Source organism: Actinoplanes sp. NPDC051537 (assembly GCF_055586105.1).
Map to the genome: position 1 here is coordinate 189,979 of NZ_JBVJIU010000002.1, position 56,421 is coordinate 246,399.

The following is a 56,421-nucleotide window of genomic DNA, read 5'->3' on the forward strand; positions in this document are numbered from 1 at the left end:
CGGGCCGCTCCCGTCGTCCACCGTCTCGTGCACTCGGGTTCCATGCCGGTCTCGTGCCGGCGGCGGGCCGACTGCACGAGGTTGATGGCCAGCCGGGCGGCCGCGGTCACCAGGAACGCCTCGGCGTTGAGCACGGTGCCGCGGTCCGTCCGCTGCCAGCGCAGCCACGCCTCCTGCACGATGTCCTCGGCCTCGTCGGCGTTGCCGGCGATCCGGCGGGCCACCGCGATCAGGCGCGGCCGCACGCGGACGAACTCGTCTAGCTCCTCGCGGGTCCAGGTGCTCATCGTCCGGCCTCCTTCGCGGCGGCGCGGATGAGGCCGGCCGCGATCTCGGGCCGGGCGAGGGGAACGGCGTGGCTCGCGGCGACCTCGGCCACCGTGGAGCGGGCGCGGGCCGCCATCGCGCGCTGCGCCGCCGCCGGGATGATCCGGTCCTCGGTCGCCACCAGGTACCAGCTGGGCTTGGTGCGCCAGGCGGGCCGGTTGACCCGGCCGCCGGCGGCGTCGATCCCCCACGGGACCTGGGCGCCGGCCAGGAACAGCGCCTCCGGGTTCGGAAGATCGGCGGCGTACGTCTCCGGGAACCGCTCCCGGTCCAGCAGCAGGAAGCCGTCCTGGGGCGGCAGCGACGGCGGCAGCAGACCCAGCGTGCTCACCGACTCGCCGGCGTCGGGGGCGTAGGCGGCCAGGTAGACCAGGGCGCCTACGGCGTCGCCGGCGCCGGCCTCGGTGATCACCACGCCGCCGCACCCGTGACCGGCGAGGACGCACGGCCCGTCCTGGGCGCGCAGCACGCGCAGGGTGGCCAGCACGTCCCCGGTGAGCGACAGGCTGGGGTTCTGCACCACCGTCACCCGATAGCCGTCCGCGGCGAGCAGGTCGTGCACCCGCCGCCACCCCGAGCCGTCCACGAACCCGTCGTGGACCAGCACCACGTTTCTGATATCCGACATGCCCCGCACCGTCCGGCGGGGGGGTCGAGGGGAGGCATCGGGGACAACCCTCGACAGGGCCGAGGGGCGGTGGGGATGATGTGCGGGTGAGTAACCCGGCCGAGCAGGGGTTGTTCGGCCGCGAGGACGCGCTCCGTGTGGTGTCCGACCTGATGGAGCACGGCGGGAGCGCCGTCGCGATCGGCGATCCGGGCTCCGGCAAGAGCACCCTCGTGCGGGTCGCGCTGCGGATCGCCGGGCGCCGGGTCCTCGCCGTCACCCCGACGCCGTTCGAGCACGGGCTGCCCTTCGCGGGACTGGCCGAGCTGGTCCGCCAGTGCCCGGCGGGCGTCGACGACGACCTTCCCGGACCGCAGAAGCGCGCGCTGGCGGTCGCCCTCCAGCGGGCCGAGCCGGACGGGCGTGAGGTCGACCCGCTGGCGGTGCCGCTGGCCGTCCGCGGGCTGCTGACCCGGCTGTGCGAGATCGAGCCGGTCGTGCTCGTGCTCGACGATCTGCAGTGGCTCGACCAGGCGACCCTCGGCAGCCTCGCGTTCGCGCTGCGCGGTATCCCGGCCGGGCCGCACCGGCTGAGCGTCCTGGTCGCCACCCGCCCCGACCCGGATTCCGGCACCGACCTGATCCGGTGCCTGCCCGAGCCGCGGCGCGAGTTCGTGCTGCCGCCGCTGGCCGACGGGCCGGTCGGGCAGCTGCTGCGCGACCGGCTGGGTCCGCGGTGGACGCCGCCGATGAGCGCCGGGGTGGCCCGGGCGGCCGGCGGGAACCCGATGCTGGCCCTGGAGATCGCGCGGGCCGTGGAGGCCGGCGCCTCGTCGTGGCGGGGCGGCGTCGTTCCCGTACCGCCGAGCCTCGCCGATCTTCTCCGGGAGCGGGTGGAACGGCTACCCGGACCGGCCCGCGAGGTCCTGCTCCTCGCCTCCGCCGCCGGCCGGCTCACCGTGGCCCAGGCGCGGCGCATCGTGGACGCCGACCGGCTCGAGGAGGCCCTCGAGGCCGCGATCGACGCCGAGGTGGCCGGGGTCGGCGCCGGCTCGGCGATCGCGTTCTCCCACCCGCTGCTGGCGTCGGCCGTCTACGACGCCGCCAGCCCGGCCGACCGGCGCCGGACGCACCGCGCGCTGGCCGGGGCGCTCGACGACCCGGTCGAGCGGGCCCGCCACCGGTCCCGGACGGTCACCGCCCCCGACGAGCAGGTCGCGGCCGAGCTGGAGCGGGCGGCCGGGATCTCCCGCGAGCGGGGCGCCCAGCGGCCGGCCGGCGAGCTGCTGGAGGCGGCGGCCCTGGCCACCCCGGCCGAGTCCGGCGGCCTCGACCGCTGGCTGCGGGCGGTGGACATCTACGGTGACGCCGGCGACGAGACGGGGGCGCGGGCCGCCCTCGACAAGGGATCGGCGCTGGCCACCCTGCCCGAGCAGCGGGCGCAGGTGCTGGCCCGGCGGGTCCGGCTGGCCGGCGACGTCGGCGCCGCCCGCGCGCTCGCCGAGGAGGCGCTCGGGCTGGCGCCGGCCGGAAGCGAGGTCCGGGCCGGCCTGCTGAGCGCGCTGGCCGCGCTCTGCCGCCTCCAGGGCGACGGCCCGCGCGGCCTGGAGATGGCCGCTGCCGCGATCGACGAGGCGGCCACGCTGGGGCTCCGGGAGGTCGAGCCGGCGGCGCTGAGCGAGCGGCTGGCGATCGAACGGCATTGGGGAACGGGCGACCCGGCGCGGACGCTGCGCGACGTCGAGGCGCTGGCCGAGCGGGCCGAGCCGCCGCTGTCGCCGTCGTGGCTGGCGTTCATCCGCGGCTTCTACGCGGCGTGGGACGACGACACGGCCGAACGGCACGTGCGGGACGGCATCGCGTGGGCCGTCGACGCCGGCCGGTACGGCGAACTGTCGCTCCTGTACGTCGGCCTGGTCCTCATCCTGATCCGCTCGTCGAAGGTGCGCGAGGCCCGGGCGGCACTGGACGAGGCGGCCCGGCTGGGCGCGTGGACGGCGGCCAGCCGCGACTGGTCGGCGGCCTACACGTCGCCGGAGGCAATGGCCCGGGTGCTGGTCGACGGCCACGCCGGCGATCTGGACGTCGCCCGCGAGTGGGCCCGGCGGGCGGTCGCCGCGCCGCGCATCCGGGAGTCGACCTATTGGCGCGGCGGCTTCCTGGCCCAGCTCGGCTTCGTCGAGGCCTCGGCGCGGGACTGGCCGGCGGCGCTGGAGCCGTTGCGCGAGCTCGCCGGCATCTTCGCGAGCACCAGGATGGTCGACCTCGAGGCGATGCTGTGGGCCGTCGACTACGCCGACGCCGCGCTCCAGACCGGCGAGATGCGGGACGTCGACGCCGCCATCACGCTGCTGCGCCGCCAGGCGGCGGCCGGGCGGCCCGAGGCGGCGGTCGCGGCCGACCGATGCGAGGCGCTGCGCAAGGCCGCCCGCGGCGACGTGGAGACGGCTCTCACCGAGCTGCGGGCGATCGCCGGCCTTGCCGGCGCCGAGTGCCCGTTCGAGGCGGCCCGCACCCGGCTCGCCCTCGGCCAGGTATACCGCCGCGCCGGTTACAAGGGCCTGGCCGGCGAGACGCTGAACGCGGCCGCGTCGGCCTTCGAGGAGATGGGCGTTCCCCGCTGGGCGGAGCAGGCCCGGCTCGAGGCCGGCCGGGTGGGGCTGCACCCCACGACGAGCGGCCTCACCGAGACCGAGCGGCGGGTCGCCGAGCTGGTCGGCGCCGGCCGCTCGAACCAGGAGACGGCGGCCGAGCTGTTCATGTCGGTCAAGACCGTCGAGGCCAACCTCACCCGGATCTACCGGAAGCTGTCGGTGCGGTCGAGGACCGAGCTCGCCAACCGCCTGGGCGGCGAGCCCGGTCCCTCTCCTCAGGAGGTGGCGGCGCCGTAGACGGCCACCTCGACGGTGTCGGCGAACGCGCAGCCGCTGAACTGACTCGGGCAGGTGCCGCCCTCGTCGGCGACCTGCGTGCCGAGCATGGTGTAGCGCACGAACCGCACGCCGGTGGCGCCGGCCGCCGGGGTCACCGAGTTCATCCGGTCGCGGTCGGCCGGCCCGAAGTGCCCGCTCGCCGCCACCGTCCAGGCGCTGCCGTCCGGTGACGTCTCGACCCGGTAGTCGCCGGTCGACGCGCTCGGGTCGTCACCGCAGTTGCCGGTGGGGTTGATCTCGACCGAGCTCAGGTCGATCGCCGCCGGCAGCTGGATGGTGAGGAAGCGGGGCTCGATCGCGGTCCCGCCGGTGAGGACGGCGTCCGTGCTCCAGCCCGTGCCCTGGGACATGTCGATCGCCTGGCCGGGACCGCAGCCGAAGTCGCTGTTGTCCTCGCCGTTGAAGTCGGCGACCTGAGCGCCGCCGAGGGAGGCGGCCCAGTCGCGTCGGACGCTCCAGTCGACCGTGCCCGGCTTCCTGGTCACGGTGACCGTCTTGACCTGCTTCTCGTATCCGCCTCCGCCGGCCGCGACCTTCCGATACGTACCGGCGAAAATGTTGTTGATCTTGTAGTGGCCGTCGGCGCCGGTGACCGCGGCGTAGGAGCCGGCGAACCCGGAGCTGTGCCCGCCGAAGGTGACCGCGACTCCCGCCGCGGGCCGGCCGCTGTCCTGGTCGCTGACCGTTCCGGAGATCGAGCCCCGGGCGGCGTGCGGCGAGGGCGGCATCGAGAAGTCCTCGACCGGCGCCGTGTCCGAGCCGTCCACGGCGGCCGCGAAGAAGCCCATGCCGCGGTGGGCGAAGACCTTCCAGATGTCGTGCTGGAGGCGGCCGCCGGTCACGACCCGGTCGGCCATCAAAATCGCGTTGCGCATGTCCAGGTAGGACGGGTCGGCCGGGGCCAGCTCCATCGCCCGGGTGACCAGCGACTCGGCCTTCTTGCTGCCGATCGCGGTGCGCAGGTCCCACAGCGTCTCGGCCCAGATCTCGCCGTCGGCGTGCACCTCGGGGCCGCGCCGCGAGATATGACCGAAGTCGCCGTACGTGTACCCGCCCGGCCCCGCCGTCGCGGTACCCGGGCAGACCGTGGCCGAGGCGCCGACCGGGCAGTCCAGCGGCTGGGTGCGGATCGTGTTGGCGCCCGCCGTGGAGTACTCGAAGATCACCAGCTCGCCCGGTTTCGCGGTGTCCCGCTCGAGCCCGGCGGCCTGGAGATAGTCGTACGCGTACCAGTCGCTCCACGCCTCGCCCATGGCGCCCGACTGCGGGCCGTTGAGGGTGGACACCCCGGCCGCGTCGACGACGAGCCGGTTGGAGAGGCCGTGCGTGTACTCGTGGTAGACCGACGACGCCTCGTTGCCGACGTCGGACGGCACGTACGGGTCGTCCTCGGTCGGCGTGTTCGGGGCCGGCTGCAGGTACATCTGCATCGTCGGCGCGGTGCCGTCGGGCGGGGTCGACATGTTCGCGTTGTCGACGTGCGCGCCGTCCGGGAAGCCGTTGTCGGTGTTCGCCCCGTCGAGGTCGTTGACCTGCACCGCGTCGCCGTCACGGGTCTCGAAGTTGCCGGCGGCCCGGGTGAACCCGATCGGCGCGGCCAGCAGGTGGTCGTGGAAGACCGAGGTGAAGTACAGCAGCTGGGTGGCGTCCATCGCCCGGTTCGCCTGCCACGAGTACGCCGTGAACGGGTCCCACGTGCATTGGAACTGCGCCGAGCACAGGTCGCCGGGGAACGTCTTCAGCGGGTACCGGAAGTGCCCGGGCGAGCTCTGCCCGACCTCCTCGCCGGCGTCCGCGACGTTGTTGTCGTTGAGGTCGGAGAAGACGTGCGAGGAGTTGCCGGTGAGATTCTTCGCGTACGGGGTGACCCACTTGCCCAGCGAGACCGGCCGCTGCTTGCCGCCCGCCGGGGCGCCCGGGTAGTTGTCCCAGACCAGCGCGTCCGGGCCGGCGTCGTGGTCGGTCAGGCTCTGCCGGTAGAGGATCCGGCCGGTCTGCGCGTCGACGACGTGCAGGTAGCCGGACTGCATGGTGAGCGTCTGATAGCCGAGGCGCAGTCCGGCCACGGTCGGGAAGGCGACCAGCTGGGCCTTGTCGGAGGCGGTCGCCCGGGTCTCCCGCGCGTCGCGGCGGGCCGTGTCCAGGGCCTGGGCGCCGGTCATCCGCGCGCCGGCCAGCCCGGCCGGCAGCTGCCGCACCGGCGAGCCGGTCATCTGAACCAGCGCGCCGTTGCGGGCCACGTCGGCCCGGATGCCGTTGCCGAACACCGGCACGTCGCCGACCCGCTGCAGGAAGCTCAGGTGGTGGGTGCCGACGACGTCGACGTAGTCGCGGCGCAGCGTCAGCGTCGCCGGATCGACGCCGAACAGGCCGGCGTGCGACTTGAGGTAGTCGCGGGCGACCCGGACGGCCGGCTTGCGCGACGGCCCGGTGAGGAAGCCGTCCAGCCGGGCCACCTGCCGGGGCGTGCCGGTCAGCGGATCGAGGTCGACGATGCCCTGGTCGCCGAGCTCCGAGCGCATGCCGCTGACGGCGGCCGGGGGCTTCGCGGCGAGCATGGCCGCCTTGGTCTCGAGCATGCCGGAGACGGCGGGATCATGCCGCGCGTCGTAGTTCTGGGGAGCGGCGGCCGGCGCTGCGGGTGCGCGCGTCGGTGCCGCCACCGCGGGTCCGGCGCCGATGGCCGCCGGCACGATGCCGACGACCAGAGCGGCGCCGCCGGCGAGGGTACGTCCGATTAACGTCTTCACCCGGCCAGCCTGGCAAAGCCATTGATCAGGATCAACAGCTATCGGGGTCGATTTCAGGTCACCGTCACGGCAGTGAGGATCAGGCCGCGCGCGAGCAGGAAGCGGCCGCCGAGGACGGCCAGGCGGGGGCCGCCGTCGAGCAGCGGGCGGCACTCGAACGTACCGGCCGCGGGGTCGAGGGTGACGACCGCGTCGGTGAAGCCCAGCCACCGCCCGGTGAGCGGATACCAGGCCTTGTAGACCGACTCCTTGGCGCTGAAGATCAACCGGCCCCAGTGGACGCCCGGATCGGCCTTCTTCAACTCGGCGATCATGCCCGGCTCGCCACCGGCGAGGACGTGCTCGCCCACGCCCGGCGGCAGCGGCTCGTTCGGCTCGGCGTCGATGCCGACGGCGGCCAGCTTGGTGCTGACGGCGGCGGCCCGATAGCCGGCGCAGTGGGTGATCGCTCCCGCCACCCCCGGCGGCCAGAGCGGCTCGCGTCTCGGCCCGGTGCCGATCGCGACCGGCGCGATGCCCAGCTTGCCGAGCGCTTCGCGCGCACAGCGCCGCGCGGTGACGAACTCCCGGCGGCGGCTGTCGACCGCGGTCGCCACCAGGTGCTCCTCGCCCGGGAAGACCGGCTCGCCGGGCACGTCACCGAGGGCCTCGGCCGCGGCCACCTCCGGCGACGGCAGCAACTGGTCGATCACCTGGGCTCCTCGGTCCTGCGATTCCGCTTCCGGCGACCAAGCCTGCCACTCCGCGCCCGGCGGCTAGGCTCGCCCTGTCCCGTCTCCCCCAGAAAGGCCCACGCCTTGGCCGCACGGGTTCTGGTGATCGGGCTCGGCGGCACCATCGCCATGACCTCGGCGGCGGGCGGCGGGGTTGCTCCGGCGCTGAGTGTCCGGCAGCTGCTCGACGCCGTTCCGGGACTGGCCGACGTCGACGCGATGACGTTCCGGGCGCGGCCGGGCGCCTCGCTGAGCTTCGACGACGTGATCGAGCTGGCGGCGGTCATCCGCGGGGAGTTCGACGCGGGGCGCGACGGTGTGGTGGTCACGCAGGGCACGGACACGATTGAGGAGACGGCGTACGCGCTCGACCTGCTGCACCGGGGACCGCAGCCGATCGTGGTGACCGGCGCCATGCGCAACCCGACGCTGGCCGGCGCCGACGGGCCGGCGAACCTGCTCGCCGCCGTCCAGGTCGCGGCCGGCGCCACCGCCCGCGACCTGGGCTGCCTGGTCGTGCTGGCCGACGAGATCCACGCGGCCCGCCGGGTTCGCAAGACGCACTCGACCGGCACGGCCACGTTCGCGTCCCCGGACGGCGGCCCGCTCGGCTACGTGATCGAGAACCGGGCCCGCATCGTCAACCGGCTCGTCCGCCGGCACGTCCTGCCCTTCCCGCCGCCGTCGGCGGCCACCCCGGTCGTGGCCCTCTGCACCGCGACGCTCGGCGACGACGGCCGCGTCCTGGAGGCGCTGACCAGTCGCGTCGACGGGCTGGTGATCGCCGGTTTCGGGGTCGGGCACGTGCCCGAGGCCTGGCTGCCCGCGCTGACCGAGGCGGCCGGCCGGATGCCGGTCGTGCTGGCCTCGCGGACCGGCTCGGGACCGGTCCTGGCCGGCACCTACGGCTTCGCCGGCTCCGAACGCGACCTGCTCGGCCGCGGCCTGATCTCGGCCGGGCTGCTGCACCCCTACAAGGCCCGCGTCCTGCTGCACCTCGCCCTCGCGGCGGGGGTCGATCGGGAGGGGGTCGCGGCCGCGCTGGGCGCCGCGGGGGATGGCGGCGCCGGGGATGGCGGCGCCGCCGATGACCGCGCCGCCGAGGATGACGGCGCCGGCGGGTGACATTGCGGTCGGAAACTGACCGCAACGGCGGGCAGGATGAGGTCATGACAGCAACGTGGAAGATCGAGCTCATCCCGGTGCCGGTCACCGACGTGGACCGGGCCAAGGCGTTCTACGAGCGGATCGGCTTCAACGCCGACATGGACGCCCAGGTTCGCGAGGGTCTGCGGTTCGTGCAGCTGACGCCGCCCGGCTCGGCCTGCTCGATCGTGATCGGCGACGGCATCACCGAGAAGACGCCGGGCACGCAGGAGATCCAGGTGGTGGTGGCCGACGCCCACGCGGCCCGCAAGCAGCTGGTCGAGGCCGGCGTCGAGGCGACCGAGGTCGACCCGCAGCCGTGGGGCAACTTCGTCCACTTCACGGACCCGGACGGCAACAGCCGGTCGCTCCAGGCGCTGGAATACCGGCCCAACGGCTAGCCGCCGGCCAGGCCGCACTCGTAGCCGAGGATCACGGCCTGGGCCGGGCCGGGCGGCGGCGCAGGATGAGCGACCTGCACCGGCAACGCTTCGACTGGCGTGGAAAGGCCGCGCAGTCGGATGCTGGACATCAGGGCTGCCTGAACCGGCGTTGCCGGTGCGGTCCGGTTCGCACGACGATGACACTGGCCGAACGGCGACGGGAGGGCATTGTCATGGGACTCGTGAGCGGCCGCGTCAAGGTGCGGCAGGAGATCAAGGACGCCTCCTCGGACATCGTCGGCGCTGACATCAAGCGGATGGGACGGTGACCGCCGCCGCCGGCGAGCTGTTCTTCGACGACGTCATCCGCGATTACGTGGACGACCCGGCCTATGTGCGCCGGGCCTGGCTGGAACAAGCCGTGCAGGAGCGGCTGGAGCGGCGGGACTGCCGCTACGTCCTGGTGGTCGGCGAACCCGGCGCCGGCAAGAGCGGCCTCATGGCCGGCCTCGCCGCGCGCCACCCCAGCTGGGCGCGCTACTTCATCCGCCGGGACAGCACCACGCCGCTGAGCGGGGGCGACGCCGTCTCGATGCTCCTGCGGACCGGCCACCAGCTGGCCACCCACCGGCCCGAGCTGTTCGACCCCGAGCTGCTGACGGTGGTGGTGAACCAGCGAGTCGCGGCCGCCGGCCAGGGCGCGATCGTAGTCGGCGTACGGATCGAGGACCTCACCGTCTCGCCGTTCCACCGCACCGCGATCCGCGTCGAGCAGCACGTGGCCGACCTCGGCGGCCGGCTCATCGGCCTCGACGTCGCCCGCGCGACCGTGGACCCGCGCCTGCTCACCGAGGAGAACCTGCAGTTCCTGGCCCTGCTCGACCCGGCGGCGGCGTTGGCCTCGACGGCGCCGGGTGAGCGAATCGTCGTCCTCGTCGACGCGATCGACGAGGCGCTGCGCTTCCGCGGCGGGATGAACGTTCTCGACTGGCTGGAGCGCAGCCCGCAGCTGCCGCCGAACGTCCGCATCGTCCTCTCCTCGCGGCCCCACCCGCGGCTGGCGACCCTGCAGAGCGTCCGCGCCGGGCACCTGGAGACGATCGACCTCAACGAGCTGGCCGGCGCCGTCCGGGCCGACACGCACGGCTTCGCGACCGGCGTGCTCAGCGCGCCCGGCATCGCGGCCCGCGTCGCCGACCCCGGCCTGGTGGCCGATCGCGTCGCCGACGCCTCCGAGGGCAACTTCGCCTACCTGCGCGCGTGGCAGCGGGGCCTCGACGCGGCTGTGGCGGACGGCAACGACGCACTGGCCGGTCGCCTGCTGAGCCTGGACGTGCTGCCGGCCGGCCTCGGCGCGCTGTACGCGGTCTTTCTGCGCAACGCGCGCACCGAGATCGAGCGGCTGGGGTCGCTCGACGTCGAGGACCCGGGCGGTCCCGGCGACGAGCTCGTGCCGGCCTGGGAGGGCGCCGGGCAGCGGCTCGTCGCCGTGCTGGCGGTGGCCCGCGCCCCGCTGACCGCCGCTCAGCTCGCCCGGCTTGGGTCGGTCCGGGTGTGGCCCAGCGCCACCGACGGCGTGATCCAGCTCCTGCGGCCGCTGCTCGACGACGTCGAGCAGCGCTGGCGATTCTTCCACCCGTCGGTGGCCGAGTTCCTGACCGGCGAGGCCGAGCGCGACGCGCCGGACTTGTTCGTTCGCGGCGGCGAGTGGCACCGGCGGGTCGTTCGGGCCTGCCGGGGCGCCACGCCGTGGGCGGAGGTCGACTGGGCAGCCCTCGACGACTACGCGTTGCTGCACCTGGCCGGCCACCTCGCCGAGCTCGGCCCGGACGGGCAGGGGCAGATCATCGAGCTGGTCACCGCGGGGATGCGGGCCGAGTCGCGGCGGCGGTTCTTCACCGACCTGCCCTTCCAGCGGTTGGTCGAGGCGGCGTTGTCGCACCGGGACCCGGGCCGCGCTCCGGCCGACACGCTGGCCGACGCGCTGTTCCTCGCCCTGGTCCGGGCCGATCTCGGCGCCGCTGGGACTCGCCTGGCGCCGGCTGTGTTCGGCCTGCTGGCCCGCCTTGGCCGGGTCGACGAGGCGCAGGCCCGCATCGAGCTGCTCCCCCCGGGCGAGCACCGCTTCGCCGCGACGCAGGCGCTGGTCGCCTGCACCCCCGCCGCCGAGCGCCACCGCCTCGGTCCGTGCGACGGCGCCGAGCTGCTGGTCGCGGCGGCCACCGAGGTGCCGGTGATCGACAACAGCCTGTTCATCGGGGTTCGCAACCGGGAGGCGGTCGAGGCAGCCGCCGTCGCCCTCGCGCCGTACGACCTCGACCGGGCGCTGACCCTCGCGGCCGGCGCCGAACCGCAATGGGACGCCCATCGCATCCACGATCTTGTGCTGGAGGCCGCGGCCGGGGCGCGGCCACCGGACGCGCGGGCGGCCCTGATCGATCGCATGGCCGGTGGCCGGGCCGCCGCCGCGGCGCAACTGGCCCGGCTGGTCGGCACCCCGGAGCGGGATCGCCTGCTGGCGACGGCCGTGCAGGACGTCGCCAACGGCCGGGCAAAGGAGCCGCTGCCGGCCCTGGCGCAGGTCGTCGCGGCGTGCCGGGAGTCCGACCCGGACCGGGCCGAAGGCTTCGCGGCCGAACTGCGCGCGGACGCGGCCGCGTCCGAGGTGGAGATGCGCCACGTGCTGACCGCCGCCGAGATCGTCTCGGCCGCCCACCCCGACCTGGCCGACGAGCTGCTCGACCGAATCGCCGACGCGGACACGTCGGGAAGCTGGGAAAAGATCGGCGCCGTACGGCTGTGGGCGGTGCTCGGGCATCCTGACCAGGCCTCGGCGCTGGCGGATCGGGTGCTGGCGCACGAGCGAGGGCTGGGCTGGTTCGGGCCGGCCGACTCCATCGCCGAGCTGGCCGTCGCCCTCGACCCGGTCGACCCGGACCGGGCGCGGGCGCTGGCCGACGAGGCCGAGGAGCTGATCGTCACCGCCGCGACGAGGAACACCGACCCTTACGAGAGCCGCATCACCAGCACGCTCGGCATGGCGGCCCGCGCTGTGCGGACGTGGGACCCGCCGCGCGCGCTGCGGCTGGCCCGGCTGATGGAGGGCAGTTGGATCAGCGGCGGCCCATGGGACTCGTTCGACGGGCGGCTGTCCGCGCTCGCCTGCCTGGGCATCGACGCAAGCGACGGCGACCCCGCCCTCGCCCGGGCGCTGCTCGAGGATTGCATGCCGGAGCACGAGAGCCGCCTGGGCCGCACCGACGGGCGGCTCGTCCACGGCGGCTTCTTCCGTCCCGTGGAGGACGGCCGTCCCGCGGAGGACGGCGCCGGTGGGGAGCCCTCCCTGCTCCGGATGACGAACTTCGTCACGTACATGAGCAACTGCCTCAACTACTGGCAGGGCGCCCGCGAGCGGATTCCGTTCGTCGACCCGGCCGATGTGGCCCGCAGCATGCAGATGGCGCCGGGCACCCGGGGCAGCATCCCGTCGTGGGCGGGTGTGCTGGCCGCCGCCGTGACGCCGGTGGCCGCCGACGACCGGGATGCGGCGATCGCGCTCACCGGATGGCTCGACGACCCGGCCGAGCGGCTCATCGCGCTGGCAGCGCTGATCGCGTCGTTGGCGGAGGCGGGCGACCCCCGGATGGGCGGCGCGGTGGCCGCGGCCGGGCGGGCCGCCGTCTCGCTGCCCCGCTACACAGCCGAGCTCGACATGACCAAGATCGACCAGGCGCCGACGCTGCGGTACCTGGACCCGGCCGCCCGCGCCCGGTGGGAGGCGGCGCTCCTGCTGCCAGAGGAGCTGGAGGCGACCGCGACCGCGTTGGCAACGGCCGGCCAATCCTGGTATCTGTCGGCGACGCTGCGGGCCCAGCGCCTCGTCGACCGGCTGTACGGTCCGGTGTCCGCCCACCCCGACGGCCACGAGGTCGTCGCCTTCGTGCGGGACGCGGTCGGCACGGCCGACGATATGCCCGACCCGATCCAGCAGGACCTGGTCCGGTTGGCCGCGCTCTGGGCGGTGACGCCGCTCGACAGCGAGCTGGCCGCGGAGATCCTCGCCGGCATACGCGATCCCGGCCGGCAGCTGGTCGGCGGCCTGTTCGTGGCGGCTCTCACGCGGGACCCGGCCGAGCTCGCCGCCGCCGTCCGCGAGGTGCTGGACGACGCGCCGGCCGGCCTCGCGCCCGCGCACCGGGCCATGGCTGTCGCGACCGCGCTGAGGTGGCTCGACGAGGACGACCGCCGGGAGCTCACCGATCGCGAACAGGTCGCACTCGCCGGGGCGGACCCGTGGTCGGCGGCCATGGGCCTGCTGATGCTCGCCGCGGGCGACGCCGGGCTCGTCCGGGCAGCCTGGGATCAGATCGCCCGGATCGAGAACGTCTACCTGCGGGTCGACCTGCTCGCCGACTTGCTGGCGGCCGCGGCCGAGGCCCGCGACGTGGAGCTGGTCGTCGCCGTAGCCCGGCTGCAGCTGGACGCGGGCTGGCAGCCGCTGATGGAAGGGCTGCGGCGCGCTGTGACCCCGCTCGCCGACTTCGCCGGCACGGGGGTGTTCGCGCGCCTCGACACCGCCTTCCGTGCGGCGCAGGCCGTCGTCGGTCCGGCGGTACAGGGACATCTTGATGGAGTCGCCGATCCGGGCGCCCGCGACCCGGACCCGATCCCCGATCCGGGGCCGCCTCCGGCCCTCGAGCCTTTCCGGGCGCTGTACCTGACCGCCGAGGACTTGCCGGGCATGCAGCTGGTGCAGGACTCCAGCGACCTCGGCCCCGACCCGGGCGACTATGCGTTCGCCGCCTGCGGCGGCCTCGGCACCGGCCTACGGGTCTGGCTGTCCCCCGACACCAGCCCCGTCTGGCGGCTCGTCGACATCCGCTTCGTGTTCCCCGACGCCAAGTCGGCGGCCGCCTACCACGCCGAGCGGGTCCTGGCCAACAGCGAGGGCAACCCGCCGATCCCCGATGCGCCCCCGGTGGGCGAGGAATGCCGGGTGTTCGGCGGCGCGCGTCCGATGCCGTTTGCAGACGTCGAGATGACCATGTATTTCTACGTCTTCCGGGTCGGCTCGGTGGTGGTCAAGCTCTTCGTCGCACGAGGCGTCGCAGCCACCGAACCGCTGGAGGTCCCGCGGGTGCACGCGATCGCGGAACGTGCGGCGGCCCGCATGGCACGGCTGTAGCGAACCGTGGTGACGCGCGGCGTCGGTGGTACCCGCGGCGAGCTGGCGAGCTCGAGGATCTGGTCTTCGTCGCCAACGGCCCCCATGCCGGAAGCCGTCACCCGACCGTGCCGGCCAGGCCGCACTCGTAGCCGAGGATCACGGCCTGGACCCGGTCGCGCAGGTCGAGCTTGGCGAAGATGCGGCCCAGGTGGGTCTTCACCGTGCTCTCGGAGAGGGAGAGGGCGACGGCGATCTCGGGGTTGGACAGGCCGCGGGTGATCAGGGTCAGCACCTCGCGCTCGCGGCCGGTCAGGGCGGACAGGCGCTCGTCGGCCGACGGCGGGGCGGGGGCCCGGCCCAGGTAGTGGGCGAACAGGCGGCGGGTCACGCTCGGCGCCGCCACCGCCTCGCCGGCCACCACCACCCGGACGGCCGAGATCAGGTCGGCGGCGAGGGCGTCCTTGAGCAGGAAGCCGCTGGCGCCGGCGCGCAGGCCGGCCAGCACGTACTCGTCGAGGTCGAACGTGGTCAGGATGATGACCTTGGCCGGGTGCGGGCCGGAGCGGATGCGGCGGGTGGTCTCGATGCCGTCGAGGCCGGGCATGCGGACATCCATCAGCACCACGTCGGGGCGGGTACGGGCGACCACGGCGAGGGCCTGGGAGCCGTCCGCCGCCTCGCCCACCACCTCGATGTCGCCGGTCTCGTCGAGCACGAGCCGGAACCCGGTGCGGACCAGCGTCTGATCGTCGACCAGCACGACCCGCACGGTCACGGCCGCGCCGCCAGCAGGGCCGACACCGGCAGGACGGCGGCCAGGCGGTATCCGGCGGCCCGGTCGCCGCGGCCGGTCTCGAGCGAGCCGCCGAGCATGGCGACCCGTTCCGCGATGCCGCGCAGGCCGCTCCCACGCCCGTCGGCGCCGTCGGCGAGACCAGCGCCGTCGTCGACGACCTCGACCCGTACGGAATCGGGTCGGAAATCGAGCAGAACCCGCGCGCCCGCGCCCTCACCCCCGTGTTTGAGGGTGTTGGTCAACGCCTCCTGGACGATGCGGTAGGCCGAGAGATCGACCGCGGCCGGCACCACCTCGGGCACACCCTCGATGGTCAGCTCGATCGGCATCCCGGCCGAGCGCAGCTTGTCGACCAGCGCGGGCACGTCACCGATGCCCGGCAGCGGGGTGAGCCGGGCCGGATCGGTGCGCCCGGCGGTCAGCAGCCGGCGCATCTCGGCCAGCGACGACCGGCCGACCTCGATCACGTGCTGCAGGGCGTCGGCGGTGCGGTCGGGGTGCCGCTCCAGCGCCGCGGCCGCACCCTGGGCCTGCACCACCATCACCGACATGCCGTGCGCCACCACGTCGTGCAGCTCCCGGGTGATGCGCGCCCGCTCGGCGGCGACCGCGAGGGCCGCCCGCTGCCGCTCCTCGCGGGCCAGGTCGGCGGTGCGCTGCTCGACGGCGGCCAGGTGCGCGCGGCGGCTGCGCATGCTGTCGCCGACCGCGAACGCCGCCACCGACAGCAGCCACAGCTCCAGGACCGCCTGGCTGGTGTCGACCAACACGTCGCTCAGCACGTTGACCGTGAACACCTTCTTCGGCGCGGTCTCGCCCTTGGTGTCGGACACCGTCTGCTCGACCTGCCCCCGCTGCCCCTGTTTCGCGAGCAACGCCGCCTTCTGCTGGTCCTGCAGGCCGATCCGGCCGGCCAGCATCGCGATCCAGCTCAGGACCATGACCAGCCCGAGCACGGCGATCGCGAGCCGGCGCCGCCGCGCGGTCGCCGCCACGGTGTAGAGCACCAGCGGCAGCGCCAGGTCGAGCAGCTGGAACTTGGTCTGGAGCGCCAGGTGGCCGAGCACGCCGGCCGAGACCAGCACCAGCGCGGCAACCGGACTGTGCTGCCGGACCAGCAGGCCGGCCAGGACCAGCCCGGCGAACAGCCACCAGCCGGAGTCGCCGGGGGCGATCGGATCGGCGCCCTTCAGCGCCGACGCCGACGCCAGCAGGGCCGTCACGATCCCCGGCGCCAGAGTGAGGAACAGCAGGGTGATGGCCAGCGCGGCGTCCGTCAGCAGTCGGCGCGGCTCGAACCGGGACATGGCCCCATCGTAGGAAGCTCGGGCCCGAGAAGCGTCAGACCCAGGTACTACATCGGAAGTGCCATCGCCGTCCGAAATCCCGACCGTGGGCTGACGAGCGCGGCCGCCGCGACCGCGACCGTGTTGGCATGACCAAGAAATCGTCCACCGTGCTCCTCGTCGCGCTCGTCGTGCTCGGCCTGGCCGGGTGCAGCGGCGGCGGCGATCCGCAAGCGACGCCGTCGGCCTCGGCCGCCGGCCGGCAGCAACTCCTCGCGCTCGGCCAGCAATGGGTGAAGTGCCTGCGCGACCACGGCCTGACCCGGATGCCGGACGCCCAGCTCAGCCAGGACGGCTACCTCCAGTTCGTCGCCACCCGCGACTACAACTGGAAGGACGACCTCACCAAACACCGGTCGATCATCGACGCCTGTCAGTCGATCGAGGACTCGTACCCGCCCAACGCGTTCCGGCCCAAGGAGCAGCTCACCGCCGACGACATTCGCAAGCTCGGCGAGTACGCGAAGTGCGCCCGGGCCCACGGCGCCCCCGACTTCCCGGACCCGAACCAGGCCGGCGAGTTCGACGTCAGCGGCACCTCGCTCGCCCACGGCATCCCCGGCCGGGTGCGCGACCAGGTGGACCAGGCCTGCAAGTCGATCTGGAGCGGAGACATCAAGATCACCGGTGGCAGCGGGGTGAAGAAGTGAGCCGGCGGCGCGGCGCGGTCACTGTGCTCGCGATCGCGGTGACCGCGCCGCTCGCCGCCGGTGTCGCCTACGCCGCCCGCTCCGAGCCGCATGCGGCCGCGACGCCGACGGCCGAGATCTCGACCGGGACCGCGGCCGTCACCCGCGGCACGCTCACCGAGACCGCCCAGCTCAGCGGCACCCTCCAGTACACCGGCTCGTACACCGTGGACTATCAGGGCGAGCCCGGCACGCTCACGGCGGCGCCGGCTCTCGGCGCCACGGTCGGCCGCGGCGGCGTCCTCTTCCGCGTCGCCGACACCCCGGTCCGCCTGCTGCTGGGCGGCATCCCGGCCTACCGCGACTTCTCGTCCGGGATGACCGACGGCCCCGACGTGCGCCAGCTCGAGGGGAACCTCGTCGCGATGGGCTTCGACCCGCATCACGCGATGACCGTGGACCGGCACTTCAGCGCCGCCACCGCCGCCGCGATCCGCCGCTGGGAGGCGTCCTGGGGACGCCGCTCCTACCAGCGCACCGGCCGGCTGACCACGGCCCAGGTCGTCTTCCTCCCGGCGCCGCTGCGGGTCACCGCCCAGCCGGCCCGGGTCGGCGCCACGGTGGCGCCCGGCTCGACCGTGCTCACCGGCACCTCGGCCGACCGTGCGATCGTCTGCCAGGTCGACACCGCGCAGGCCGGCACCCTGCACGCCGGCGACCGGGTCGAGGTCGAGCTGCCGGACGCCGACCCGATCCAGGGCCGGATCACCACGATCGGCCGGGTGGCGACGACGGCGCCGGCCGACGGTCCGGACCAGGGCCCCGACCCGAACGCGGCGACGGTCCCGGTCACCATCGCCGTTCGCCTGCCCCGGGGCTTCACCCTCGACCAGGCCCCGGCGACGGTCGACGTCACCGTCGGCACCCGCCCGAACGTGCTGCTGGCCCCGATCGCCGCGCTGCTCGCCCGGCCCGGCGGCGGCTACCAGGTGCGGCTGGCCGGCGGCGGCTTCGTGCCGGTCGAGCCCGGCCGCTTCGACGAGAGCACCGGCCAGGTCGAGATCGTCAGCGGCCTCACCGAGGGCCAGTCGGTGGAGGTGCCGGCCGCATGAGCGCCGTCCTGGAACTGATCGACGTGCGCAAGGTCTACCCCGGCACCCCGCCGGTCGAGTCCCTGCGCGGCATCAACGTCACCGTGGACGAGGGCGAGCTGGTCGCCGTGGTCGGCCCGTCCGGCTCGGGCAAGACCACGCTGCTCAACCTCGCCGCCGGCCTGGACCGGCCGTCGGCCGGCTCGGTCCGCATCGCCGGCCATGCCGTGGAGAAGCTGCGCGACCGGCAGCTGTCCGGCGTCCGCGCGCACAAGCTGGGGGTGGTCTTCCAGCAGTTCATGCTGCTCGACCGGCTCAGCGCGGCCGAGAACGTGGCGACCGGCCTGCTCTACCGGGGCGTGCCGGGCGCCGACCGCCGCCGGGCCGCCCACGAGGCCCTGGAACGTGTCGGTCTCACCCACCGGGCCGGGTTCCCGGCCGCGCACCTGTCCGGCGGCGAGCGGCAGCGGGTGGCGATCGCCCGGGCCCTGGTCGGCCGGCCCGCGGTCGTGCTGGCCGACGAGCCCACCGGCAACCTCGACTCGGTCTCCGGGCAGGGCGTGGTGTCGCTCCTGCACGAGCTCAACGCGGACGGCGTCACGATCGTCGTGATCACCCACGACGAGCGGATCGCCGCCGCCATGCGCCGCCGGGTCGAGATCCGCGACGGCCTGGTCGTCGGGGAGGCGCGATGAGGTCCCGGCTGCGCGTCGCCGATCTGCTGCCGGTCAGCACGGTCGGGCTGCGGTCCCGGCCGGGCCGGGCGGCGCTGTCCGTGCTCGGGGTGGCGATCGGGATCGCGGCCATGGTCGCGGTGCTCGGCGTGACCCGGTCCAGCCAGGCCGACGTGCTGGCCCGGATCGACCGGGTCGGCACCAACCTGCTGACCGTGGCCAACGGCAAGACGCTGCGGGGCGGCGAGGCCGAGTTGCCGGCGACCGCGGGGCCGGCGGTCGCGCGTACCCAGGGAGTGCTCTCGGCCGCCGCCACCGCCACCCTGCCCCTCCAGGTCTTCCGCAGCGACCGGATCCCGCCCGGGCGCACCGGCGGGCTCTCCGTCCGGGTCACCGACCCGGACCTGCTCGGCACGCTCGACGCCACGCTGGTGCACGGCCGGTTCCTGGACGCGGCGCTGATCCGCTACCCGGCGGTGGTGCTCGGCCACTACGCCGCCTCGGTGCTGGGCATCGGGGACGTCACCGGCCGGCCGCGCGTCTACCTCGGCGACCGCTGGTACACGGTGGTCGGCGTGATGGCGCCGGTGGACCTGGCGCCCGAGCTGGACACCGCGGCCTTCATCGGGGCGCCGGTGGCGGCCGCGGACTTCGGCTATCAGGGGCATCCCACCCGCATTTTCGTACGCGCGGAGACCGACCGCACGACCGAGGTGGCCGCCATGCTGGCCCGCGCGGCCGCCCCCGAGCATCCGGAGGAGGTCGCCGTGAGCCGGCCGTCCGAGGCGCTCACCGCCCGGCTCGCCGTCACCGGCGGCACCACCGTGCTGCTGCTCGGCCTCGGCGCCGTGGCCCTGCTCGTCGGCGGCATCGGCATCGCCAACGTGCTGGTCATCTCCGTGCTCGAGCGGCGCGGCGAGATCGGCCTGCGCCGGGCGCTCGGCGCCACCCGCGGCCATGTCGGCGCCCAGTTCCTGGTCGAGTCCCTGCTGCTCGGCGCCGGCGGCGGGGTGGCCGGGGTGGTCCTGGGCACGCTGGTCACCTACGCGATGGCGACGGCGCGCGGATGGCAGACCCTGGTTCCCGCGTACGCCGTGGGCGCCGGCCTGGTCGCGGCGGCCCTGATCGGCGGGTGCGCCGGCCTGTACCCGGCCCTGCGCGCCGCCCGCCTCTCCCCCACGGAGGCGCTGCGCACGCTGTGACAGGCTCGGGCGTGTGACCTTGTGGCTGGACCTCGCCGTCGTGGTCGCGGTCGCGGTGGCGGCCGCGACCCAGGCGCTCAGCGGGATCGGGTTCGCGCTGGTGGCCGGGCCGCTGCTGATCCTGGTACTGGGGCAGGCCGATGGCGTACGGCTGGCGGTCGTCCTGTCCCTGCTGCTCAATGCCGCGCTTCTGGCCGCCACGTTCCGGCACGCCCGGTGGCGCGACGCGGCCCGGCTGTTCGTGCCCGCGGCGCTGCTCGTCGGGCCGGCCGCCCTGGTGACCGCCCGGTTGCGGGGCGAGTGGGTGTCGGCCATCGCCGGCGTCGCCGTCCTGATCGGCGTGGGGCTGATCGTCTCGGGCCGCCGGGCGCACTGGATCGACCGGCCCGCCGGCGCGATCGCGGCCGGTGCCGCCAGCGGCGTGCTCAACGTCCTCGCCGGGGTCAGCGGGCCGCCGGTGGCGCTGTTCGTCGCCCACCGGGCCTGGCCGCCCCGGGTCGGCACCGCCACCCTCCAGGCCTACTCGCTGCCGCTGAACATCGTCACCCTGGCCGTGCTCGGGCCGCCCGACGTGCGGCCGGCGCCGTTCGCCGGGGCGGTGCTCGCGCTGCTCGCCGGGGCGGGCGCGGCCTGGCCGTTCGCCCGCCGGATCGGCCCCGGCACGGTCCGGAACCTGGCGCTGGCGATGGCCGCGGTGGGCGCCGTCTCGCTCATCGCCCGCGCCCTCGTCTGAGGCCCGACGCCGGCCTCAGTTCGCGCGAAGCCGGCTGACCGTGCTGTGGTCCCGGCCGCTCAGCTCCAGGTCGAGCGTGTCCTGGGCGACGCGCATCGCCTCGGCGTAGCGCGGCTCGCCCAGCCGCCGCATGCCCTCCTCGACCGGCACGTCCTCGACGACGGCGCTGATCCACCAGATGTTGCCGAACGGGTCGCGCACACGGCCGCCGCGCTGCCCGAACGCGTGGGTGGCGGCCTCGGTCACCACGCGGGCCCCGGCCTCGACGGCGCGGGCCATCGCGGCGTCGGCGTCGGGGACGAAGACCCGCAGCAGCGAGGGCATGGCCGGCCAGTCCGCCCGCCGGTCGAAGGCGAGCAGCACGGTGTCGCCGACCCGGATCTCGGCGTGCCCGATGCTGCCGTCCTCGAGCGGGACCAGGGTCGGTTCCACCCCCTCGAACACGCTCGTGATGAAGTCCAGCAGCTTGGCCGTGTCGGGCGTGACGATCCAGGGCGCGACGGTCGTGTAGTTGTTCATGTGTCGACCGTAGAAAGCAATGCGGTCAGTTTCTGACCTCATCGGACTTCAGCTGGATCCGCGCACCGCGAGCGTGGTGGGTAGCCGGCCGGGCGACGGCAACGCCGGGTCGAGCAGGTGACGGACCGCCGACGCGGCCTCCTCCTCGACCGGCATGTAGACCGACGACAGGTCCGCCGCCTCGGCCAGGACACTGCCGTCGAAGCCGACCACCGCGACGTCGTGCGGAACCCGCCGCCCCGCGTCGCGCAAGGCATCGAGCACGCCCATCGCGGTGACGTCGCAGGAGGCGAACACCGCGTCGAGCCGCGGCTCCCGCTCCAGCAGCTCCTTGGTCGCCGTGTAGGCCGTGGCCCGGGTGAAGTCGCCGTCGACGAACTCCACCGTCCGGGCCGCGGCGGCCATCAGCCGCAGGAATCCGGCCTTGCGCTCCCGCGCACAGGGCGTCGGCGGCCCGAAGACCGCGGCGACCCGCTGCCGGCCCGTGGTGACCAGGTGCAGGGCGGCCTGGTGCCCGCCGCCGTCGTTGTCGGGAGCGACGAACGGCACCCCCGGCGCCGACCGGCCCAGGGAGATCGTGCGGGCACGACCGGCGTAGGCGGCGCCGGCCTCACCCGGCATGTTGATCAGGAGCCGCCCGAACGGCGGGTCGGCGTCGTTCGCCGGCGGCGCCGCGACCAGGCGCAGCTCCAGCGAGACGTCCCGGCCGGCCAGCCCTCGCATGGCGCCGGCCAGCACCCGGCCGTAGAACGGCTTGGCGCTCAGCGCGTCCGGATCCGGGTCGATGATCAGGATCTCGATGCTCTCGCGCCGCCGCGCGCCGGCCCGGCCGGTGGCCAGGGCGCGCGCCACCGGGTGCGGCTCGAAGCCGAGCTCGGCCGCCACGTCGCGCACGCGCCGGCGCATCGCTTCCGAGGTGCCGTACGCGCCGTTGATCGCGCGGGACGCGGTCGCCCGGGACACGCCGGCCACGCGCGCGACGTCGGCGAGCGTGGGACGCTGGTCGTTCATGGTCGTGAACCATAACCGAGGGAACCGCCACGGACGTCCCGCCGTCTACGTGACATGCGCCTTCGAACGCCACCGGTCCTGTTGATCGGCTTCCTGGTCGCGGCCGCCCTCGGGGCATGCTCCACCGCGGAGGGGCCGGCCGCGAGGTTCACCGGTTACAAGTGGGCCGTGGGGTCGATCGGCCACGACGGGACGACCACCCCGGTCCCGGCGAAGTACGCGGTCTCGCTGCAGTTCACCCCGGACGGGCATTTCGGCGCCAACGAGCCGGTGAACTTCCACAGCGGAAGCTACCGGGTCGTCTCCGGCGGCTTCGTCGCCAGTGGCCTGGCCGTCACGGCGGCCGGATACGTCGGCGACGACCCCATCGTCCTGCTGTCGGTGGCCGCGATCTCGGCGATCGGCGACGGGGTAGAGGTGCCGGCCGGCGTCAGCGGCGACACGTTGACGGTCACGGCCGGCGCCTACACGCTCGTGGCCGCGCGGGACGGCAAGCAGGGCAACTTCTGAGACCCGCTAAACGCTCGGCGCGGGAGTGTGCTTGGCGCGGACCGGAACCCGCGTCGATCCGCTGACGATGACGAAGTCGGCGGTGAGATGAACGGTGACATCCGGGCCGGCTTCGACATCGAAGGGGAGGTCGTACGCCCATCCCGGCCCCGCCTCGACCTGGCTCGGCCCGTCGACCTCGTTGGACCAGTCGCCGGCCGGCTCGTAGTAGCCCCGCCAGGCGGTGGCGCGCACCGCGATCCGGCTCAGGTCGAGGCTCAGCGGGTCGGTGCCGCGGTGGACCAGCCGGCCGGCCGGGTCGACCGCGATCGCGGCCCGCGGGAAGTCGGTCAGGCGGTCGAGCAGGCGGCGGGCGGCGGCGGCCAGGGCCGGCCAGTCGCCGGGACCGTCGGCGACGGCGGCGATCGGGACGGCGCCGGTCGCCGGCAGCTCGAGCACCTGCTGGCCCGAGCCGGGCGGGGGCGGTGCCGGGGCGGGCGCCGCGGTCACCGCGCCGGCCAGCGCCGCGACCTCGGCCACCTCGGCGGCGGGCAGCCGGCCGGCGAACCAGCCCACACCGCCCTCGCTGACACTGCGCCAGCCGGTGATCGCGCCGTCGCCGGCGACCTCGACGCTTTCGGCGACGGCCGGCGTCTGGCTGCCGTCCGTGACCACGAGCCGCAGGATCATCGACGCTTCGCCTCCCAGGTGCCGCCCAGTGCCCGGCCGAGGATAGCCATGAACTCGGCGATGTGGCGCGGCTGCGCGCCGTGGTCGTGCGGATCCTTCTCGCGGCCGGGGTCACCCATGATCGACCCGCTCGAGTAGCCGAACCGCTGGATGGTCTCGTAGCGGTCGTTGTCGTCGGGCAGCGCCGCGTTGAGGTCGAACATCAGGTCGCCGGTCAGCGCGACCGCGGGCTGCAACGGGATCGGCGGCGGCCCCGGCTGGGCGGGCACGATCGGGACGACCACCACCGGCAGCGCCGCGTAGGCGGCGACGACCTGCTGGGCGTACGCGCCCTCCTTGACCCCGGCCCCCACGCTGGCGGCCCGCGCGTTGACCGAATTGCGCGCGATCATGGCGGCCTGGAGGTTCGCGGCGATCGTCGCCGGTGGCACGCCGGGCCCGGTCGCGTCGCCGACCGGCGGCTCGTGGCCGGTGGCCCGGACGAAGTCGCCGGGATGCAGCTGATACTCGTCCTGCAGGCCGATCAGGTGGCCGAACTCGTGCGGGACCGTGGTCGCGGCGTTGGGGTCGCCCGCGTACCAGAGCCCGGCGTTGGCCCGGCCCGTGCCCGCCTGCACCTGCACCGTCTTGGCGTCGCCGCCGGCGCCCCGGGTCATCCGGAAGTCGACCGGCATCGTCTTGTTCGACGCGGTCTCGACGCCCATGTACTGGTTCCACACCGCCTCGACGGCCCCGAACCAGGCCGCGGGCGGCGGCCGCCCGACGAAGTTGACCTTGGCGGTGACCACCATCTTCGTCTTCTGGATCTCCCACGAGTACCGGGCCGCGTTGTTGCCGGTCATCCCGTACGTCGCCCCGCCCACCACCTCGGTCCAGTTCCGCTCCTCGGCGCCGACGGTCGTCCCGGGCGCGATCGCGTCCAGCGCGTCCCAGGCCGCCTTGTCGGCGGTGCCGGGCGCGGGCAGCGGCGGCACCCGCCCGTTCTTGAAGGTCTGCAGCGCGGCCTGGGTCAGCGGCCCGAACGCGCCGTCCACCTTGAGCGCGGGGGCGGCGCCGGCCTTGTTCAGCTTCTGCTGGAGCTCCTGCACCGCCGGGCCCTGGGCGAGGCCGCCGACGCCGACGACCGGGTGCAGCGAGGTGCCGGCGACCTGCGTGCCCATCGAGTCGGCCGTCCCGCTCGGGGTGTTCTGCTCGACCGGGGTGGCGCTCGCGCCCTCGCGCGCGACGAAGCCACCCTTGACCTTGGCGTCGAGGTCGGCCCACATCGCGGCGTCGACCGTCGCGCGCGGGAACCGCCGGAGCGCGCCGATCTCGTAGCCGACGACGGCGAGCAGCATGGCCCCGTCGAACACCGCGTTGACGGCCAGCCGCGGGTTGCTGCCCAGGGCGTTGAGCTTCTGCTGGGCGAAGCCGACGTCGGCGCCGGCCGAGCCCATCGTCAGCACCGTGCGGGCCGGCGGCGGCAGGGCGGCGAACGCCGCGTCGAGCCGGGTCGTGGTGACCGGGTCGAGGGCGCCGGTCGCCGGGGCTGTCCCCACGCTGGTCTGGAAGGTGCGCACCGCGGCCTCGGTCAGCGGGCCGAACCGGCCGTCCTCGGTCAGCGGCAGCGCCGAGGCCTGCACCCGGCTGAGCTTGACCTGCGCGTCCCGGACCGCCTCGCCGTGCGCGCCGGCCGCGATGGCCGCCGCCGGTGGCGCACCGATGCCGCCCGGCGCCGCGGGCTGGCCGGCGAAGCGTGCGACCTGGGCGTTGCCGGCGAGCTGCGTCAGATCGGCCATGGCCGGCCCCGCGGGCGCGCCCTGCAGCAGCCGGGCGAGGGCGGCGTTGCCCCCGGCCGCCAGCATCACCGGGCCGCCGGACTCCGGGTCGGCCGTCCGGGTCGCGGAAACCGGCGCCTCCGGGCGGACCTGCTGATCCGCGATCGGCGCTTCCGAGGCGTCTGCCATACCTCAGGGTCGGCCACCGGGCCGCCCCGGCGGAAGGGCGTTCGGGCGGCCTTTGGGGAAGTAGGTATGCCTAGGCGGCGACCTACCCGGCGCGCCGCTCAAGATAGGTAAACGCTCCCGATGTGGCGGCGCCCCCGTCGGCCGAAGATTGATACATCACCGGTTGACAAGGAGAAACGCCATGTTGATGCACCCCGACCTGATGCTCACCCTCGCGAACCAGCGGCACCGCGAGCTGATCGCCGAGTCCGAGCGGGCTCACGTTCTCAAGAGCGCCCGCTGGGCCCGCCGAGCCCGCAAAGCCCCGGCCGTCCGCGGACGTCCCACCGGTACCCTGAGCCCGTGCGAACCATCCGCGGCGGTGCCAGCCCGGTGATGATCGGGCGAGAGAGCGAGCTGCGCCGGTTGGCGCGGCTCGCTTCCGCGCGTGAGCCGGCCGTCGCCCTCATCGCCGGCGAGCCCGGCATCGGCAAGACCCGGCTCGTGCACGAGCTGCTGGCCACCCTGCCGGCCGAGACGGTCGTGCTGGTCGGCCAGGCCGAGCCCGGGTCGCTCGCCCGCCCGTACGAGGTGCTCCTCGACGCCATCGACGGCCGGCCCGAGGTCGACGAGGAGCAGCTGGCCGCCCTGGCCGACCCGCAGCGGAGCCCGGTCGAGCGGCTGCACACCGGCCTCGCCGTGGTGACCGACCTGATCGGCGACTCCCCCGCCGTCATCGTCTTCGAGGACCTGCACTGGGCCGACTCGGAGAGCGCCGCGCTGTTCGAGCGGATCGCCGACCAGCGCGGCCCCCGGCTGCTCATCGGCACCTACCGGCCGGACGAGGTGACCCGCCGCCAGCCGGTGGCCGGCCTGCTCGCGCGCCTGGAACGGCGGCACGCCGTCACCCACGTACGGCTGGATCGCCTCACCCCCGCGCAGACCGCGGCCATGCTCGCCGCCGCCACCGGCGCCCCCGCCCCGCTGCGGGCCGTCACCGCGTTGCACCAGCGCACCGGCGGCAACCCGTTCTTCCTCGAGGAGCTGCTGCGGGCGCTGCCCGGCAACGACGTCGAGGCGCTGGTCGAGCAGCCGCTGCCGTGGAGCCTCGCCGACGTGCTGCGCCGCCAGGTGGAAGACCTCGACCCGGTCAGCCACCGGATCGTCGAGGCGGCCACCGTGCTCGGCCACCGCATCCCGTTCGACCTGCTCGCCGACGTGACCGGCGCGGGCGAGGACGAGCTGATCGCCGTGCTGCGCGACCTGGTCTCCCGGGGCGTGCTGGTCGAGTCGGGCGAGGACGAGTTCGCGTTCCGGCACGCCCTGGTCCGCGAGGCGATCGCCGACCAGATGCTGGCCCGGCAGCGCCGCCGGCTGCACGAGGCGGCGCTCGACGCGCTGCTGTCCCGGGAGGCCGACCCGGCGATGGTGGCGCACCACGCCCGCGGCGCCGGCCGGTACGACGACATGATCGCCGCGGCCCGCCGCGGCGCCGCGCTCTACCTCTCGATCGGCTCCGCCTACCAGGCCTTCCAGCTGGCCGAGATGGGCCTCGACGAGGTGCCCGACGACACCGACCTGCTGGCCGCCGCGGCCCGCTCGGCGTGGCTGGCCGGCCTGCTCGACGACGCGCTGCGCTACGGCCGCCGCTGGCGCGACCGGGCCACCACCGCGACCGACCGGGCCGAGTCGCTCTACCTGCTGGTCCGCATCGCCTGGGAGTCCCGGGTCACCGACGAGATGCGCGAGCTGACCGAGGCCATCGAGACCCTGATCGCGGAGCTGCCGCGGGGCGCCGACCAGGCGCGGGCGATGACCGCGATCGCCCAGTCGGCCTACCTGCGCGACGACTTCGACGTGGCGCTGCTCTGGTCCGACCGCGCGCTCGCCCTGGCCGACGAGTTCGACCTGCCCGTGGTGCGGCTGACCGCGCTGCTGGAGAAGGGCTCGACGCTGGCCGAGCGCCCGCAGTCCGCGGCCGAGGGGCGGGCCATGCTGACCGGGCTCGTCGACGAGGCCGAGAAGGCGGGCGAGTGGGTGCTGGCCGCCCGCGCGCTCAACCACCTGGTGCACGGCGTGCCGCCGACCTCGCCGATCGAGCACGCCGAGATCCTCGAACGGATGCGGGTGGACGCCGAGCGGGCCGGGTTCGAGTCGCTCGCGGTGGCCACCTACTTCCAGGGCCGGGCCCGGCTGGCGCTGCGGGCCGGCGACCTCGACACGGCGATCGCCGAGCTCGAGGCGGGCCGCGACCAGGACCGCGGCTACCAGCGCCGGGGCCGCTGGGCCGACTATCACGGCGTCTTCCTGGCCGGGCTCTATCTCGAGGCGGGCGAGCTCGACCGGGTCGAGCGGCTCCTCGCCGACCTGGCGGCGCTGCCCAACAACCCGCCGACCACGATTCCCGGCCTGGCCTTCCATCTGGCCTGCCGCCGGCACGACCTCGCGCGGGCCGAGGCGGCCCTCGACGACCTGATGGCCGACCTGTCCGAGCAGGCGTGGCGCAGCGGCGAGCAGGCCCACGACCTGATCTCGGCGGCGCTGGAGCTCGGCCTGCCCGCCCAGCGGCTCGACCGGATGGCCGCCGACCTGCTCGACGCCGACGTGTGGGACCCCTTCCGCACGCTGGTGGACGCCCAGCTGGCCGAGGCGCACGGCCGGCACGCCGAGGCGCTGGCGGGCTATCTGTCCATCACCGAGGCCCACATTCTCGGGCCCGCGACCCGGGGCACGGTACGCGTCGGCGCCGCCCGCTGCCTGCTGGCGGCCGACCGCCGGGCCGAGGCCGCCGCCCAGGTCGAGGCGGCCGGCCGGCTGCTGTCCCGCTGGCGCGGCTGGCGGGTCGCCCAGCTCGACCAGGTGAGCGCCCAGCTCGGCCTGGCCCCGGCCGGCGCCGCCGACGCCGTCACCGGCCCGGCCGCGCTGACTCCCCGCGAGCGCGAGGTGGCCGTGCTGATCAGCGACGGGCTGACCAACGCCGAGCTGGCCCGCCGCCTCTACATCTCGCCGAAGACGGCCGCCATCCACGTCTCCAACATCCTGCGCAAGCTGGGCGTCTCGTCCCGCACCGAGGTCGGCGACCTGATCGGCCGCCGCTGACGGCGGTCGTCACGGGCCCGGCGAGACCAGCCCGGTCTCGTAGGCCATCACCACCGCCTGGGCGCGGTCGCGCAGGTTCAGCTTCATGAAGATGCGGGCCGCGTGCGTCTTCACCGTGGCCTCGCTCAGGGTGAGCTGCCGGGCGATTTCGGCGTTGGAGAGGCCGCGGCCCATCAGGGTCAGCACCTCCACCTCGCGCGGGGTCAGCGCGGCGAGCTCCGGGCGTTCGGCCGGCTCCGCGACCGCGAACCGCTCGACCAGGCGCCGGGTGATGGACGGGGCCAGCAGCGCGTCGCCGGTGCTGACCAGGCGGACGGCGGCGGCGAGGTGCTCGGGGGTGACGTCCTTGAGCAGGAAGCCGCTCGCGCCCAGGCTCAGGGCCGTGTAGACGTACCGGTCGAGGTCGAAGGTCGTCAGCATGATGACCCGGCAGCCGGGCACGTGTTCGAGGGTGAGCCGGGCCGCCTCGAGACCGTCCATGGTGGGCATGCGGATGTCCATGAGGACCACGTCGGGCCGCAGCCGGCGGGCCGCCTCCACCGCCTCGGCGCCGTCCGCGGCCTCGCCGACCACCTCGATGCCGCGCACGGTCAGGATCAGCCGGAAGCCGGCGCGGACCAGGGCCTGGTCGTCGGCGATGAGCACGCGCGGCTCGGCGGGGGTCACGGCGCCTCCAGCGGGATGCGGGCCCGGACCCGGTAGCCGCCGCCGAGGCGCCGGCGGGCGTCGAGGTGACCGCCGTAGACGGCGACGCGCTCGCGCAGGCCGAGCAGGCCCCGGCCGGCGCCGTCACCGGGGCCGGCCGGCGGTGGCGGGGAGTCGCCGGCGAGCACGCTCGGGCCGCCGTTGAGCACCTCGACCCGCAATGAGCGCTCCGCGTACCGGATGGAGACCTCGGCCTGGTCGCGGTTGCCGTGCTTGAGGGCGTTGGTCAGCGCCTCCTGCACGATGCGGTACGCGGTGGTGTCGATGCCGGGCGGCAGCGGGCGCGGCTCGCCCGAGATGCGCACCTCGACCGGCAGGCCGGCGAACGAGATCCGGTCGATCAGCGTGCTCAGCCGGCTCAGCCCGGGCTGCGGATCGAGCTCGTCGCCGCCGGCCGAGGGGGCGAGCAGGCCGAGCAGGTGCCGCAGCTCGGTCATCGTGTCCCGGCCCGCGTTCTCGATCGCCAGCAGCGCCTTGGCGGCCTCGCCGGGCATGGTCGCCAGCACGTCCCGGGCCGCCCCGGCCTGCACCACCATGAGGCTGACGTTGTGGCTGACGATGTCGTGCAGCTCGTGCGCGATGCGCGCGCGCTCGGCGGCCACGGCGGTGCCGGCCGCGCTCTGCCGTTCCCGTTCGAGCAGCCAGCTGCGCTCCCCGATGGCGGCGCGGTGCAGCCGCCGCGAGCGGGCCAGCGCCACGCCGAGCCCGCCGGCGACACCGGCGGCCACCACCAGGCTCAGGACCATCCACACCACGTCAGCCTCGCAGACTCGGGCACGGCGAGCGTCATCCCGGAGGTCCAGCCACATACATCCGCAGGTCGATGTGCGGCGGCCGCGTCCATTACAGACTTTCCGGCATGACCGAAGACCACAATGTCGTACGCCTCGACGACGTGCGCAAGGAATACGGCGACACCACCGCGCTCGACGGCGTACGGCTGGAGATCCGCGCCGGCGAGGCGGTGGCCGTGATGGGACCGTCCGGGTGCGGGAAGTCGACGCTGCTCAACATGGTCGCGGCGCTCGACCGCCCGACCTCCGGAACGGTCGTCGTGCAGGGCGAGGACCTGGGGAAGCTGAACGAGACCCGCCGCGCGCTGTTCCGCCGTCACCGCATCGGCATGGTGTTCCAGTTCTTCAACCTGCTCGACGACCTGCCCGCGCTCGACAACGTCGCGCTCGCCGCCCAGCTGGTCGGCACCCCGGCCAAGCAGGCCCGGGCCCGGGCGCTCGAGCTGCTCGACGAGCTCGGCGTGGCCGACCGCCGCAACCTCTACCCGGCCGCGCTCAGTGGCGGCGAGCGGCAGCGGGTCGCGGTGGCCCGCGCGCTGATGAACCGGCCGGCCCTGCTGCTCGCCGACGAGCCGACCGGCGCGCTCGACAGCCGCTCCGGCGAACAGGTGATGGACCTGCTGCTCGACCTCAACCAGATCGGGCAGACCCTGCTGATCGTCACGCACGACCAGCGCCTCGCCGACCGCTGCGCGACCCGCGTCGTCGAGCTCGCCGACGGCCGGGTGACCCGCGAACGGGCCCTGGAGCGTACGGCGTGAGCGCGGTGTGGCGTACGGCGCGCGCGGCGGTACGGCGACGGCGGCTCCAGACCACCGTGATCGGCGTCGTGATCGGCCTGTCCTCGGTGCTGATCGTGGTGGCGCTCGCGCTGCTGGCCGCCGCCTCCGGCCCGTTCGACCAGGCGTACGCCCAGCAGCGGGGCGCCCACCTCGTCGCCTCCTTCGACCGCGAGCGGGCCACCGGCGCCGCGCTCGCCGCCTCGGCCCACCGGCCCGGTGTGTCGGCCGCCGCCGGCCCGTTCGATCAGGCCGCCACCGAGGTGACGGTGGTGCCCGACCTCCCGCCGCTGCTGTTCACCGTCGTGGGCCGCGACCGGGCCGACACCGCGGTCGACAAGCTCTACGTCTGGAGCGGCCGCTGGCTCGCCGGCCCGGGCGAGATCGTCCTCAACATCGAGCCCGGCGACGACGGGCCCACCCGGCTCGGTCAGACGCTGACGCTCGGCGACGGGCATCCGGTGACGCTCGTCGGCTTCGCCTACACGGTCAGCCACTCGGCCGAGGGCTGGGTCGCTCCCGCGGAGATGGCGGCCCTGCACCCGGCCACCGCACAGATGCTCTACCGGTTCACCGACGCGGCCACCACCGCCGACATCGCCGCGGGCCAGGCCGCCGTGACGGCCGGGATGCCGGCCGGGGCCCTGCTCGGCGCCCAGTCCTACCTGACGCTGCGGGCCCAGGAGGCGGGCAACGCGGGAATCTTCATCCCGTTCCTGATGATCTTCGGCTGTCTCGGGCTGGTCGTGGCCGTGCTCATCGTCGCGAACGTGGTCAGCGGCGCCGTCGTCGCCGGGCTGCGGCACATCGGCGTGCTCAAGGCTCTCGGCTTCACCCCGAACCAGGTGATGACCGTCTACCTGACCATGGTCCTGCTGCCCACGGCGGTCGCCGCGGTCCTCGGCACGATCCTCGGCAACCTGCTGGCCTCGGCCGTGCTGTCGAGCGCCGTCTTCGAGAGCTACGGCACCGGCGGGTTGCGGGTGGCGCCGTGGGTCACCATCACGTCCCTGATCGGCGTGCCGGCCCTGGTCGGGCTGTCCGCCCTGCTGCCCAGCCTCCGCGCCCGGCGGCTGTCGGCGGTCGAGGCGATCAGCGCGGGCAGCGCGCCGCGGCCCGGCCGGGGTCTGCGCGTCCAGCGCCGGCTCGGCGGCTCCCGGCTGCCCCGGGCGGTCAGCCTCGGCGCCGGCCTGCCGTTCGCCCGGCCCGCCCGCAGCGCGCTCACCGCGGCCGCCGTCGTGCTCGGCGTGGCCGGCGTGACCCTCGCGATCGGGCTGTCCCGGTCGGTCACCGCCTACGTGGACGCGGACGCCCGTACCGACGCCGTCCAGGTCGAGGCGCAGGCGCGCGGGTCGGCGGCGGCCGACGACGAGTCGATGCTGCGGGCCCTGCCGGGGGCCGCGCGCGTGGCGGCGACCAAGCAGCTGATCATGCGGCAGATCGGCGGCACGCGGTCGACCAGGGTGCTGTTCTACCGCGGCGCCGACACCGGCTACGAGATGCTGAAGGGACGCTGGCCGACCGGCGCGGGCGAGGCCGCCGTCTCCCGGCGCCTGCTGTACCAGAGCGGGCTCACCCTCGGCGACTCCCTCACGCTCGAGGGGGACGGCAAGCGGCTGACCGTACGCATCGTCGGCCAGGTCCTGATGAGCTCGGACGACCCGGTGCTGTCGAACTGGCCCACGCTCGACCGGATCGCGCCCGGCAGCCGCGCCGACGGGTACGAGGTGCAGCTCGCCCCCGGCGCCGACGTCGCCGCCTATGTGGCCGCCGCCAAGGCCGCCGACCCCGGGCTCCGGGTGCGGCCGGTGAACGGGAAGGACTCGGTCGTCGTCGCCATCTACTCCACGGTCACGCTGCTCACCGTGCTGCTGGGGGCGGTCGCCTCGCTCGGCGTCTTCAACACGGTCGTCCTCAACACCCGGGAACGCCGGCGCGACCTCGGCACGCTCAAGTCGATCGGCATGACGCCCCGCCAGGTGGTCCTCATGATGGTCACCTCGATGTCCGCGCTGGGCCTGGCCGGCGGCCTGCTCGGCATCCCGCTCGGCGTCGCGTTCCAGCGTTACGCCCTGAACGCGATGGCGCAGGCGGCCCGGATCGTCATCCCCGGCCGCATGTTCGACGTCTACACCGTGCGGATCGTGCTGCCGCTCCTGCTGGCCGGCGTCGTGATCGCGGCGGTCGGCGCCCTGCTGCCGTCGCGCGCGGCGGCCCGGCTGACCATCGCCGAGGCCCTCCACACCGAGTGAGCCGCGGTCCCACGCGGAGCCGCGGCCCTCCACACCGAGTGACCGGCGTGGATAGCATCGCGGGATGACCAAACCTCTGGGCCGCCTGCGCGCGGCGGACGGCGCCGGGATCGTGCACATCGAGAGCCGCCTCGACGCCGGCGCCGGCGACGTGTGGGCGGCGCTCACCGATCCCGCGCGCCTGGCCCGGTGGCTGGGCGAGGTCGAGGGCGACCTCCGTCCCGGCGGCGCCTACCGGTCCCGCTTCCTCTCCAGCGGGGCCGAGGCGACCGGGCGGGTGGAGGCGTGCGAGCCGCCGCGCGGCTTCACGGTGGCGACCACGAAGGGGATCGTCAACGTGGTCACCCTGACCGCCGACGGGGACGGGACCGTCCTCGTGGTCGAGCAGCGCGGCCTTCGCCTGGACTGGCTCGCGGCGTTCGCGGCCGGGCTCCAGATCCACGTCGAGGACCTCGCCGCGTACCTCGCCGGGGGCGAGCGCTGCGACGCCGACGCGCGGATGGGCGAGCTCATCCCGGCGTACGAAAGCCTCCCCGTCGACAAAAATAATTAACATTCTTGACAGTTTCTCGCGACATCCATCAGGCTCGATGCCATCCCCTGGTGAAGGAGTTGCGATGAGGCATTTGCACCGCTGGGTGGCGCTCGCGGCCGGCGTGGTCACCCTCGCGGCCGGAGTCATGACATCCCCCGCCGTCTTCGCCGCGCCGTCGTCCGGCGCGACGGTCATGGTCGCCTGTTCGGCCCCGGCCTGGGCGGAGGGCACCAGCTACGCCGCCGGCGCGCTGGTGACCTACAACGGGCGCCTCTACCGGGCCCGGGTCGCGCACACCCCGCCGGTCGGCGCCGGCTGGAACCCGGTCGCCGCCGCCTCGCTCTGGGAGGATCTCGGCGCCTGCGACGGCGGGACCCCGCCCACCACGCCGCCGACCACTCCCCCGACGACCCCGCCCACCCAGCCGCCGCCGACCGGCGGGCTGCCGCATGCCCCGTACGTCGACATGGGCGCCTGGCCGACCCCCAGTCTGCCGGCCATGGTCAGCAGCGGGAACCTCAAGAACGTCACGCTCGCGTTCATCACCGCCTCCGCCTGCAAGGCGATGTGGTTCAACGCGTACGACCCCCGGCAGGCCTGGGCCAAGGACCAGATCGACGCCGTCCGCGCCCGCGGCGGCGACGTGAAGATCTCGTTCGGCGGGGCCACCGGCATCGAGCTCGCGCAGGCCTGCTCGAGCGTCTCCGCGCTGCAGGCCGAGTACCAGGCCGTGGTCAGCGCCTACGGCCTGCGCTACATCGACCTCGACATCGAGGGCAGCGCGACCGCCGACCCGGCCTCGGTGGCCCGCCGCTCGCAGGCCCTGGCCGCCCTTCAGCGGGCCAACCCGGGCCTGCGCGTGTCGTTCACGCTGCCGGTGCTGCCCGAGGGCCTCACCGCCGACGGGCTGAACGTGGTCCGCTCGGCCCGCGACGCCGGCGTCACCGTCGACCTGGTCAACGTGATGGCCATGGACTACTACCGCAGCGGCGACTACGGCACCTTCGCCGTGAACGCGGCGAACTCCACGTTCGGGCAGCTCAAGTCGCTCTACCCGGGCTTCTCCGACGCCCAGGTCTGGAAGATGGTCGGCGTGACGCCGATGCTCGGCCAGAATGACGATGGTCACATCTACGACCAAACGGACGCGCGCCAGCTGGTGTCGTTCGCCCAGGGAAAGCACCTCGGCATGCTCAGTTTCTGGGAGCTCGGACGCGACAAGAATGCCTGCACAGGGGCCCTTTACATGTGCACGAACATCGCCCAGCAACCGTACGAGTTCAGCAAGATCTTTGCCGCCTACAACGGTTGATCTCGGCGGCTAACGTGGCCGGGTGCCCTTCCTGAACCGCCTCCGCCGTGACCATCACCCGCTGACCAACGTGAGCTCGCTCCTGATGTGCGGGCTGCTCGCCGGGGTGGTGGTCGCGGCGGCGTCGTTCCCGGCCGCCGCGCTCTCGGGGCTGGCGGCCAAGGCGAGCTCGGAGGGCTTCGCGTCGCTGCCGAGCGAGCTCAAGCAGCAGACCTCACCGCAGCTGAGCCGGATCTACGCCTCCGACGGCAAGACCCCGATCGCGGTGATGTACGACGAGTACCGCAGCGACGTGGCGCTCAAGGACATCTCGGTGAACATGCAGAACGCGATCGTGGCGGCCGAGGACCACAAGTTCTACAAGCACAACGGCGTCGACTTCAAGGGCCTGGCCCGGGCGTTCGTGAACAACCAGAACGGCGGCGACCAGCAGGGCGCGTCGACGCTGACCATGCAGGTCGTGCGCATGTCGATGACGTACTCGGCAAGCAGCCCGGCCGAGGTGGTGGCCGCGACCGCGAAGACGACCGACCGCAAGCTGGCCGAGATCAAGTACGCGATGGAGCTGGAGAAGCAGCTCACCAAGCAGCAGATCCTCGAGCGCTACCTGAACATCGCGCCGTTCGGCAACGGCGCGTACGGCGTCTACGCGGCCAGCCAGATCTACTTCGGCAAGAAGCCCAAGGACCTCGACGTCGCCCAGGCCGCGCTGCTGGCCGGCATGGTCAAGGGCACCAGCTACTACGACCCGACCTCGGCCGAGGGCAACCCGCGGGCCAAGGAACGCCGCGACTACGTCATCAACGACATGGTGTCGCTCGGCTACGCCACGGCCGACCAGGCGAAGAAGGCCAAGGCCGAGAAGGTCTCGCGCAGCACGAAGGCGGTCGGCAACGGCTGCACCAGCGTGTCGCACAACGACTGGGGCTTCTTCTGCGACTACTTCCAGCGCTGGTGGATGAGCCAGAAGGAGTTCGGCGACAACACGTACGAGCGGGAGCGGCGGCTCAAGAGCGGCGGCTACAAGATCGTCACCACGCTCGACGTCGACGCCCAGAAGTCGGCCCGCAAGCGCATCCTCGCCCAGCGCGGCGACAACTCGGTGAACGCCCTGCTCCTGGCGGCCGTGCAGCCGGGCACCGGCAAGGTGATGGCGCTGGCCGCCAACCGCAAGTTCAAGCTGCCCACCGCGGCCAACCAGAACCCGCTCTCGTCCGACCCGCAGAAGCGGGCGGCCGGCGCGCGGGCCACCTACCCGAACACGACGAACCCGATCATCACCGGCGGCGGGGACATCCACGGCTACCAGGCCGGCTCGGTGTTCAAGATGTTCACCATGGTGGCGGCGCTGGAGAACGGCGTCGGGCTGGACTACACGATCAACACCGCGCCCCGGTACGTGTCACCGCTGTACCTGGACTCGGGGGCGCCCGCGGCCTGCGGCGGCCACTACTGCCCGACCAACTCCAGCGACAAGGAGAAGGGCCCGTACAACATGTGGACCGGCTTCGGCGCGTCGGTCAACACGTACTTCGTGCCGCTGCAGGAGAAGATCGGCGCCGAGCACGTGGTGGACGTGGCCAAGCGGTTCGGCGTGCAGTTCCGCGAGCCCAACGACAACGACCTGGCCACCAACGCCGCCCACGACTGGGGCGCGTTCACGCTCGGCGTCTCGGCGTCGACCCCGCTCGACATCGCGAACGCGTACGCCACGCTCGCCGCCGACGGCATGTACTGCGCGCCCACCCCGATCCAGCAGATCACCACCCATTCCGGCGAGAAGCTGAAGACCGGCAAGCCGAGCTGCAGCCGGGCGACCACGCCCGAGGTGGCCCGCAAGGCGCTCGACGCGGCCCGCTGCCCGGTCGGCGACCAGGCCCAGCTGGGCAGCTGCTCGGGCACCGGCACGGCCAAGGCCGCCCGCGGCGTGGTCGGGCACCCGGTCTTCGGAAAGACCGGCACCACCGACGCCGAGAAGACCGCCTCGCTGGTGGTGGGCACGACCTCGATCGTCGTCGCCGGCTACCTGGTCAACCCGGACTGGCAGGCGCACACCGACCACATGAAGCACGACGTGGTCAACCCGGCGGTGTGGAACACGGTCGCCGACTACATGGACGGCAAGCCGTCGGAGCAGTTCAAGACACCGTGACGGACGCGGCGGTGCGGCCGGGCCCGATCGTGAAGGCCTGGCCGCCCGCCGCGTACTCGCCGAAGAAGCCCCGCACGGTGAGCGTGCCCTCGGCGCCGGTGCGGTACGAGGTCGGCGGCAGCCACCACTCGCCCTTGATGAGCCCGGCCAGCGCGTCGTACGAGGGCTTGCGGCTGCCGTCGGCCCGCAGCAGCCCGACCGGCGCGCCCAGCCAGGCGCCGTCGTCGGTGATGCCCCAGTAGTTGATCGATTGGACCGCCGGGTGCCCGACCAGCGAGCGGTAGTGCCGGACGATCTCCTCGGCCTGCCGCTGCTCGCCCTCGGGCGTGGTCGGCCAGGACGGGACCTGGTAGTCGTTGAGGTCCTCGATCTCGGGCGGCATCAGGTCGCCGGAGACGAGCGTGGTCTCGGTCAGGTGCAGCGGCAGGCCGTAGCGGGCGAATCGGTCGAGCATCGCGGCCATGTACTCCTCGCCCCGGTAGCCCTGGTGCATGTGGGTCTGCAGGCCGATCGCGTCGATCGCGACGCCGGCCTCGAGCACCCCTTCGATCAGGCATTCGTACGCCGAGGAGAGGTCGAAGTCGTTGAGGACCAGGGTCGCCGCCGGGTTGGCCGCCCGCGCCTCCTCGAACGCCAGGCGCACCATCGCGATCCGCCCCCGGTCCCGGGCCAGCGGCGTGATCGCGTTCGCCCCGTTGGCGAAGACCGGCATGATCACCGCCTCGTTGATCGCGTCCCACACGTCGATCACGCCGGCGAACCCGCTCACCAGGTCGCGCACCCGGGCCCGGGTCAGCCTCTCGACCTCGTCCAGCCCCAGCCCGAGCAGCCAGTCCGGCTGCACCGTGTGCCAGACCAGCGGATGCCCTTTGACCGTCACCCCGCGCCCGGCCAGCCAGCGGGCGGTGGCCTCGAGCCGGGCCGCGTCCGTCTTCCCGCGCACGGGCTCGTAGTCGCCCCAGTAGAACGGCAGCGTCGCGGTGTTGAACAGGCCGAGCCACGCCTCGGCGAGCACGTCCAGCGGAATGGTGCCGGCCCCGCCGAAGACACCGGTCGGGCCGGTGGGGCCGCCGACCGGGCGTACGAAATCGAATCCGATGTTGCCGAAGGCGAAGTCGTGGCGCGTCTGCTCGACCGTGATCACCTGATCGGCCCGGGGGCGGCCGTCCGGCGTCCGCACGGTGAGCTCGACCTCGCCGATCCGATGGTCCATGTCCATGCGACGCCCCCGAGAGAGAAAGTTTTCGCGGCAGATTGCGAAATTGTCGTGGTAAACGGCAGCATAGGTCTGCCCCACCGAGGGGTCAACAAGCACAGATAGGGTGATGCGCATGCCCGCCGAGGACCGATCCCGCGCGACCCTGCAGGAGGTCGCCACCCAGGCCGACGTCTCGGTGTCGACCGTCTCCAAGGTGCTCAACGGCCGGTCGGGCGTCTCCGACGAGACCCGGGCCCGCATCGAGGGCCTCCTCCAGGACCACCGCTACCAGCAGCGCGGCACCAAGCGGCCGACCGCGCCCCTGCTCGACGTGCTCTGCTACGAGGTGGACAGCCCGTTCGGCAGCGAGGTGCTGGCCAGCATCGAGCAGTCGGCCCGGCAGCGGCGCATCGGCATGGTGCTGACCGGCGCCACCGAGCACAGCACGCCGCACCCGCACTGGATCGACGACGTCCTCGGCCGCCAGCCGGTCGGCGTGGTGCTGATCGCCTGCAAGCTCTCGGCCGACGACCGGCAGCGGCTGCGCTCGCGCAACATCCCGCTGGTCATGGTCGACCCGGCGGGCACGCCGGCGCCCGACGTGCCGTCCATCGGCTCGGCCGACTGGAACGGCGGCTACCAGGCCACCCGGCACCTGATCGACCTCGGCCACACCCGGATCGGCATCATCACCGGCCCGGCCGACATGCTGGCCTCGACCGCCCGCCTCTCCGGCTACCGCGCCGCGCTCGACGCGGCCGGCCTGACCGGCGACCCGGCGCTGATCCGGCCCGGCCACTTCCACCACGCCGACGGCCTCGAGCAGGGCCGGGCCCTGCTCACGCTGCCCGACCGGCCGACCGCGATCTTCGCCTCGTCCGACCTGTACGCGCTGGGCGTCTACGAGGCGGCCCGGTCGCTGGGCCTGGCCATCCCCGCCGATCTCTCCGTGGTCGGCTACGACGACCTGCGCATCGCCCAGTGGGCCGGCCCGCCGCTGACCACCGTGCACGTGCCCCTGGTCGCGATGGCCGAGCAGGCGGTGCACCTGGTGATGCGCCTGAACGACGAGCCCGAGCTGGCGTTCAGCCGGATCGACATCGACACCACCCTGGTGGTCCGGGCAAGCACGACCGCGCCACGAAACATTTCTCGCTGATAGAGAAACCTTGACGAGGATGTTTCGCGCGTCCTAGCCTCAGGCTCAATCCCGGGCATCCACCAATTCCTTCGGCTCCATCGCAGCTCCATCGCAGAGTGGAGAGGGCTCCATGCGCTCAAAATCCCTGTCCGTCATCGCCGCCGCCACCCTCGCCATCGCCGGGCTGACCGCCTGCGGCGGCGGTTCCGGCTCCTCCGACGACGCGTCGACCACGACCTCCGGCACCGTGAACTGGTGGGGCTGGACGCCGACCGACACCGCGACCGCCGACGCGTACATCGCCGCGTTCACGAAGCAGTATCCGAACATCAAGGTCAACTACAAGCTGGTCAACATCTCCGACTGGGTCGCCGCGCTGCGCCCCGCGCTCGCCTCGGGCAAGGGCCCGGACGTCTTCGACATGCAGCCGGGCGCCTACGTCACGCAGTTCAAGTCGTTCGCCGAGGACCAGACGGCGCTGGCCGAGCAGGCGCTCGGGGCGGACTGGAAGAGCAAGATCGCCCCGATCGGGATCAGCGGCCTGACCGCGGACGGCAAGCTCACGGCGATGTCGGTGGGCTCGGTCTACGCCGGCATGCTGTGGATCAACGGGGACATCTTCAAGAAGCACAACCTCCAGCCGCCGACCACGCTGGCCGAGTGGCAGCACGTCTGCTCGGTGCTCAAGCAGGCCAAGGTCGGCTGCTTCGTGCAGGGCGCCGCCCAGGAGGGCTTCGACCAGGACACCCTCCAGTCGATCGCCAACTCGGTGCAGCCCGGCCTGTGGACCAAGGCCTCGACCGGCGACGCCAAGTGGACCGACCCCGGCATCGTCAAGACGTTCCAGATCTGGAAGCAGCTGTTCGACAGCGGGATCATGCAGCCCGGCGCCGTCGGCTACCAGCAGTACCCGGACGCCAACAACGACTTCCTGACCGGCAAGTACGGCATGGTCATGATGGGCACCTGGTACACCCAGTACGCGACGACCAAGGCGATGACCGCGGCGCTGTCGGCGGCCGGGGTGAGCGGCGCCAAGCCGTTCCCGATCCTGCCCATCGCCTTCCCCGACGTGGCCGGCGCCGGCAACACCAGCGAGATGTACGGCGACGCCGACTTCGGCCTGTCGATCTCGACCAAGAGCAAGAACCGGGCGGCGGCCGAGACCTTCGTCAAGTGGATGGCCACCTCGACCGAGGGCCAGCAGGCGATCGCCGACCAGCTCAACGACCTGCCGTCGGTGAAGGGCGTGACGCCGGACTTCGACAAGATCCAGCTCGTCGACCCGGCGACCCAGAAGGGCCCGGTCCAGGATCTGATCACCAAGGCCGGCTCGATCACCGAGCCGCGGGAGTCGCTGCTCAGCTCCGACGTGCAGACCGGCATCCTGGCCGCGGCCACGTCGGTGGCGACCGGCAAGGCCACTCCCGAGGACGCGGCGAAGACGCTGCAGCAGGCCGCGGAGGCGGCGGGAGTGACCTTCAAGTGACCGCCACCACGACCCGGCCCCGCCTCGGGCCGCCGGCGGTGGTCCGGGGCGGCGGCCGGATCAAACGGCCGCCGGGCCTGCCCTGGATCCTCCCGGCCCTGGTGCTGAGCATCGGGCTGATCTACTACGGGATCGGCTACACCGGGTACATCTCGACGCTCGACTGGGACGGCCTCAGCCCGGGCGCCACGCACGTCGGCGGCCACAACTACGCGCGGATCGCGCACGACCCGGTGTTCTGGGCCGCGGTCCGGCACACGGCGGTGTTCTTCGTCGTCACCTTCGTCGTCCAGACCTTCCTCGGCCTGCTGTTCGCCGTGGTCCTGCACGCGAAGCTGCGGCTGGCCGCGATCTACAAGGTGATCGTCTTCGTCCCGGTGGTGCTGGCCCCGGCGATCATGGCGCCGGTCTTCCGGCACATGTTCGCGCCGGACGGCGAGCTCAACGCGGTGCTGCGGCACGTCGGGCTGGGCGGCCTCGCCCAGCCCTGGATCGGGCAGACGAGCACGGCTTTGCCGGTGATCATGTTCATCACCATCTGGGAGTGGACCGGCGTCACGTTCGTCCTCTACTACGCGGCGATGACCCAGATCGATCCGCCGGTGCTCGAGGCGGCCCGGATGGACGGCGCCGGCAACCTGCGCACGCTGGTCAGCATCATCTGGCCGGAGCTGCGCGGCACCACGGTCGCGCTGGCCATGCTCGGCGCGATCGGGGCGCTCAAGACCTTCGACGTGCCGTACCTGGTGACGATCGGCGGCCCGAACTACGCCACCGAGTTCCTCGGCACCTACATCTACCGGATGACGATCCCGCTCAGCCACGTCGGCTACGGCGCGGCGCTCTCGATCATCCTGCTGGTGGTGGCGCTGCTCATGGCGCTGGCCCTGCAGCTCGCCGGGCGTGAGCGGAAGGGCCGCTGATGTTCGAGGTCCGTACCCGATGGGGAAAGGCACTGCTCCAGATCGGCGCCACGGTGCTGATCGTCCCGTACCTGTTCCCGTTGATCGTGATGGTCAAGGGCGCCTTCGCGGGCGAGGGCGTGCACAACTTCGCGGCCGTGCTGCAGGTGCCCGGCTTCGGCCGCTTCTTCATCAACAGCATCGTCGTGGCGGCCGCCGTCATCGTGCTCGTCTACGTCGTCACGATGATGGCCGGCTTCGGCTTCGCCAAGCTGCACATCCGGTTCCGCGAGGTGTACTTCTGGCTGCTGCTGGCCTGCCTCACGCTGCCCGAGGTGGTGCTGCTGGCCCCGCTGTTCGCGACCGACACGAAGCTGGGGCTGTACGACACGTACTGGGCGGTGATCCTGCCGCTGGCCGCCCTCCAGGTGCCGTTCGCCGTGCTGCTCACCCGCAACTTCATCAACGGACTGCCGGACGAGCTGTTCGAGGCGGCCCGGGTGGACGGCGCCGGCTCGTACCGCGGCTTCGTCCACCTGGTCATCCCGCTCACCCGGCCGATCGCCGCCGCCGTGCTCATCTTCACCCTGGTGGCCTCGTGGAACGACTACCTGTTCCCGCTGGTCTTCCTCCAGTCGCCGGAGCTGCAGACCATCACGCTGGTGCCGCAGTTCTTCGTCGGCGAGTTCAGCAACGACCAGACCAAGATCCTCGCGTCGGCGGTGATCACGGCGATCCCCGAGGTCGTCGCGTATCTCAGCCTCCAGCGCCTGTTCGAGCGCGGCCTCTCGGCCGGCGCCATCAAGTAAGGGAAGGCGGCATCGTGCCCCTCATCCAGGTTCACCTCGCCCGGGACACGTTCGACAAGCATCACGAGGCGATCGGCGACGCGATCCACGACGCGCAGATCGCGGCCCTGGGCATCCCCGCCGACGACCGGTTCCAGATCTTCACGCCGCACGACGCCGGCGAACTCAAGTTCGACCCCGGCTACAACGGCGTCGACCGCCGCGGCCTCCTGGTGATCCGGGTCATCGCGGTCCACATGTACGACGTGGCGACCAAGCAGCGGTTCTTCCGGGCCGTGGTCGAGCGACTGGAACCGCTGGCGATCCGGCCCGAGGACGTGCTGATCAGCCTGACCGAGAACGGCTTCGAAGACTGGTACGCCGGAAAGCTCTGAGGGGAAACACGAATGCTCCGCTTCGACTCCGCGCCACTGAGCGTGCTCTATCTCGGCGGCACCGGAACCATCAGCGCCTCGTGCGTGCGCCGGTCGGTCGAGTCCGGGATGGCGGTCACCGTACTCAATCGTGGTCGTAAGCAACCGCCCGCCGGAACCGAGGCGCTGGTCGCCGATGTCGCCGACGAGGCGTCCCTGGCCGCCGCCATCGGGGACCGGACCTTCGACGCCGTGGTCAACTTCGTCTCGTTCGACGCCGGGGACGCCACGCGGAAGGCGGCGTTCTTCGGGTCGCGCGCCCGGCAGTACGTGCACATCAGCTCGGCCTCGATCTACCGCAAGCCGGTAATGCAGGTGCCGATCACCGAGTCGACGCCGACCGGGCCCAATCCCCCGCTGCCGTACGCCACCGCGAAGTGGGAGGCCGAGCAGGCGCTGCGCGACCTGCCGGTCACCATCGTCCGGCCCTCGCACACCTACGACGACGACAACCCGCCGCTGCCCGGGGGCTGGGCCGTGGTCGACCGCATCGCCCGCGGCGAGGAGATCCCGGTGCACGGCGACGGCACCTCGCTGTGGACGCTGACCCACGCCGAGGACTTCGCCCAGGGGCTGGTCGGGCTGCTCGGCAACCCGCGGGCGATCGGCGAGACCTTCACCATCACCGGGCCCGACGTCTACACCTGGGACCAGATCTACACGATCGTCGCCGGGGCGCTCGGCGTCGAGGCCCGGCTCGTCCACGTCGCCTCGGAGATGTTTCCGCTGGTCGCGCCCGACTGGTTCTGGTCGGGCGAGATGGTCGGCGACATCGGGCACAGCGCCGTGTTCGACAACACCAAGATCCGCACGTTCGTCCCCGGCTTCGCGCCCCGGCTCACGTTCCACCGCGCCGCCGCCCGGATGATGGCCCGCCGCCCGGCCCGCACGCCCGAGTTCGACGAGACGGACGCGGTGCTCGACCGGATCGTCGCCGCCTATCACGCCGCCCGCAAGGTGTTCGCCGCATGAGGACCCTGGGCGGCACCGGCCTGCGCGTGTCGCCGCTCTGCATCGGCACCAGCCCGCTCGCCAGCATGCCCGGCCTCTACGGCTATGCGGTCCCTTCGTCGCAAGCGGTGGCCACGGTCGACGCGGTGCTTTCGTCGCGCGAGATCAACTTCATCGACACCTCCAACGGGTACGGCCTCGGCGCCGCCGAGCAACGGATCGGTCTCGCGTTGGCGGGGCGCGGCGGCCTCCCGGATGGCGTCGTGCTGGCCACCAAGGTGGACCCGGATCCGCGTACCGGCGACTTCTCCGGCGCGCGGGTGCGGGCGTCGGTCGAGGAGAGCCTCTCGCGGCTCGGCCTCGACCGGATTCAGCTCCTGCACCTGCACGACCCGGAGCGGATCAGCTTCGAAGCCGCGACCGCGCCGGGCGGACCGGTCGAGACGCTGGTCGAGCTCAAGCGGCAGGGCATCGCCGAGCACCTCGGAGTGGCCGGCGGCCCGGTCGGCCTGCTGCGGCAATATCTGGACACCGGCGTCTTCGAAGTGGTGCTCAGCCACAACCGCTACACCCTGCTCGACCGCTCGGCGCGCGATCTCTTCCACGACGCGCAGGCGAGGGGCATCGGGGTGCTCAATGCCGCGCCGTACGGCGGCGGCATGCTGGTCAAAGGACCCGAGAAGCAGCGCCGGTACGCCTACGGCGAGCGCGACGACCGGATAGCGGCCGCCGCGATCGCGATGCGGGACGCCGCCGACCGCGCGGGTGTGCCCCTGGCCGCGGCCGCACTACAGTTCTCGCTGCGTGCGCCGTTCGTCGACGCGACCGTCGTCGGGGTCTCCTCGCCGTCCCGGGTCACCGAGACGGTCGCGCTCGCCGGCGTGCCGATCCCCGGCACGCTGTGGGCCGAGCTGGACGCGCTGGCACCCCCGGAGGAGCTGTGGCTGAATTGACGACGCGAATCGGACTTCTCGGCGCCGCCGGCATCGCCCGCGCCGCCGTCCTGCTGCCGGTGCGCCGCCGCGACGACGTGGTGGTCGCGGCGGTCGCCTCCCGGTCCGGCGCTCGTCCCTTCGCCGAGGCGCACGGCATCGAGCGGGCCTACGACGCGTACGAGGATCTGCTCGCCGACCCCGGCGTCGACCTGGTCTACAACGCGCTGCCGCCGTCGATGCACGCCGACTGGACGATCGCGGCGCTGCGGGCCGGCAAGGACGTGCTCTGCGAGAAGCCGTTCACGATGAACGAGGCCCAGGCCCGGCGGGTCGTCGCGGCGGCGGCCGAGACCGGGCGCCGGGTGATCGAGGCGTTCCACGACCACTACCACCCGCTCAGCGCGTGGATCCGTTCGTCGGTCGGGGTCCTCGGCCGGATCACGTCGGCCGAGGCCGTCTTCCACGGCTCCAACCCGTACGTGCCGGGGACCTTGCGGCACGAGCCGGAGCTGGGCGGCGGCGCGCTGATGGACCTCGGCTGCTATCCCGTGCACTGGCTGCGGTCGCTGTTCCCCGGTGCCCCGGCCGTGGGGCGCACGCAGGTCGTCACCAATCCCTCCGGGGCCGACATCGCGATGCGGGCCGAGCTGACGTTCCCCGGCGGCGTGGCGGCGGTGGTCGACGCGGAGATGACCGAGGGCATCCCGCTGCGGTCGGCGCTCACCCTGACCGGCGAGCGCGGCACGCTGCTGGTCGACAACATCGTCTTTCCGTCGGCCGGGCACAGCATCACGCTCGAGGTCGACGGCGTGCCGCGGGTCTCGACCGTGGCCGGCCGCACCACGTACGACCACCAGCTCGCCGCCGTCCTCGAGGCGCTGCGGGCCGGCACGCCGCTGCCGACCGAGGGCGAGGACTCGATCGCCACCATGGCCGCGATCGACGCCATCTACACGGCGGCCGGCTTCGACCGCTCGGCGTGGGCGTGACGGCGCCCGACTCGCATCTGGCCTCCGCCGACCCGGTGATGGCGGCTCTGATCCGCCGTCTCGGGCCGGTCGCCGAGTTCGAGCTGCCCGCGGCCGGCCGCGGCGAGCTCGGCGCGCTGATCCTGGCGATCGTCAGCCAGCAGTTCTCGACCGCCGCCGCCCGCCGCATGTTCGACCGCATCCTCGGCCAGTTCGACGGGCGCGTGCCGTCGGCCGAGGAGCTGCTCGCCACCGACCTCGACCACCTGCGGGTCACGGCCGGCCTGTCCCACGCGAAAGCCCGGGCACTGCGCTCGCTGGCGTCGCACATCGCCTCGGGCACACTCGACCTGGCCGCTCTGCCGTCCCTCCCCGACGACGAGGTGCGCCGCCGGTTGGTCGCCGTCGCCGGCATCGGCGACTGGACCGCGGGCATCTTCCTGCTGTTCACGCTGCGCCGCCCCGACGTCCTGCTCGCCGGCGACCTGGGCATCCGCAAGGCGATCCAGACCCAGTACGGTCTGGCCGCCATGCCGGACGCGGCCGAGGTGACCCGCCGAGCCGAGCCATGGCGCCCCTACCGCTCCCGAGCCTGCCTCTACCTGTGGCACAGCCTCGAGACGGCCCCGATCCCCGCCACCGGCGTGGTCGCCCTCACCCCTTCGGCGTCGTCAGTTCCAGACTCGAGAGGTGCTTCTTCAGCCGCTTGGCCATCGGAAGGTAGTCGGAGATAGGCATCTCGGTCGATGCGCGAATGCCCGAGCCCGAAAACGGGCAGTTCATCGGTCACGGATGGATTTTCTCGCCGTTCGCGAGCATGGTGACGAACGTGTCGATGCGCCGGGCTCGGGTCTCCGGCCTCTTCGCCTCCTGCACGCGATAGAGGATCGCGTATCGGTTGCGCCCGTCCAAGGTGGCGAAGAAGGCCGCCGCGGCCTCGTTCGCGGCGAGCGCGGCCGCCAGGTCGTCCGGCACCGTCGCCGTCCGCGCGCCGTCGTAGGCGGCCGCCCAGCGGCCGTCCGCCTGCGCGGCGTCCACCTCGCGCCGGCCGGCCGGGTGCATCAGGCCGCCGTCGATCAGCTCCTGCGCCTTCTGCCGATTGACCTTCGACCACCGGCTGCCGGACTTGCGCGGGGTGAACCGCTGCAACCACCAGGCGTCGTCGAACGGCCTCTTCTGGCCGTCGATCCAGCCGAAGCACAGGGCCACGGACAACGCGTCGCCGTAGCTGACGCCGGCCAGCCCGGCGTCCTTCTTCGGGATCTTCAGCCACACCCCGGCGGCGGAACCGTGTTCCGTTTCGAGCCACGCCCGCCAGGCGGACATCGACTCGAAGGACATGATCGGCAGATCAGCGCCTGTCACGGGCCGGCTCCATCGTCGTAGCGGCAGTCCACCCGCGATTATGGCGTGCGCGACGCCGGCTCGGCGTGCCGTCCCGGGGCTCCGGCGAGCCGGCGCGGCACCGGGAACAGCATCGGGACGCGGCGGGCGTACTCCGCGTAGTCGGGGCCCAGGCGGGCGCGCAGGTCACGCTCCTCGAAACGGACACCGAGGCCGATGTACGCCGAGGACGCCACCGCGAAGAACAGGCGGCCGGCGGTCAGGTGCGGGGTGGCCCAGAACGTGATCAGCAGGCCGAGCATCATCGGGTGGCGGCAGAGCGCGTACAGGCGGCGTTCGGTGAAGGCCGGTTCCTGGTGGACCCGGTGGCGCAGATGGGCGTACGCCTGCTTGAGTCCCAGGAAGTCGGCGTGATCGACGGCGAAGGTGGACCAGACGACCAGCGCCCAGCCCGCCGCATAGAGCACCCAGATGGGCGCCGACCAGGGCAGCCCGACGTGCCACAGGGTCGCGGGCACCGGCTGCCAGGAGCCGAAGATGGCGAGCATCAGCAGCGACGCGCTCAGGACGTAGGTGCTGCGCTCGGCCGCCGGCGGGAGGACACGGGCGAGGCGGCGCTTGAAGCCGGCGCGGGCCATCACCGAGTGCTGGACGGCGAAGGCGAGCAGCAGCGCGCCGTCGATCGCGAGCGCCGTCGAGGCCGATGTGGTGGCCGGGCCGTCCATGCCGCCCTTGAGGAACACGAATGCCCAGACCACGCTGGCCAGGAACGAGGCGTAAGCGACCACGGCGTACCCCAGAATCAGCATGCCCTTCATCATGGTCGCCGGGGCCGGCCGAAACAGGCCGGAAAATACCTCAGCTGGTCGCCACGTACCAGGCGGCGATCTGCGAGCGCGACCGGAAGTCCATCCGGTAGCGGATCCGCTCGACGTGGGCCTCGGCCGACCGTTCCGCGATGCCGAGGCGCTCGCCGATCTCCCGGTTCGTGCACCCCTCGGCGATCAGCGCGGCCACCTCGCGCTGCCGGGCGGTCAGCGTCGGCGCGGCGCCGCGATGCCGTCCCGGCAGGCCCAGGAACTTGCGGATCGCGCCGGTCAGCGGCCGCGCGTCGCCGATGTAGGGCAGGTGCGAACGGCCCGGCACCACCTCGAACCGCGCGCCCGGGATCCCGTCCGCCAGCCGCCGCCCCTGCTCGATCGGCGCCGCGCGATCGCGTTCCCGGTGCACCACCAGCGTCGGCGCCTCGATCCGGGACAGAAGATCAACAACATCGATGTCGTACGCCGCGGCCAGCATCGCCTGCGCCATTTCCGCACTGGCCGACTCCCGCTGATACCGCCGGAACGCCGCCCGGGTGGCCTGGTCGGCGTCCGGCGCGAAGACGTCCCCGAGCAGGTCGGAGGCGAGTCCCCAGTGCTCGCCGACCAGCCCCAGCACGTGCCGCCGGATCTCCGGCGCGGCGACGTCGGCGCCGCGCGCCCAGCCGCCGTAGAGCACCAGCCGCGACACGGTCGCCGCCCGCGTGGCCGCCCAGGCCGCCGTGACCGCCGCCCCCATCGACACCCCGACCAGGTCGAACTTCTCGACCCCGGCCGCCGTCACGACCGCGGTCAGCGCGTCGAGCTCGCGCTCCATCGTGTACGGCCCGGTGAACGGCCCGGACAGCCCGCAGCCCGGCTTGTCGTACCGGATCAGGGTCCGCCCGTCGGCGAGCGCCTCGTAGAAGGCCCGCTCGGCGGGGAGGGCCCAGCTGAGCTCGAGGTGCCCGAGCCACCCGGAGACGTAGACCAGCGGCGGCCCGGTGCCGGCGACCGCGTACGCGATCGGCACCCCGCCGGGCGAGGTGGTCATCGCGATCCGCTGACCCATCCGGCCAGTCTAGGCAGCAGGTCGCCGCGCTTACCCGGGGGAATCCCTCCGCCGATGGGGCCGCCCGGGACAACCGGCCGGCCCCACCTCGACGACTACCGCGCAGGTCAGGCGACCAGGCGGAAGCGCTGGTTGCGGACGCCCGGGTAGGCGCAGTCCCAGATCTGCATGTACGCGCCGCTGGCCGTGGACGCCCCGGTCACGTCCAGGCACTTGTCGCCCACGTCCGGCTTGATGCGGTAGGCGCCCATGCTGCCGTCCCAGGTGATCTGCCAGACCTGGTTGTAGGCGCCGGAGCAGGTCCACTGCTGCACCACGGCCCCGTTGGCGTTGAGGTTGTCACGCAGGTCGAGGCAGGCGGCGTCGTGCGCCGAGACGATGTTGTAGTACTCGCCGCCGACGCCGCGCAGGTACCACTTCTGCTGCGAGGCGCCGCTGCACGTCCACTGCTGGATCCGGGCCCCGTTGGCCCGCGAGGCGTTCACGATGTCCAGGCACTTGCCGCTGTTGAGCGGCCGCAGCTCGTACTTGATTTCGGCCGCGCCGGCCGGCGACGCGACGGCCAAGGCGGCGGCGACCACGGCGACCGCCACGGTCACGGCACTGATCAGACGTTTCATCGAATCCCCCAAGTTCTTCGGATCAGCCCCGCGTCAGCCTAAGTGGACAGAGGTGCGGCCGGCCGCCCCGTCCGCTCGCGGCCGCGAGAACCGACGATTCCGGCGATCTTCATACTTGCCGCGAGGATGGCGAGCAGCCCTTCGGGGCAGCGTCCGGCCCACTTCGAGACGCGCACGTTGCGTTCGGGTCAGGGCGCGCCGGTCACGAGGTCCAGGGTCACGCCGGCGGCCAGGCGGTACGGGTTCGTGGCGACCAGCGCGCCGATCGTGCGGCGCAGGCGGCTGATCTCGGCTCGGACGGTCACCACGTGGGCGGCGTCGCCGTACAGGAACCGGCTGATCTGGCCGGCGGTCAGGCCCGCGGGGCCGCAACCGTGCAGCAGGGCCAGGATGTCGGCGTGGCGGCGGGTCAGCGGGGTGCGCCACGGGTCGCCGTCGCCGCGTACCTCCAGAATCGGGGTGGCGGTCAGCTCCAGCGTCGCGGTGATCGCGGCGTGCGGGCCGGCCGGTCGGACGAGCCAGCCCTCGGGCAGGCGCTCGGCCCGGCACAGGCCCAGGCCGGGCACGCCGAGCGGGGCGCCCTCGCGAGGTGCGCCGATGCGGTCGCGGACGGCCACGCCGGTCGCGTGGGCCACCCAGCCGTGGTCGTCGACGATCAGGAGCGGGCCGCGGACGGTGCCGGTCACGTGGGCGGCCGAGCGGCGCAGGCGGTCGAGGCGGTCGGCGTGGTGGCGCCAGAGCTGCGCCTCGGCGAGACGGACGCCGGTCTCGACCAGGGCGCCGATCGCCGGGTGCAGGGTGAGCGCGGGGCCGCTGACGTCGACGATGCCGAGCAGGTCGCCGGTGCGCGGGTCGTGCACCGGGTGGGCCGAGCAGTACCAGGCGTGCTGGGCCTGCTCGAAGTGCTCGGCCGAGAAGAGCTGCACGGGCGCGGCCTCGACCAGGGCGGTGCCGATCGCGTTGGTGCCGACGGCGGCCTCGGTCCAGAGGGCGCCCTCGCCGAAGCCGAGCACGTCGGCCCGGCGGCGCAGGGCGGCCGGGCCGGCCCGCCACAGGATGCGGCCCTCGGCGTCGGTGACGACCAGCAGGAACGCCGAGTCCTGGGCGATCCGCAGCAGGTCGGCGGCGACCGGGGCGAGGCCGGAGGCGCGGCGCAGGCGTTCGACCTCGCCGGGCGGGACGGGGTCGCGGGCGTTGGCGCGCGCCGGATCGAGGCCGAGCCCGAGCACCCGCGTCCACGAGCGCTCGACCAGCGCGCGGGGGCGGTGCGGCGGACGGTCGCCGGCCAGCACGGCGTCGTGCACCCGGAGCAGGTCCCGGGCGTACCGCGACAGGTCGGTGCCCGGCCGCACGGCGCTGAAGCCGCCGCCGTTGGCCGCGCCGTTTGCCGCGCCGTTTGCCGCGCCGTCGCCCGCGCCGTCGCCCACGCCTGAGCATAGGCGCCGATGTGCAATGTGTTGCAACCCTGTTGCGCAGCGTCGATGTGCCGGTTTGCTGGATGCCATGACTACTTCCCCCCGGCAGCGCGTCGAAGACTGGCTGGCGTCGTTCGAGTCCGCGCTGCGGGACCGCGACGTCCGGGCCGCGGCCGCCCGGTTCGCCCCGGACTGCTTCTGGCGCGACCTGGTCGCGTTCACCTGGAACATCACCACCGTCGAGGGCCGCGACGGCGTGGCCGACCTGCTCACCGCCACGCTGGACGAGGCCGATCCCGGCAAGTTCGAGCTGATCGACGAGCCGGCCGAGGCCGCCGGCGTGATCGACGCCTGGATCCGGTTCGAGACCGCGACCGGGCGCGGCACCGGCCACCTGCGGCTCAAGCCCGAGGGCGCGTGGACGCTGCTGACGACGCTGCGTGAGCTCAAGGGCTTCGAGGAGAGCCAGGGCGAGCGGCGGCCGCAGGGTGTCGAGCACGAGCTGAGCAAGGGGCGTCCCTCGTGGAAGGAGCGCCGGTCGGCCGAGGCAGCGACGCTCGGGGGCGAGGAACAGCCGTACGTCGTGGTGATCGGTGGTGGTCAGGGCGGGATCGCGCTCGGCGCCCGCCTGCGCCAGCTGGGAGTGCCGGCCCTGGTGATCGACAAGCACGAGCGGCCGGGCGATCAGTGGCGTGAGCGGTACAAGAGCCTCTGCCTGCACGACCCGGTCTGGTACGACCATTTGCCGTACCTGCCGTTCCCGGCGAACTGGCCGGTCTTCTCCCCGAAGGACAAGATCGGTGACTGGCTGGAGATGTACACCCGGGTGATGGAGGTGCCGTACTGGACCTCTTCGACCGTACGGTCGGCCTCGTTCGATTCTTCGATCGGTAAATGGCGGGTGACCGTCGAGCGTGACGGCGACACGGTGGAGCTGACGCCGGCGCACGTGGTCTTCGCGACCGGCATGTCGGGCAAGCCGAACAAGCCGGTGCTTCCCGGGCAGGACGTCTTCCGCGGCGAGCAGCAGCACTCCAGCGAGCACCCGGGGCCGGAGGCCTATCGGGGAAAGCGCGTCGTCGTGATCGGGTCGAACAACTCGGCCTTCGACATCTGCGGGTCGCTCTGGGAGAACGACGCCGACGTGACCATGGTGCAGCGGTCGTCCACGCACATCGTGAAGTCGGCGACGCTGATGGACATCGGGCTCGGCGACCTCTATTCGGAACGGGCCGTGGCCGCCGGTGTCACCACCGACCGGGCCGACATGATATTCGCGTCCATCCCGTACCGGATCATGCATGAATTTCAGATCCCGCTTTATCAGGAGATGGCGTCCCGGGACGCGGACTTCTACGCACGCCTGGAGAAGGCGGGCTTCCGGCACGACTGGGGCGCGGACGGCTCCGGCCTGTTCATGAAGTACCTGCGACGCGGCTCCGGCTACTACATCGACGTGGGCGCGGCCGACCTGGTCGCCGACGGGCGGGTCAAGCTGGCGCAGGGTCAGGTCGCGCGCCTCACCGAGGACGCCGTGGTGCTCGACGACGGCACCGCGCTGCCGGCCGACCTGGTCGTCTACGCCACCGGCTACGGCTCGATGAACGGCTGGGTCGCCGACATCGTCGACCAGGAGACCGCCGACAAGGTCGGCAAGGTGTGGGGGCTCGGCTCGGACACGGCCAAGGACCCCGGGCCGTGGGAGGGCGAGCAGCGCAACATGTGGAAGCCCACCCAGCAGGAGAACCTGTGGTTCCACGGCGGCAATCTGCATCAGTCCCGGCACTATTCGCTGTATCTGGCATTGCAGCTCAAGGCGCGGTACGAGGGATTGCCGACCCCGGTGTACCGGCTGGCCGAGTCGCATCACACGGGCTGAGATAATCGTCTAAACAAAGGCGAGGTCGTTTTGGTCTTTGTCAATTCAGAGGAATCGTTTGAACTGACCCGTGATGCCGGTCCGTAATTCGTGGCGCAAAGGGAATCCCCGAGGGAGGGGTCTGGCGCCATGAAGAGGAAGTATCGCCGGGGCGGCGCCCCGCGCGCGGGGCGGCGGCTGTCCGGCAAGGCCGTGCTCATCACGGCGACGGTGGGCGTGCTCGCGGCCGGCACCGGCATCAGCCTGGCGGCCACCCAGGGCGGGAACGGGTCGTCGGTGACCTGCATCGTGGTCGCCGACGCGGGCGCGGCGGCCGATGCCGGCTCGGCGTTGTCGGATGTTTTCGCGGTCGGGACGGCACTGCATCTGACCAGCGCGGGTCGCGCGGTCGATGTGACGGTGAGTGGGCCGATCACGAAGACGGCGGCCACCACGCCGCCCGCCTCCGACCCGCCGCCCGCCACTGACCCGCCGGCCGTCTCCGACCCGCCGGCCAGCGGGTCGGCTTCGGGCGGCGCGACGGCGAGCGCATCGCCGACGGCGTCGGGCTCGGCCTCGGCCTCGGGTGGCTCGGGTCGCGGCGGAAAGCATCGCAACCGGCATCGCCGGCCGAGCGCGGCGGCCGGCCAGAGCGCGGCGGGCGACCAGGGCGCGGCCAACCAGGGCGCGGCCAACCAGGGCGCGGCCAACCAGGGCGCGGCCAACCAGGGCGCGGCCGCAACCAGGAAGAGCGGCGCGAAGACCGACCCGGCGGCGTCGGTGCCGCGGGTGGCGGTGAAGGCGGCCGCCAACAACGGTGTCGACGCGAACTCGGTCTGCGTGAAGCTGTCGCAGAACGCGTTCAACACGCTGGGCAACGCCGGCAACGGCAACAACGTCGGCGCCTTCATCGCGACGATGACGCCGGCCGTCGCGGGCAGCCCGGCCGCGACCGCCGGTGGCCGCAAACACCGCCGCTAGACGGGGGCGCGGCTACTCGCCGCGGAAGACGGGGGGACGGCGCTGGAGGCTCGCCTCGATGCCCTCGGCGCTGTCCTTCGTCGCCCACAACGCGCGCTGCTCGGTGAGCTCGTGGTCGAGGGCCGCGCGGACCCGGTCGGCCAGGTCGCCGCGCAGGGTCCGGCGGATCGCGCGCACCGCCAGCGGCGCCGAGGCGGCTATCTGCAGCGCCAGGGCGCGGGCGGCGGAACGGACCTGACCGGGCTCGGCGAGGCGGTCGGCGAGCCCGATCCGGACGGCCTCCGAACCGTCCACGCGCCGGGCGGTCAGCAGCATGTCGGCCGCCGCCTGCCGGCCCACCAGCTCGGGCAGCGTGACGCTGAGGCCGAAGCCCTGGTGGAAGCCGAGCCGCGCGAAGTTCGCGACGAACCGGGTCGACGCCTCCGCGACCCGGAAGTCGGCGGCGCACGCGAGGCCGAGACCACCACCCACGGCGCTGCCCTGCACGGCGGCGACGATCGGCGTCCGTACGCCGAAAAGCCGCACCGCATGCCGATAGAGCCCCTGGGCCGCCGCCGCCCGGTCGCGCACGAACTCGCCGTCGCCGAGATCCGCCCCGGCGCAGAAGTGCTTGCCCTCCGACGCCAGCACGATCACCCGGCAGGCGGGGTCGTCGTCGAGCGAGAGAGCCGCGTCGACGAGGGCGCCGAGCAGCGTCTCGTCCACATGGTTGGCCGGCGGCCGGCGCATCTCGACCAGCGCCACCCCGTCCGTGACGGTGACCGAAAGATCCGAACTCACCGCGCGCCCCCCGCGTGACCAAGAGCCTCCCGGGACAGCTCCGACCAGGAGATCTCCGATGGCTCGTCGAGCACGAACCACTCTTTCATCGGCGTGCCTTTGTTGGCGTCGAAGTGGACCCCCGCCCCCGAAGTCACCAGCTCGGTCACCCGGGCCCGCGGGAGCTTGACCACCAGGTGGCCGCGGACCAGCATCGCGAAGATCTTGCCTCGGTACTTCAGGGCCGACGAACCGAAGCCGCGGCCCGGCGAAGGCGGCGTGACGCCCTCGGTCGCGACCAGCTCGTCGATCAGTTGCTCGAAGCGTTCCTCCACCGAAACGGGCATGAGGGCATGCTAGGCCGGGAGCAACCGCACGCAGCACTGGCCGGGGTGCGGGTCGAGCACGGCCCGGAACGGCGAGCCCTCCACCACCCCGCGCAGCAGCTCGAGGTTCACCCCGCAGACCAGCGACGTGTACTGCCGGGCCAGCCGGTGGAACGGGCAGTTCCGCAGCGTGACCGGTCCGGATTCGGAGAAGGACGGTTCGTAGCCCGCGCCGGCCAGGGCGGAACCCAGATCGCCGGCGTCGGCGGCGCACGCGCGGCCCGCTTCGTAGGCGGTCGCGCCGAGCACGTCCTGAACCGCGGCGCCGGTCGCGATCGACTCCGACACCGCCTCGGCGAGAAGCGAGCCGATCACGTCGTAGTGGCGCTCGGGCACCGACACCGCGACCTCGTCGCCGGCGCGGAAGTACAGCTTCGCGGGACGGCCCGCGCCGGGGCCGCCGCGACCGGGCGGCCGGCGGAACTCGAACTCGAGCAGCCCCTCCTCGGCCAGCCGGTCCAGGTGCATGGCGGCGATCCGGCGGGTCACCCCGAGGGCCTCCGCGGCGGCATCCCGGCCCACCGGCTCCGAAGCGTGCGACACCAGGTCATAGACCGCCTTGCGCACGGGGTCGTCGAGGGCGGCCAGGGCGGCGAGACGGTCGGGCAGCGAGCGAGCAGCCATGATCCGAGTGTAAAGCACCGGTGTCTTGACTTTAGAACGCGAGCTTTCTAACGTACGGGAAACGGGCTTTTAGAAGGAGTGAGATGACCACCGCGATCCGCACCACCCAGCCGACGCAGCAGGCGTTCCTGCTGCTCCGCACCGTTTTCACGGCGGCGCCGATCCTGTTCGGGCTGGACAAGTTCGTGAACCTGATGACCGACTGGCCGGGCTACCTCGCGCCGTGGGTCGACAACATCGTTCCCGGCACCGCGCAGCAGTTCATGTATGTCGTCGGGGTGATCGAGATCGCGGCCGGCGTGCTGGTCGCGCTGCGGCCGCGGATCGGCGCCCTCGTGGTCGCGCTCTGGCTCGCCGGCATCATCCTCAACCTGCTGATCCTCGGCGACTACTACGACGTGGCCCTGCGCGACTTCGGCCTGCTGGTCGGCGCCCTGGCCCTCAACCGGCTGGCGACAAGGGCCGACTAGCGCCGCTGCCGCGCTCACCGCGCGCCAGGCCATCTGGGCGACGTCCTCGACCCGGGCCGGGCGAACAGTCAGCGAGGAGCCCACCGCCGCATCGTAGGCGGGCCGGGTGGCCGTCGATGGGTACGCTGCGCCCGACGGCCACGGGGAGGTAGACGATGATCGATCTGGACCAGCCGCCTCGGTACCGGACACCTCCGGAGGGGACCTCGCGAGGGGGATGGCGCCGGCTGGTCCTGGTCGTGGTGGCGTCGCTGCTGGCCGGCGTGGTCCTGGGCGGCGCCGCGATGTACTTCGGGCGGTATCGGCCGTTGGCAACCTCGGCGGCCCGGGCCGAACGGACGGCCTCGGTGCTGCTCTTCGCCGACTCCGGGGTGACGTCGGTGCGGAGCGAGCAGCGGCGGGTGCGCATCGAAACCCAGGTGACGGTCGTCAATGCCGGACGGGCGCCGATCAACGTCCGGGCCGTCCGCGTCGACCAGCCGGGCGTCACCGTCCGCAGTCCGGAGAAGGAACGCCAGATCGAGCCG

51 protein-coding genes and 1 pseudogene (2 of these 52 cut by a window edge) are annotated in these 56,421 nt (G+C 73.3%); 29 read left to right on the top strand and 23 right to left on the bottom strand.

Annotated features, from left to right (window positions below; all coding sequences use genetic code 11):
• The 3 genes and pseudogenes from ACZ6TB_RS04655 to ACZ6TB_RS04665 all read right to left on the bottom strand — a co-directional run.
• On the bottom strand, positions 1-33 hold the beginning of the coding sequence (locus ACZ6TB_RS04655; protein WP_465550591.1) for a sigma factor-like helix-turn-helix DNA-binding protein. The gene continues 447 nt to the left of window position 1, outside the view; only the first 33 of its 480 coding nucleotides appear in the window; the start codon lies at positions 31-33; the stop codon falls past the left edge of the window.
• Between the two features lie 35 nt (positions 34-68).
• Positions 69-287: pseudogene (locus ACZ6TB_RS04660) on the bottom strand (sigma factor); the annotation flags it as partial.
• Positions 284-955 (bottom strand): alpha/beta hydrolase, encoded by a 672-nt coding sequence (locus tag ACZ6TB_RS04665; protein ID WP_465550593.1) that lies wholly within the window; start codon positions 953-955, stop codon positions 284-286. The gene ACZ6TB_RS04665 and the pseudogene ACZ6TB_RS04660, both read right to left, overlap by 4 nt.
• Before the next feature lie 86 nt (positions 956-1,041).
• Between ACZ6TB_RS04665 and ACZ6TB_RS04670 the strand changes: the two genes are divergently transcribed.
• Positions 1,042-3,825: an ATP-binding protein gene (locus ACZ6TB_RS04670; protein WP_465550595.1), complete on the top strand. Its 2,784-nt coding sequence runs from the start codon at positions 1,042-1,044 to the stop codon at positions 3,823-3,825.
• Here the strand turns inward: ACZ6TB_RS04670 and ACZ6TB_RS04675 are convergent.
• Positions 3,804-6,617 (bottom strand): M36 family metallopeptidase, encoded by a 2,814-nt coding sequence (locus tag ACZ6TB_RS04675; protein ID WP_465550597.1) that lies wholly within the window; start codon positions 6,615-6,617, stop codon positions 3,804-3,806. The genes ACZ6TB_RS04670 and ACZ6TB_RS04675 overlap by 22 nt on opposite strands.
• 53 nt (positions 6,618-6,670) lie before the next feature.
• Positions 6,671-7,309, bottom strand: a complete 639-nt coding sequence (locus tag ACZ6TB_RS04680; protein WP_465550599.1) for a 4'-phosphopantetheinyl transferase family protein — start codon at positions 7,307-7,309, stop codon at positions 6,671-6,673.
• A 105-nt stretch (positions 7,310-7,414) separates the two neighbouring features.
• Between ACZ6TB_RS04680 and ACZ6TB_RS04685 the strand changes: the two genes are divergently transcribed.
• A complete protein-coding gene (locus ACZ6TB_RS04685) occupies positions 7,415-8,455 on the top strand; it encodes an asparaginase (RefSeq protein ID WP_465550601.1) in 1,041 nt (346 codons plus the stop codon).
• A 44-nt stretch (positions 8,456-8,499) separates the two neighbouring features.
• Positions 8,500-8,877, top strand: coding sequence for a VOC family protein (locus ACZ6TB_RS04690; protein WP_465550603.1), 378 nt, complete (start codon positions 8,500-8,502; stop codon positions 8,875-8,877).
• Here ACZ6TB_RS04690 and ACZ6TB_RS04695 read toward each other — a convergent pair.
• Entirely contained in the window at positions 8,874-9,008 is a 135-nt protein-coding gene (locus tag ACZ6TB_RS04695; RefSeq protein WP_465550605.1) for a hypothetical protein, read from the bottom strand. The two genes, ACZ6TB_RS04690 and ACZ6TB_RS04695, sit on opposite strands and share 4 nt — an antisense overlap.
• A gap of 176 nt (positions 9,009-9,184) precedes the next feature.
• On the opposite strand from ACZ6TB_RS04695, the gene ACZ6TB_RS04700 reads away from it, so the two are divergent.
• Complete coding sequence (locus ACZ6TB_RS04700; protein WP_465550607.1) at positions 9,185-14,044, top strand: NACHT domain-containing protein; 4,860 nt, start codon at positions 9,185-9,187, stop codon at positions 14,042-14,044.
• A gap of 97 nt (positions 14,045-14,141) precedes the next feature.
• Here the strand turns inward: ACZ6TB_RS04700 and ACZ6TB_RS04705 are convergent, their stop codons facing one another.
• Both ACZ6TB_RS04705 and ACZ6TB_RS04710 read right to left on the bottom strand, forming a co-directional pair.
• Entirely contained in the window at positions 14,142-14,801 is a 660-nt protein-coding gene (locus ACZ6TB_RS04705; RefSeq protein WP_465550609.1) for a response regulator transcription factor, read from the bottom strand.
• Positions 14,798-16,129, bottom strand: coding sequence for a sensor histidine kinase (locus tag ACZ6TB_RS04710; RefSeq protein WP_465550611.1), 1,332 nt, complete (start codon positions 16,127-16,129; stop codon positions 14,798-14,800). Before ACZ6TB_RS04710 ends, ACZ6TB_RS04705 begins: the two co-directional genes overlap by 4 nt.
• A 128-nt stretch (positions 16,130-16,257) precedes the next feature.
• On the opposite strand from ACZ6TB_RS04710, the gene ACZ6TB_RS04715 reads away from it, so the two are divergent.
• From ACZ6TB_RS04715 to ACZ6TB_RS04735, 5 genes are read left to right on the top strand one after another with little or no spacing between them, the layout of a single operon-like run.
• Positions 16,258-16,818: a hypothetical protein gene (locus tag ACZ6TB_RS04715; RefSeq protein ID WP_465550613.1), complete on the top strand. Its 561-nt coding sequence runs from the start codon at positions 16,258-16,260 to the stop codon at positions 16,816-16,818.
• Positions 16,815-17,909 carry an efflux RND transporter periplasmic adaptor subunit gene (locus ACZ6TB_RS04720; protein WP_465550615.1) on the top strand — a complete coding sequence of 365 codons (1,095 nt, stop codon included), beginning with the start codon at positions 16,815-16,817 and terminating at the stop codon, positions 17,907-17,909. Before ACZ6TB_RS04715 ends, ACZ6TB_RS04720 begins: the two co-directional genes overlap by 4 nt.
• Positions 17,906-18,583 (top strand): ABC transporter ATP-binding protein, encoded by a 678-nt coding sequence (locus ACZ6TB_RS04725; protein WP_465550617.1) that lies wholly within the window; start codon positions 17,906-17,908, stop codon positions 18,581-18,583. The genes ACZ6TB_RS04720 and ACZ6TB_RS04725 overlap by 4 nt, the downstream gene beginning before the upstream one ends.
• Entirely contained in the window at positions 18,580-19,764 is a 1,185-nt protein-coding gene (locus ACZ6TB_RS04730) for an ABC transporter permease (RefSeq protein ID WP_465550619.1), read from the top strand. Before ACZ6TB_RS04725 ends, ACZ6TB_RS04730 begins: the two co-directional genes overlap by 4 nt.
• A gap of 13 nt (positions 19,765-19,777) precedes the next feature.
• On the top strand, positions 19,778-20,497 hold the full coding sequence (locus tag ACZ6TB_RS04735; RefSeq protein WP_465550621.1) for a TSUP family transporter: 720 nt from the start codon (positions 19,778-19,780) through the stop codon (positions 20,495-20,497).
• A gap of 15 nt (positions 20,498-20,512) precedes the next feature.
• Here ACZ6TB_RS04735 and ACZ6TB_RS04740 read toward each other — a convergent pair whose 3' ends face one another.
• Together ACZ6TB_RS04740 and ACZ6TB_RS04745 are read right to left on the bottom strand one after the other, a co-directional pair.
• Positions 20,513-21,016: a VOC family protein gene (locus ACZ6TB_RS04740; protein WP_465550623.1), complete on the bottom strand. Its 504-nt coding sequence runs from the start codon at positions 21,014-21,016 to the stop codon at positions 20,513-20,515.
• Positions 21,017-21,064: 48 nt separating this feature from the next.
• Positions 21,065-22,027 (bottom strand): LacI family DNA-binding transcriptional regulator, encoded by a 963-nt coding sequence (locus ACZ6TB_RS04745; RefSeq protein ID WP_465550625.1) that lies wholly within the window; start codon positions 22,025-22,027, stop codon positions 21,065-21,067.
• Between the two features lie 54 nt (positions 22,028-22,081).
• On the opposite strand from ACZ6TB_RS04745, the gene ACZ6TB_RS04750 reads away from it, so the two are divergent.
• The gene (locus ACZ6TB_RS04750) at positions 22,082-22,537 is read left to right on the top strand and encodes an META domain-containing protein (protein ID WP_465550627.1); all 456 of its coding nucleotides are present in this window, start codon (positions 22,082-22,084) and stop codon (positions 22,535-22,537) included.
• Between the two features lie 6 nt (positions 22,538-22,543).
• Here ACZ6TB_RS04750 and ACZ6TB_RS04755 read toward each other — a convergent pair whose 3' ends face one another.
• Positions 22,544-23,206 carry a hypothetical protein gene (locus tag ACZ6TB_RS04755; protein WP_465550629.1) on the bottom strand — a complete coding sequence of 221 codons (663 nt, stop codon included), beginning with the start codon at positions 23,204-23,206 and terminating at the stop codon, positions 22,544-22,546.
• The gene (locus tag ACZ6TB_RS04760) at positions 23,203-25,152 is read right to left on the bottom strand and encodes a peptidoglycan-binding domain-containing protein (protein WP_465550631.1); all 1,950 of its coding nucleotides are present in this window, start codon (positions 25,150-25,152) and stop codon (positions 23,203-23,205) included. The genes ACZ6TB_RS04755 and ACZ6TB_RS04760 overlap by 4 nt, the downstream gene beginning before the upstream one ends.
• A gap of 342 nt (positions 25,153-25,494) precedes the next feature.
• On the opposite strand from ACZ6TB_RS04760, the gene ACZ6TB_RS04765 reads away from it, so the two are divergent.
• Positions 25,495-28,230: an ATP-binding protein gene (locus ACZ6TB_RS04765; RefSeq protein ID WP_465550633.1), complete on the top strand. Its 2,736-nt coding sequence runs from the start codon at positions 25,495-25,497 to the stop codon at positions 28,228-28,230.
• Positions 28,231-28,239: 9 nt separating this feature from the next.
• Here the strand turns inward: ACZ6TB_RS04765 and ACZ6TB_RS04770 are convergent, their stop codons facing one another.
• Both ACZ6TB_RS04770 and ACZ6TB_RS04775 read right to left on the bottom strand, forming a co-directional pair.
• On the bottom strand, positions 28,240-28,896 hold the full coding sequence (locus ACZ6TB_RS04770; protein ID WP_465550635.1) for a response regulator: 657 nt from the start codon (positions 28,894-28,896) through the stop codon (positions 28,240-28,242).
• Positions 28,893-29,681, bottom strand: coding sequence for a sensor histidine kinase (locus tag ACZ6TB_RS04775; RefSeq protein WP_465550637.1), 789 nt, complete (start codon positions 29,679-29,681; stop codon positions 28,893-28,895). The genes ACZ6TB_RS04770 and ACZ6TB_RS04775 overlap by 4 nt, the downstream gene beginning before the upstream one ends.
• A gap of 113 nt (positions 29,682-29,794) precedes the next feature.
• On the opposite strand from ACZ6TB_RS04775, the gene ACZ6TB_RS04780 reads away from it, so the two are divergent.
• The 5 genes from ACZ6TB_RS04780 (at position 29,795) to ACZ6TB_RS04800 (ending at position 36,759) form a co-directional block, all read left to right on the top strand.
• Entirely contained in the window at positions 29,795-30,490 is a 696-nt protein-coding gene (locus tag ACZ6TB_RS04780; RefSeq protein WP_465550639.1) for an ABC transporter ATP-binding protein, read from the top strand.
• Entirely contained in the window at positions 30,487-32,760 is a 2,274-nt protein-coding gene (locus ACZ6TB_RS04785) for an ABC transporter permease (RefSeq protein WP_465550641.1), read from the top strand. The genes ACZ6TB_RS04780 and ACZ6TB_RS04785 overlap by 4 nt, the downstream gene beginning before the upstream one ends.
• A 64-nt stretch (positions 32,761-32,824) precedes the next feature.
• The gene (locus ACZ6TB_RS04790; protein WP_465550643.1) at positions 32,825-33,313 is read left to right on the top strand and encodes an SRPBCC family protein; all 489 of its coding nucleotides are present in this window, start codon (positions 32,825-32,827) and stop codon (positions 33,311-33,313) included.
• Positions 33,314-33,377: 64 nt separating this feature from the next.
• Positions 33,378-34,607 carry a carbohydrate-binding protein gene (locus tag ACZ6TB_RS04795; RefSeq protein WP_465550645.1) on the top strand — a complete coding sequence of 410 codons (1,230 nt, stop codon included), beginning with the start codon at positions 33,378-33,380 and terminating at the stop codon, positions 34,605-34,607.
• Between the two features lie 85 nt (positions 34,608-34,692).
• A complete protein-coding gene (locus ACZ6TB_RS04800; protein WP_465551425.1) occupies positions 34,693-36,759 on the top strand; it encodes a transglycosylase domain-containing protein in 2,067 nt (688 codons plus the stop codon).
• Here ACZ6TB_RS04800 and ACZ6TB_RS04805 read toward each other — a convergent pair.
• Positions 36,746-37,978 (bottom strand): endo-1,4-beta-xylanase, encoded by a 1,233-nt coding sequence (locus ACZ6TB_RS04805; RefSeq protein ID WP_465550648.1) that lies wholly within the window; start codon positions 37,976-37,978, stop codon positions 36,746-36,748. The genes ACZ6TB_RS04800 and ACZ6TB_RS04805 overlap by 14 nt on opposite strands.
• A 112-nt stretch (positions 37,979-38,090) precedes the next feature.
• On the opposite strand from ACZ6TB_RS04805, the gene ACZ6TB_RS04810 reads away from it, so the two are divergent.
• From ACZ6TB_RS04810 to ACZ6TB_RS04850, 9 genes are all read left to right on the top strand, one after another.
• The gene (locus ACZ6TB_RS04810; RefSeq protein WP_465550650.1) at positions 38,091-39,116 is read left to right on the top strand and encodes a LacI family DNA-binding transcriptional regulator; all 1,026 of its coding nucleotides are present in this window, start codon (positions 38,091-38,093) and stop codon (positions 39,114-39,116) included.
• Between the two features lie 112 nt (positions 39,117-39,228).
• Positions 39,229-40,587, top strand: coding sequence for an ABC transporter substrate-binding protein (locus ACZ6TB_RS04815; protein WP_465550652.1), 1,359 nt, complete (start codon positions 39,229-39,231; stop codon positions 40,585-40,587).
• The gene (locus ACZ6TB_RS04820) at positions 40,584-41,510 is read left to right on the top strand and encodes a carbohydrate ABC transporter permease (protein ID WP_465550654.1); all 927 of its coding nucleotides are present in this window, start codon (positions 40,584-40,586) and stop codon (positions 41,508-41,510) included. Before ACZ6TB_RS04815 ends, ACZ6TB_RS04820 begins: the two co-directional genes overlap by 4 nt.
• Complete coding sequence (locus ACZ6TB_RS04825) at positions 41,510-42,298, top strand: carbohydrate ABC transporter permease (RefSeq protein WP_465550656.1); 789 nt, start codon at positions 41,510-41,512, stop codon at positions 42,296-42,298. The genes ACZ6TB_RS04820 and ACZ6TB_RS04825 overlap by 1 nt, the downstream gene beginning before the upstream one ends.
• Positions 42,299-42,312: 14 nt before the next feature.
• Entirely contained in the window at positions 42,313-42,672 is a 360-nt protein-coding gene (locus ACZ6TB_RS04830; RefSeq protein ID WP_465550658.1) for a tautomerase family protein, read from the top strand.
• Between the two features lie 12 nt (positions 42,673-42,684).
• Complete coding sequence (locus tag ACZ6TB_RS04835; protein ID WP_465550660.1) at positions 42,685-43,683, top strand: NAD-dependent epimerase/dehydratase family protein; 999 nt, start codon at positions 42,685-42,687, stop codon at positions 43,681-43,683.
• Entirely contained in the window at positions 43,680-44,615 is a 936-nt protein-coding gene (locus ACZ6TB_RS04840; RefSeq protein ID WP_465550662.1) for an aldo/keto reductase, read from the top strand. Before ACZ6TB_RS04835 ends, ACZ6TB_RS04840 begins: the two co-directional genes overlap by 4 nt.
• Positions 44,612-45,586: a Gfo/Idh/MocA family protein gene (locus ACZ6TB_RS04845; RefSeq protein ID WP_465550664.1), complete on the top strand. Its 975-nt coding sequence runs from the start codon at positions 44,612-44,614 to the stop codon at positions 45,584-45,586. Before ACZ6TB_RS04840 ends, ACZ6TB_RS04845 begins: the two co-directional genes overlap by 4 nt.
• On the top strand, positions 45,583-46,299 hold the full coding sequence (locus ACZ6TB_RS04850; protein WP_465550666.1) for a DNA-3-methyladenine glycosylase family protein: 717 nt from the start codon (positions 45,583-45,585) through the stop codon (positions 46,297-46,299). The genes ACZ6TB_RS04845 and ACZ6TB_RS04850 overlap by 4 nt, the downstream gene beginning before the upstream one ends.
• Before the next feature lie 52 nt (positions 46,300-46,351).
• On the opposite strand, the gene ACZ6TB_RS04855 is transcribed toward ACZ6TB_RS04850, so the two are convergent.
• The 5 genes from ACZ6TB_RS04855 to ACZ6TB_RS04875 form a co-directional block, all read right to left on the bottom strand.
• Positions 46,352-46,930, bottom strand: a complete 579-nt coding sequence (locus ACZ6TB_RS04855) for a YdeI/OmpD-associated family protein (RefSeq protein ID WP_465550668.1) — start codon at positions 46,928-46,930, stop codon at positions 46,352-46,354.
• A gap of 38 nt (positions 46,931-46,968) precedes the next feature.
• Positions 46,969-47,718, bottom strand: coding sequence for a methyltransferase family protein (locus ACZ6TB_RS04860; protein WP_465550670.1), 750 nt, complete (start codon positions 47,716-47,718; stop codon positions 46,969-46,971).
• 49 nt (positions 47,719-47,767) lie between these two features.
• Positions 47,768-48,781, bottom strand: coding sequence for an alpha/beta fold hydrolase (locus ACZ6TB_RS04865; protein WP_465550672.1), 1,014 nt, complete (start codon positions 48,779-48,781; stop codon positions 47,768-47,770).
• Positions 48,782-48,888: 107 nt separating this feature from the next.
• Positions 48,889-49,401: an RICIN domain-containing protein gene (locus ACZ6TB_RS04870; RefSeq protein WP_465550674.1), complete on the bottom strand. Its 513-nt coding sequence runs from the start codon at positions 49,399-49,401 to the stop codon at positions 48,889-48,891.
• A 188-nt stretch (positions 49,402-49,589) separates the two neighbouring features.
• Positions 49,590-50,828, bottom strand: coding sequence for a sigma-54-dependent transcriptional regulator family protein (locus ACZ6TB_RS04875; protein WP_465550676.1), 1,239 nt, complete (start codon positions 50,826-50,828; stop codon positions 49,590-49,592).
• A gap of 76 nt (positions 50,829-50,904) precedes the next feature.
• On the opposite strand from ACZ6TB_RS04875, the gene ACZ6TB_RS04880 reads away from it, so the two are divergent.
• Together ACZ6TB_RS04880 and ACZ6TB_RS04885 are read left to right on the top strand one after the other, a co-directional pair.
• The gene (locus ACZ6TB_RS04880; protein ID WP_465550678.1) at positions 50,905-52,695 is read left to right on the top strand and encodes an NAD(P)-binding domain-containing protein; all 1,791 of its coding nucleotides are present in this window, start codon (positions 50,905-50,907) and stop codon (positions 52,693-52,695) included.
• A 129-nt stretch (positions 52,696-52,824) separates the two neighbouring features.
• Complete coding sequence (locus ACZ6TB_RS04885) at positions 52,825-53,655, top strand: hypothetical protein (RefSeq protein WP_465550680.1); 831 nt, start codon at positions 52,825-52,827, stop codon at positions 53,653-53,655.
• 12 nt (positions 53,656-53,667) lie between these two features.
• Here ACZ6TB_RS04885 and ACZ6TB_RS04890 read toward each other — a convergent pair whose 3' ends face one another.
• From ACZ6TB_RS04890 to ACZ6TB_RS04900, 3 genes are read right to left on the bottom strand one after another with little or no spacing between them, the layout of a single operon-like run.
• The gene (locus tag ACZ6TB_RS04890) at positions 53,668-54,435 is read right to left on the bottom strand and encodes an enoyl-CoA hydratase/isomerase family protein (RefSeq protein WP_465550682.1); all 768 of its coding nucleotides are present in this window, start codon (positions 54,433-54,435) and stop codon (positions 53,668-53,670) included.
• On the bottom strand, positions 54,432-54,761 hold the full coding sequence (locus ACZ6TB_RS04895) for a hypothetical protein (protein WP_465550684.1): 330 nt from the start codon (positions 54,759-54,761) through the stop codon (positions 54,432-54,434). The genes ACZ6TB_RS04890 and ACZ6TB_RS04895 overlap by 4 nt, the downstream gene beginning before the upstream one ends.
• A 9-nt stretch (positions 54,762-54,770) precedes the next feature.
• Positions 54,771-55,424, bottom strand: a complete 654-nt coding sequence (locus ACZ6TB_RS04900; RefSeq protein WP_465550686.1) for a helix-turn-helix transcriptional regulator — start codon at positions 55,422-55,424, stop codon at positions 54,771-54,773.
• Between the two features lie 83 nt (positions 55,425-55,507).
• Here ACZ6TB_RS04900 and ACZ6TB_RS04905 point away from each other — a divergent pair, with 83 nt between their 5' ends.
• Together ACZ6TB_RS04905 and ACZ6TB_RS04910 are read left to right on the top strand one after the other, a co-directional pair.
• Positions 55,508-55,894 (top strand): hypothetical protein, encoded by a 387-nt coding sequence (locus tag ACZ6TB_RS04905; protein WP_465550688.1) that lies wholly within the window; start codon positions 55,508-55,510, stop codon positions 55,892-55,894.
• Between the two features lie 155 nt (positions 55,895-56,049).
• Positions 56,050-56,421, top strand: partial view of a hypothetical protein gene (locus ACZ6TB_RS04910; protein ID WP_465550690.1) — the 5' portion only. Its footprint extends 174 nt past the window's final position; the window shows 372 of its 546 coding nt (coding positions 1-372); its start codon is at positions 56,050-56,052; its stop codon lies beyond the right edge, outside the window.

What these genes read in the sequence shown, in the direction of transcription:
- ACZ6TB_RS04665 (WP_465550593.1), bottom strand. Translation starts at nt 955, where the DNA reads ATGTCGGATATCAGAAACGTGGTGCTGGTCCACGACGGGTTCGTGGAC.
- ACZ6TB_RS04690 (WP_465550603.1), top strand. Translation starts at nt 8,500, where the DNA reads ATGACAGCAACGTGGAAGATCGAGCTCATCCCGGTGCCGGTCACCGAC.
- ACZ6TB_RS04695 (WP_465550605.1), bottom strand. Translation starts at nt 9,008, where the DNA reads ATGTCCAGCATCCGACTGCGCGGCCTTTCCACGCCAGTCGAAGCGTTG.
- ACZ6TB_RS04710 (WP_465550611.1), bottom strand. Translation starts at nt 16,129, where the DNA reads ATGTCCCGGTTCGAGCCGCGCCGACTGCTGACGGACGCCGCGCTGGCC.
- ACZ6TB_RS04715 (WP_465550613.1), top strand. Translation starts at nt 16,258, where the DNA reads ATGACCAAGAAATCGTCCACCGTGCTCCTCGTCGCGCTCGTCGTGCTC.
- ACZ6TB_RS04725 (WP_465550617.1), top strand. Translation starts at nt 17,906, where the DNA reads ATGAGCGCCGTCCTGGAACTGATCGACGTGCGCAAGGTCTACCCCGGC.
- ACZ6TB_RS04730 (WP_465550619.1), top strand. Translation starts at nt 18,580, where the DNA reads ATGAGGTCCCGGCTGCGCGTCGCCGATCTGCTGCCGGTCAGCACGGTC.
- ACZ6TB_RS04740 (WP_465550623.1), bottom strand. Translation starts at nt 21,016, where the DNA reads ATGAACAACTACACGACCGTCGCGCCCTGGATCGTCACGCCCGACACG.
- ACZ6TB_RS04745 (WP_465550625.1), bottom strand. Translation starts at nt 22,027, where the DNA reads ATGAACGACCAGCGTCCCACGCTCGCCGACGTCGCGCGCGTGGCCGGC.
- ACZ6TB_RS04750 (WP_465550627.1), top strand. Translation starts at nt 22,082, where the DNA reads ATGCGCCTTCGAACGCCACCGGTCCTGTTGATCGGCTTCCTGGTCGCG.
- ACZ6TB_RS04755 (WP_465550629.1), bottom strand. Translation starts at nt 23,206, where the DNA reads ATGATCCTGCGGCTCGTGGTCACGGACGGCAGCCAGACGCCGGCCGTC.
- ACZ6TB_RS04760 (WP_465550631.1), bottom strand. Translation starts at nt 25,152, where the DNA reads ATGGCAGACGCCTCGGAAGCGCCGATCGCGGATCAGCAGGTCCGCCCG.
- ACZ6TB_RS04775 (WP_465550637.1), bottom strand. Translation starts at nt 29,681, where the DNA reads ATGGTCCTGAGCCTGGTGGTGGCCGCCGGTGTCGCCGGCGGGCTCGGC.
- ACZ6TB_RS04780 (WP_465550639.1), top strand. Translation starts at nt 29,795, where the DNA reads ATGACCGAAGACCACAATGTCGTACGCCTCGACGACGTGCGCAAGGAA.
- ACZ6TB_RS04790 (WP_465550643.1), top strand. Translation starts at nt 32,825, where the DNA reads ATGACCAAACCTCTGGGCCGCCTGCGCGCGGCGGACGGCGCCGGGATC.
- ACZ6TB_RS04795 (WP_465550645.1), top strand. Translation starts at nt 33,378, where the DNA reads ATGAGGCATTTGCACCGCTGGGTGGCGCTCGCGGCCGGCGTGGTCACC.
- ACZ6TB_RS04800 (WP_465551425.1), top strand. Translation starts at nt 34,693, where the DNA reads ATGTGCGGGCTGCTCGCCGGGGTGGTGGTCGCGGCGGCGTCGTTCCCG.
- ACZ6TB_RS04805 (WP_465550648.1), bottom strand. Translation starts at nt 37,978, where the DNA reads ATGGACATGGACCATCGGATCGGCGAGGTCGAGCTCACCGTGCGGACG.
- ACZ6TB_RS04810 (WP_465550650.1), top strand. Translation starts at nt 38,091, where the DNA reads ATGCCCGCCGAGGACCGATCCCGCGCGACCCTGCAGGAGGTCGCCACC.
- ACZ6TB_RS04815 (WP_465550652.1), top strand. Translation starts at nt 39,229, where the DNA reads ATGCGCTCAAAATCCCTGTCCGTCATCGCCGCCGCCACCCTCGCCATC.
- ACZ6TB_RS04825 (WP_465550656.1), top strand. Translation starts at nt 41,510, where the DNA reads ATGTTCGAGGTCCGTACCCGATGGGGAAAGGCACTGCTCCAGATCGGC.
- ACZ6TB_RS04835 (WP_465550660.1), top strand. Translation starts at nt 42,685, where the DNA reads ATGCTCCGCTTCGACTCCGCGCCACTGAGCGTGCTCTATCTCGGCGGC.
- ACZ6TB_RS04840 (WP_465550662.1), top strand. Translation starts at nt 43,680, where the DNA reads ATGAGGACCCTGGGCGGCACCGGCCTGCGCGTGTCGCCGCTCTGCATC.
- ACZ6TB_RS04860 (WP_465550670.1), bottom strand. Translation starts at nt 47,718, where the DNA reads ATGCTGATTCTGGGGTACGCCGTGGTCGCTTACGCCTCGTTCCTGGCC.
- ACZ6TB_RS04865 (WP_465550672.1), bottom strand. Translation starts at nt 48,781, where the DNA reads ATGGGTCAGCGGATCGCGATGACCACCTCGCCCGGCGGGGTGCCGATC.
- ACZ6TB_RS04870 (WP_465550674.1), bottom strand. Translation starts at nt 49,401, where the DNA reads ATGAAACGTCTGATCAGTGCCGTGACCGTGGCGGTCGCCGTGGTCGCC.
- ACZ6TB_RS04880 (WP_465550678.1), top strand. Translation starts at nt 50,905, where the DNA reads ATGACTACTTCCCCCCGGCAGCGCGTCGAAGACTGGCTGGCGTCGTTC.
- ACZ6TB_RS04885 (WP_465550680.1), top strand. Translation starts at nt 52,825, where the DNA reads ATGAAGAGGAAGTATCGCCGGGGCGGCGCCCCGCGCGCGGGGCGGCGG.
- ACZ6TB_RS04895 (WP_465550684.1), bottom strand. Translation starts at nt 54,761, where the DNA reads ATGCCCGTTTCGGTGGAGGAACGCTTCGAGCAACTGATCGACGAGCTG.
- ACZ6TB_RS04900 (WP_465550686.1), bottom strand. Translation starts at nt 55,424, where the DNA reads ATGGCTGCTCGCTCGCTGCCCGACCGTCTCGCCGCCCTGGCCGCCCTC.
- ACZ6TB_RS04905 (WP_465550688.1), top strand. Translation starts at nt 55,508, where the DNA reads ATGACCACCGCGATCCGCACCACCCAGCCGACGCAGCAGGCGTTCCTG.